General features: G+C 44.7%; 53 protein-coding genes and 1 pseudogene (1 of these 54 cut by a window edge). 11 read left to right on the plus strand and 43 right to left on the minus strand.

Annotated elements, in window-relative coordinates:
- The 7 genes and pseudogenes from gpAD87_RS11645 to gpAD87_RS11675 form a co-directional block, all read right to left on the minus strand.
- Positions 1–1,204: LLM class flavin-dependent oxidoreductase (locus gpAD87_RS11645; protein WP_064640869.1), on the minus strand; the 1,204-nt coding region annotated here is incomplete at its 3' end.
- A 32-nt stretch (positions 1,205–1,236) separates the two neighbouring features.
- Positions 1,237–2,047, minus strand: a pseudogene (locus tag gpAD87_RS11650) (ABC transporter permease).
- Entirely contained in the window at positions 2,044–2,889 is an 846-nt protein-coding gene (locus tag gpAD87_RS11655) for an ABC transporter permease (RefSeq protein ID WP_064640870.1), read from the minus strand. The pseudogene gpAD87_RS11650 and the gene gpAD87_RS11655 overlap by 4 nt, the downstream one beginning before the upstream one ends.
- Positions 2,890–2,931: 42 nt before the next feature.
- Positions 2,932–3,942 (minus strand): aliphatic sulfonate ABC transporter substrate-binding protein, encoded by a 1,011-nt coding sequence (locus tag gpAD87_RS11660; RefSeq protein WP_064638503.1) that lies wholly within the window; start codon positions 3,940–3,942, stop codon positions 2,932–2,934.
- A 54-nt stretch (positions 3,943–3,996) separates the two neighbouring features.
- A complete protein-coding gene (locus gpAD87_RS11665; RefSeq protein WP_064638505.1) occupies positions 3,997–4,773 on the minus strand; it encodes an ABC transporter ATP-binding protein in 777 nt (258 codons plus the stop codon).
- Positions 4,774–4,955: 182 nt separating this feature from the next.
- A complete protein-coding gene (locus tag gpAD87_RS11670) occupies positions 4,956–5,630 on the minus strand; it encodes a TetR/AcrR family transcriptional regulator (RefSeq protein WP_064638507.1) in 675 nt (224 codons plus the stop codon).
- A gap of 50 nt (positions 5,631–5,680) precedes the next feature.
- Positions 5,681–6,910: an aminopeptidase gene (locus gpAD87_RS11675; protein WP_442950719.1), complete on the minus strand. Its 1,230-nt coding sequence runs from the start codon at positions 6,908–6,910 to the stop codon at positions 5,681–5,683.
- A 305-nt stretch (positions 6,911–7,215) separates the two neighbouring features.
- On the opposite strand from gpAD87_RS11675, the gene gpAD87_RS11680 reads away from it, so the two are divergent.
- Entirely contained in the window at positions 7,216–7,356 is a 141-nt protein-coding gene (locus gpAD87_RS11680) for a hypothetical protein (protein ID WP_157258453.1), read from the plus strand.
- A 232-nt stretch (positions 7,357–7,588) separates the two neighbouring features.
- A complete protein-coding gene (locus gpAD87_RS11685) occupies positions 7,589–8,863 on the plus strand; it encodes a stalk domain-containing protein (protein WP_064638510.1) in 1,275 nt (424 codons plus the stop codon).
- Positions 8,864–8,971: 108 nt separating this feature from the next.
- Here gpAD87_RS11685 and gpAD87_RS11690 read toward each other — a convergent pair whose 3' ends face one another.
- The 7 genes from gpAD87_RS11690 to gpAD87_RS11720 form a co-directional block, all read right to left on the minus strand.
- A complete protein-coding gene (locus gpAD87_RS11690; protein WP_064638512.1) occupies positions 8,972–9,472 on the minus strand; it encodes a GNAT family N-acetyltransferase in 501 nt (166 codons plus the stop codon).
- A 212-nt stretch (positions 9,473–9,684) separates the two neighbouring features.
- Positions 9,685–9,993 carry a hypothetical protein gene (locus gpAD87_RS11695; RefSeq protein ID WP_064638513.1) on the minus strand — a complete coding sequence of 103 codons (309 nt, stop codon included), beginning with the start codon at positions 9,991–9,993 and terminating at the stop codon, positions 9,685–9,687.
- Between the two features lie 15 nt (positions 9,994–10,008).
- Positions 10,009–11,193 (minus strand): aminotransferase-like domain-containing protein, encoded by a 1,185-nt coding sequence (locus gpAD87_RS11700; protein ID WP_064638515.1) that lies wholly within the window; start codon positions 11,191–11,193, stop codon positions 10,009–10,011.
- 176 nt (positions 11,194–11,369) lie between these two features.
- Positions 11,370–12,524 (minus strand): NAD(P)/FAD-dependent oxidoreductase, encoded by a 1,155-nt coding sequence (locus tag gpAD87_RS11705; protein WP_064638516.1) that lies wholly within the window; start codon positions 12,522–12,524, stop codon positions 11,370–11,372.
- Positions 12,525–12,582: 58 nt separating this feature from the next.
- On the minus strand, positions 12,583–13,308 hold the full coding sequence (locus gpAD87_RS11710; RefSeq protein ID WP_064638518.1) for an SAM-dependent methyltransferase: 726 nt from the start codon (positions 13,306–13,308) through the stop codon (positions 12,583–12,585).
- A gap of 280 nt (positions 13,309–13,588) precedes the next feature.
- Entirely contained in the window at positions 13,589–14,569 is a 981-nt protein-coding gene (locus gpAD87_RS11715; protein WP_064638520.1) for an aldo/keto reductase, read from the minus strand.
- Between the two features lie 244 nt (positions 14,570–14,813).
- The gene (locus tag gpAD87_RS11720) at positions 14,814–15,986 is read right to left on the minus strand and encodes an MFS transporter (RefSeq protein ID WP_064638522.1); all 1,173 of its coding nucleotides are present in this window, start codon (positions 15,984–15,986) and stop codon (positions 14,814–14,816) included.
- Between the two features lie 210 nt (positions 15,987–16,196).
- Here gpAD87_RS11720 and gpAD87_RS11725 point away from each other — a divergent pair, with 210 nt between their 5' ends.
- Positions 16,197–16,745, plus strand: coding sequence for a TetR/AcrR family transcriptional regulator (locus gpAD87_RS11725; protein WP_063565102.1), 549 nt, complete (start codon positions 16,197–16,199; stop codon positions 16,743–16,745).
- 109 nt (positions 16,746–16,854) lie between these two features.
- Here gpAD87_RS11725 and gpAD87_RS11730 read toward each other — a convergent pair whose 3' ends face one another.
- The 3 genes from gpAD87_RS11730 to gpAD87_RS11740 are packed head-to-tail and all read right to left on the minus strand — an operon-like array spanning position 16,855 to position 20,355.
- Positions 16,855–17,949 (minus strand): Ger(x)C family spore germination protein, encoded by a 1,095-nt coding sequence (locus tag gpAD87_RS11730; RefSeq protein WP_063565103.1) that lies wholly within the window; start codon positions 17,947–17,949, stop codon positions 16,855–16,857.
- Positions 17,946–19,016 (minus strand): GerAB/ArcD/ProY family transporter, encoded by a 1,071-nt coding sequence (locus tag gpAD87_RS11735; RefSeq protein WP_064638523.1) that lies wholly within the window; start codon positions 19,014–19,016, stop codon positions 17,946–17,948. Before gpAD87_RS11735 ends, gpAD87_RS11730 begins: the two co-directional genes overlap by 4 nt.
- Positions 19,009–20,355: a spore germination protein gene (locus gpAD87_RS11740; protein ID WP_064638525.1), complete on the minus strand. Its 1,347-nt coding sequence runs from the start codon at positions 20,353–20,355 to the stop codon at positions 19,009–19,011. Before gpAD87_RS11740 ends, gpAD87_RS11735 begins: the two co-directional genes overlap by 8 nt.
- A gap of 208 nt (positions 20,356–20,563) precedes the next feature.
- On the opposite strand from gpAD87_RS11740, the gene gpAD87_RS11745 reads away from it, so the two are divergent.
- Both gpAD87_RS11745 and gpAD87_RS11750 read left to right on the plus strand, forming a co-directional pair.
- Positions 20,564–21,037 (plus strand): MarR family transcriptional regulator, encoded by a 474-nt coding sequence (locus gpAD87_RS11745; RefSeq protein ID WP_064638526.1) that lies wholly within the window; start codon positions 20,564–20,566, stop codon positions 21,035–21,037.
- Positions 21,038–21,193: 156 nt separating this feature from the next.
- Complete coding sequence (locus tag gpAD87_RS11750) at positions 21,194–22,435, plus strand: MFS transporter (protein WP_064638529.1); 1,242 nt, start codon at positions 21,194–21,196, stop codon at positions 22,433–22,435.
- Positions 22,436–22,542: 107 nt separating this feature from the next.
- Here gpAD87_RS11750 and gpAD87_RS11755 read toward each other — a convergent pair whose 3' ends face one another.
- The 7 genes from gpAD87_RS11755 to gpAD87_RS11785 all read right to left on the minus strand — a co-directional run bounded on the left by gpAD87_RS11755 (position 22,543) and on the right by gpAD87_RS11785 (position 32,671).
- The gene (locus tag gpAD87_RS11755; RefSeq protein WP_064640871.1) at positions 22,543–24,582 is read right to left on the minus strand and encodes an alpha-L-arabinofuranosidase C-terminal domain-containing protein; all 2,040 of its coding nucleotides are present in this window, start codon (positions 24,580–24,582) and stop codon (positions 22,543–22,545) included.
- 33 nt (positions 24,583–24,615) lie between these two features.
- A complete protein-coding gene (locus tag gpAD87_RS11760) occupies positions 24,616–25,509 on the minus strand; it encodes a carbohydrate ABC transporter permease (protein WP_063565108.1) in 894 nt (297 codons plus the stop codon).
- Between the two features lie 16 nt (positions 25,510–25,525).
- Complete coding sequence (locus gpAD87_RS11765) at positions 25,526–26,488, minus strand: ABC transporter permease (protein WP_064638530.1); 963 nt, start codon at positions 26,486–26,488, stop codon at positions 25,526–25,528.
- 33 nt (positions 26,489–26,521) lie between these two features.
- Positions 26,522–28,090: an extracellular solute-binding protein gene (locus gpAD87_RS11770; RefSeq protein ID WP_064638532.1), complete on the minus strand. Its 1,569-nt coding sequence runs from the start codon at positions 28,088–28,090 to the stop codon at positions 26,522–26,524.
- 158 nt (positions 28,091–28,248) lie between these two features.
- Positions 28,249–29,940, minus strand: coding sequence for a response regulator (locus gpAD87_RS11775; RefSeq protein WP_064638533.1), 1,692 nt, complete (start codon positions 29,938–29,940; stop codon positions 28,249–28,251).
- 3 nt (positions 29,941–29,943) lie between these two features.
- Entirely contained in the window at positions 29,944–31,743 is a 1,800-nt protein-coding gene (locus gpAD87_RS11780) for a sensor histidine kinase (protein WP_064638535.1), read from the minus strand.
- A gap of 73 nt (positions 31,744–31,816) precedes the next feature.
- A complete protein-coding gene (locus tag gpAD87_RS11785; RefSeq protein WP_064638537.1) occupies positions 31,817–32,671 on the minus strand; it encodes an AraC family transcriptional regulator in 855 nt (284 codons plus the stop codon).
- 123 nt (positions 32,672–32,794) lie between these two features.
- Here gpAD87_RS11785 and gpAD87_RS11790 point away from each other — a divergent pair, with 123 nt between their 5' ends.
- From gpAD87_RS11790 to gpAD87_RS11800, 3 genes are read left to right on the plus strand one after another with little or no spacing between them, the layout of a single operon-like run.
- Entirely contained in the window at positions 32,795–34,333 is a 1,539-nt protein-coding gene (locus gpAD87_RS11790; RefSeq protein ID WP_064638538.1) for a sulfatase family protein, read from the plus strand.
- A gap of 43 nt (positions 34,334–34,376) precedes the next feature.
- Positions 34,377–34,979 (plus strand): chromate transporter, encoded by a 603-nt coding sequence (locus gpAD87_RS11795; protein WP_331710912.1) that lies wholly within the window; start codon positions 34,377–34,379, stop codon positions 34,977–34,979.
- Positions 34,980–35,003: 24 nt separating this feature from the next.
- A complete protein-coding gene (locus gpAD87_RS11800; protein ID WP_064638541.1) occupies positions 35,004–35,534 on the plus strand; it encodes a chromate transporter in 531 nt (176 codons plus the stop codon).
- Positions 35,535–35,638: 104 nt separating this feature from the next.
- Here the strand turns inward: gpAD87_RS11800 and gpAD87_RS11805 are convergent, their stop codons facing one another.
- The 12 genes from gpAD87_RS11805 to gpAD87_RS11860 all read right to left on the minus strand — a co-directional run bounded on the left by gpAD87_RS11805 (position 35,639) and on the right by gpAD87_RS11860 (position 49,272).
- A complete protein-coding gene (locus gpAD87_RS11805; RefSeq protein ID WP_231952519.1) occupies positions 35,639–36,649 on the minus strand; it encodes an aldose 1-epimerase in 1,011 nt (336 codons plus the stop codon).
- A gap of 12 nt (positions 36,650–36,661) precedes the next feature.
- A complete protein-coding gene (locus tag gpAD87_RS11810; RefSeq protein WP_064638543.1) occupies positions 36,662–38,446 on the minus strand; it encodes a glycoside hydrolase family 2 protein in 1,785 nt (594 codons plus the stop codon).
- A 17-nt stretch (positions 38,447–38,463) separates the two neighbouring features.
- Positions 38,464–40,230: a glycoside hydrolase family 2 protein gene (locus tag gpAD87_RS11815; protein ID WP_064638545.1), complete on the minus strand. Its 1,767-nt coding sequence runs from the start codon at positions 40,228–40,230 to the stop codon at positions 38,464–38,466.
- 50 nt (positions 40,231–40,280) lie between these two features.
- A complete protein-coding gene (locus tag gpAD87_RS11820; protein ID WP_064638547.1) occupies positions 40,281–41,087 on the minus strand; it encodes a carbohydrate ABC transporter permease in 807 nt (268 codons plus the stop codon).
- On the minus strand, positions 41,087–41,977 hold the full coding sequence (locus gpAD87_RS11825) for a carbohydrate ABC transporter permease (protein ID WP_064638548.1): 891 nt from the start codon (positions 41,975–41,977) through the stop codon (positions 41,087–41,089). Before gpAD87_RS11825 ends, gpAD87_RS11820 begins: the two co-directional genes overlap by 1 nt.
- A gap of 87 nt (positions 41,978–42,064) precedes the next feature.
- Positions 42,065–43,357, minus strand: coding sequence for an ABC transporter substrate-binding protein (locus gpAD87_RS11830; RefSeq protein WP_064638550.1), 1,293 nt, complete (start codon positions 43,355–43,357; stop codon positions 42,065–42,067).
- A gap of 198 nt (positions 43,358–43,555) precedes the next feature.
- Positions 43,556–44,485: an ArsR/SmtB family transcription factor gene (locus gpAD87_RS11835; RefSeq protein ID WP_063565121.1), complete on the minus strand. Its 930-nt coding sequence runs from the start codon at positions 44,483–44,485 to the stop codon at positions 43,556–43,558.
- A 113-nt stretch (positions 44,486–44,598) separates the two neighbouring features.
- Positions 44,599–46,062 (minus strand): methyl-accepting chemotaxis protein, encoded by a 1,464-nt coding sequence (locus gpAD87_RS11840; RefSeq protein WP_231952520.1) that lies wholly within the window; start codon positions 46,060–46,062, stop codon positions 44,599–44,601.
- Between the two features lie 96 nt (positions 46,063–46,158).
- Complete coding sequence (locus gpAD87_RS11845; RefSeq protein ID WP_064638551.1) at positions 46,159–46,833, minus strand: hypothetical protein; 675 nt, start codon at positions 46,831–46,833, stop codon at positions 46,159–46,161.
- A gap of 5 nt (positions 46,834–46,838) precedes the next feature.
- Positions 46,839–47,372 carry a hypothetical protein gene (locus tag gpAD87_RS11850; protein WP_064638553.1) on the minus strand — a complete coding sequence of 178 codons (534 nt, stop codon included), beginning with the start codon at positions 47,370–47,372 and terminating at the stop codon, positions 46,839–46,841.
- A gap of 164 nt (positions 47,373–47,536) precedes the next feature.
- Positions 47,537–48,604: a HAMP domain-containing sensor histidine kinase gene (locus gpAD87_RS11855; protein ID WP_064638555.1), complete on the minus strand. Its 1,068-nt coding sequence runs from the start codon at positions 48,602–48,604 to the stop codon at positions 47,537–47,539.
- The gene (locus gpAD87_RS11860; protein WP_064638557.1) at positions 48,601–49,272 is read right to left on the minus strand and encodes a response regulator transcription factor; all 672 of its coding nucleotides are present in this window, start codon (positions 49,270–49,272) and stop codon (positions 48,601–48,603) included. Before gpAD87_RS11860 ends, gpAD87_RS11855 begins: the two co-directional genes overlap by 4 nt.
- A gap of 233 nt (positions 49,273–49,505) precedes the next feature.
- On the opposite strand from gpAD87_RS11860, the gene gpAD87_RS11865 reads away from it, so the two are divergent.
- Positions 49,506–50,525, plus strand: a complete 1,020-nt coding sequence (locus gpAD87_RS11865; RefSeq protein WP_231952521.1) for a zinc-dependent alcohol dehydrogenase — start codon at positions 49,506–49,508, stop codon at positions 50,523–50,525.
- 139 nt (positions 50,526–50,664) lie between these two features.
- Here the strand turns inward: gpAD87_RS11865 and gpAD87_RS11870 are convergent, their stop codons facing one another.
- Both gpAD87_RS11870 and gpAD87_RS11875 read right to left on the minus strand, forming a co-directional pair.
- On the minus strand, positions 50,665–51,927 hold the full coding sequence (locus tag gpAD87_RS11870) for a cytochrome P450 family protein (RefSeq protein WP_064638559.1): 1,263 nt from the start codon (positions 51,925–51,927) through the stop codon (positions 50,665–50,667).
- A 35-nt stretch (positions 51,928–51,962) separates the two neighbouring features.
- Positions 51,963–52,544 (minus strand): cysteine hydrolase family protein, encoded by a 582-nt coding sequence (locus gpAD87_RS11875; RefSeq protein ID WP_064638560.1) that lies wholly within the window; start codon positions 52,542–52,544, stop codon positions 51,963–51,965.
- Positions 52,545–52,673: 129 nt separating this feature from the next.
- On the opposite strand from gpAD87_RS11875, the gene gpAD87_RS11880 reads away from it, so the two are divergent.
- On the plus strand, positions 52,674–53,270 hold the full coding sequence (locus gpAD87_RS11880; protein ID WP_064638562.1) for a TetR/AcrR family transcriptional regulator: 597 nt from the start codon (positions 52,674–52,676) through the stop codon (positions 53,268–53,270).
- 91 nt (positions 53,271–53,361) lie between these two features.
- Here gpAD87_RS11880 and gpAD87_RS11885 read toward each other — a convergent pair whose 3' ends face one another.
- Both gpAD87_RS11885 and gpAD87_RS11890 read right to left on the minus strand, forming a co-directional pair.
- Positions 53,362–53,832, minus strand: a complete 471-nt coding sequence (locus tag gpAD87_RS11885) for a GNAT family N-acetyltransferase (RefSeq protein WP_064638563.1) — start codon at positions 53,830–53,832, stop codon at positions 53,362–53,364.
- 86 nt (positions 53,833–53,918) lie between these two features.
- Positions 53,919–55,094 carry an MFS transporter gene (locus gpAD87_RS11890; protein ID WP_064638565.1) on the minus strand — a complete coding sequence of 392 codons (1,176 nt, stop codon included), beginning with the start codon at positions 55,092–55,094 and terminating at the stop codon, positions 53,919–53,921.
- A 202-nt stretch (positions 55,095–55,296) separates the two neighbouring features.
- On the opposite strand from gpAD87_RS11890, the gene gpAD87_RS11895 reads away from it, so the two are divergent.
- Entirely contained in the window at positions 55,297–55,845 is a 549-nt protein-coding gene (locus gpAD87_RS11895) for a TetR/AcrR family transcriptional regulator (protein ID WP_063565127.1), read from the plus strand.
- 150 nt (positions 55,846–55,995) lie between these two features.
- Here the strand turns inward: gpAD87_RS11895 and gpAD87_RS11900 are convergent, their stop codons facing one another.
- From gpAD87_RS11900 to gpAD87_RS11910, 3 genes are all read right to left on the minus strand, one after another.
- Positions 55,996–56,346 (minus strand): MmcQ/YjbR family DNA-binding protein, encoded by a 351-nt coding sequence (locus gpAD87_RS11900; RefSeq protein WP_063565128.1) that lies wholly within the window; start codon positions 56,344–56,346, stop codon positions 55,996–55,998.
- A gap of 222 nt (positions 56,347–56,568) precedes the next feature.
- Positions 56,569–56,898, minus strand: coding sequence for an antibiotic biosynthesis monooxygenase (locus tag gpAD87_RS11905; protein WP_063565129.1), 330 nt, complete (start codon positions 56,896–56,898; stop codon positions 56,569–56,571).
- Positions 56,899–57,072: 174 nt separating this feature from the next.
- Positions 57,073–57,671 carry the final stretch of a DEAD/DEAH box helicase gene (locus gpAD87_RS11910; protein WP_064638567.1) on the minus strand. It continues 781 nt past the right edge of the window, so only the last 599 of its 1,380 coding nucleotides appear in the window; its start codon lies beyond the right edge, outside the window; the stop codon is at positions 57,073–57,075.

Raw genomic sequence — 57,671 nt, forward strand, 5'->3', positions numbered from 1 at the left:
CATTCAAATCTCCCGGCAGAACGGGTGGCATGATGTTAAATCCGTCGCAACCATATTCTTCAAACCATTGTTGCATCAAATCAGCCAGTTGTTCATAGGTGCCGACAAACTGCATGTGCCCTCTTGCCCCTATCAGCCTCCGACCCAGCTCGAGAATGGACAACTTATCTTTTCGTGCCATGTCCATAATCAGCTGTACCCGGCTTTTCATGCCATTGGAAGCTTCCACCGGATCAGGAATGTTGGGCAGTTGGCCCTCAACAGGATATTCCGAAAGGTCAAACTTAAGCATCCCGGATAACATCCCTACTGCGGCTGCCGGAGGGATCAACTCCTGCAGTTCTTGATATTTTCGCTGAGCTTCCTGCTCCGTCTTAGCCAAAATCGGTGATAAACCAGGCATTATTTTCATGCTGCCTTGTTCGCGCCCATAAAGTGCGAGTTTGGATTTGACGTTATTATAGAACTCTTTCGCAGCATTCAGAGACTGTTGGGCCGTGAAAATCACTTCACCATAGTTGGCAGCAAAATCCTGTCCCGGTCCGGATGATCCAGCTTGGATGAGTACAGGGTATCCTTGCGGCGAACGAGGTACATTGATCGTACCTTGGGTAGAATACCACTGTCCTTTATATGAAACTTCTTTTAATTTAGATGGGTCTGCAAATAGTCCAGCCTGTCGATCCACAATTAAGGATTGATCTTCCCAACTATCCCAGAGCAGAGTGGCTACTTCGACAAATTCCCGGGCCATTTTATATCGAAGCCCATGCTCGGGATGCTCTGTTCGTCCATAGTTATTTGCTTCAACATCCAATTGGGAGGTCACGATATTCCATCCTGCGCGTCCTTCACTGATATGGTCCAATGTGGCAAATTTTCGAGCTACGTTATACGGCTCGTTATAGGTAGTCGACACCGTGGCGGTCAAACCCAGCTTTTCTGTATCCGTAGCCAATGCCGACAGGAGCGTTAGCGGGTCCAGCATCCCTGCAGCCGATTGATCAGCGCCCATTACATAGAGAAGATCAGCCAGAAACATCATATCAAACTTCCCACGTTCAGCCGTCTGTGCGATGGATCGGTAAAACTTATAGTCAAAAATCTTTTCAGCTCCTGAATCCGAGCGGCGCCAGCCATAGTGATGATGACCTGTATAATAAATGAATGCCCCTAGATGAAGCTGCTCTTGTCTAGTCCCCATATATATCTTCCCTTCTTGTTTCCATTTTTGGATTATCCCTTGAACGTATCTCGCCAGCTTAGCCATCTGTCTTCAAGCAGTCGCACAGCCGAATCCGAGAGCTTGCCTACAACCGCAAAGACTAAAATACCGACAAATACAATATCCGTTTGTGAGTAAGCACGAGCATCCTGTATCATGTAACCGACGCCTGCACTGGTTCCCATCATTTCAGCAACAACAAGGACTAGCCACGCCGCGCCCAAAGACAGTCTCACTCCTAGCAGAATATTAGGAAGTGCCGCAGGGATAATGAGCTTGCCAAGTAGCTCCCATCTTGAATACTGGTAAATCCGGGAGACTTCAATCAGCTTCATATCAACATTTCGTATACCGAGAAATGTATTCACATAAACAGGAAAAAACGCGCCTAGCGAAATCATTAGAATTTTTAAACTCTCCTACACCAAACCATAAAATGAATAATGGAATGAGGGAAAGGAGCGGGATCATCCGCAGCATCTGTAATGAAGGGTCAAGTGTGCGCTCCGCCAATTTTCCAAGCCCTGTGGATAGGCCTAGCATGAGCCCCGTAGCTGTTCCAAGCAGAAAACCCAAGCCCGCTCGATAGGAGCTGATCCCGAGATGTTCCAGCAACTCGCCGTTCAAGATTAGACGGATGAACTGCTCTGCAATCTTGGAAGGAGCAGGTAGCATGGTCGCTGAGACCAGCTGAAGGGCAGAAGCCAATTCCCAAATGAGGAGAATAGCCAACGGAATAATCCACCCGTGAAGACGACCCGGAATTCTGCTCAGCCAATCTCCTGCTCGTTCGGTTTGTTTACCAATCTCCAGCTTGCTCATTTTGCTTCTTCTCCTTTAAAACCTTCTTGCCACCGTAGCGCTCTCGCCTCCAGAAGCTTAATGATGGAATCTGACAGTTTGCCCACGACAGCAAAAACAATGATTCCCACAAACACTACGGTGGTGAGTGAGAACGATCTAGCATCATTGATCAGATATCCCAAGCCTGCACTAGAACCCATCAATTCGGCAACGACCAGACCCAGCCAGGCGACACTGACGGATAAACGTATCCCCAGAAAGATATTCGGCAGAGATGCTGGAAGAATTAACTTCGTGATCATCTGCCATTTGCTGAATTGCAGCACCTTTCCTACATCAAATAACTTGCTGTCAACGGATCGGATACCCAGAAAAGTATTAACATACAACGGGAAAAAAGAACCTTTAGCTATCAGCAGCAATTTCGAAGTTTCACCGAAACCGAACCACAAAATGAACAAGGGGGCAATGGCCAAGTGAGGCAGTGTACGCAGCATTTGAAAAGAAGGGTCCAGCAGTCGCTCTGTCTTGTAAGAAAATCCGACCCACAAGCCCATGCTTAGACCAAGACCGCCTCCAATCAGAAAACCAAGCAGAGCTCTCCACGTCGATATGCCCAAATGCCTCACAAGTTCACCCGTCTCCGTCATGCTGACAAGCTCTTTCCATATGCTGCTTGGCGTTGGAAGCAGAACCGGGTTCAAATATCCCATAGCCCCGGCTACTTCCCACACGATTAACAAAGACACCGGAACGATAAGCCCTAGTACCATATTGCTAGCTCTTAAGTAAAGCTTTCGCCTCTTAACCGAGTTTTTCTTTTGAATTAAAGGGGGAATAACTGCCTTTTCCGCACGCATTTGCATGTAGTGAACGCCTCTCTTCTATAGGGGTCATTATGTTTATTTCAGTGGATCCTTGAGAGCTGCGTCGATATATTGATTGTCCGTTATAGTTTTGATCACAACCTGATTCCGAATGTTCTTCACTTTATATTGGAAATCCGCTGTTTGCTGCATTTCATCTACGATATCTTCATTAACTGGCGTGTTAATCATCCGGGAACGTTCGAACGTCCCACTAATAACACTTGCAGGAACGTTACGTTCAGCTGCATATCTGTCGATCGCTTCGGTTTCATGCTCGCTTTCCCACTTCAATGCTTTATTAACTACCTTCAAGTACAGAGTAACAAGCTCTGGATGCTCCTCTGCAAAATCAGATCCCGCGATCGTAAACGAAGGAGACAATACGCCAAGCTGCTCTCCGTCAGACAACACTTTTCCTTTTCCCGTTAAGGTATTAAGTGTAATGTAAGGGTCCCATGTCGCCCAGGCATCCACACTGCCGGTTTCAAACGCAGACTGTGTCTCGTCGGGCTGTAGCTGAATGATTTCAAAATCTTTATCTGTTAAACCGGACTTCTCCAAGCCACGGTATAGAAAGTTATATGCATTGCTTCCTTTTGTAACGGCAATCTTCTTGCCTTTCAAGTCACTAAGTGACTGGGCGGTACTACCGGCAGGTACAATAATTGCAACGTTATTTTTTCCGTCTAGAACTTGCGATACGATTTTGAAAGGAATATTCGCTGCTTGTGCTGCGATAATTGGCATGTTCCCCAGGCTGGCGATATCCAGCTTATTGGAAGCAATAGCCTCTGTCATGGGCGGTCCGCTCTGAAACTCAATCCACTCCACTTTGGCCCCTGTTTTTTCAAATTCTTGTTCAAACCATTTTTCTTCACGTGCTTTACCGAATAAGCCCCCACTTCCCTGAATCCCAATTTTGACGGTTACATTTTGGCTCTTGCCTGAACCACTTGCGTTTTCATTTGAACTTTTGGTTGCACAAGCCATAGTCAATAAAGACAACGCGAGCACCATAACAAGAACTAGATGAGATTTTTTCATATAAACCACTCTCCCTTTAATATGCTGTACATTCTTCTTATCCTTTGGACAATGCTATATACCGCCGCCTACATCATATAAAGGCTCATCCACTTTTTCGAACTCATTTAATACCAGTCTCCGCATCTCCTGAAATGCACTGCTTGATCTTTTTCGAGGAAAAGGTAAATCAATCGAGAGAATACTCCAAATATGACCTGGACGCGGATTCATAATGACGACTCGTTCCCCTAGGAAGACGGCTTCATCGAGATCGTGGGTTACAAACAACATTGTTGTTCCATTGCGTTGCCAAATATCAAGCAGTACTTCCTGCAAATGAGACCGAGTAAATGCGTCGAGCGCTCCAAAAGGCTCATCCAGCAACAATACATCCGGGTTACGCAGCAAAGCTCTGGCAATGGCAACGCGCTGTGCCATACCTCCTGACAATTCACGAGGGTATGATTTTTCAAACCCTTTTAAACGGACCAGTTCAATTAGTTCCTCCACCTTTCGGCGGACAACAGGATCTCTAAGAGAGAGATTGGCTGCAATGTTTTTCTCCACCGTTAACCATGGAAATAGCCGGGGCTCCTGAAAAATGAATCCTTTCTCTATGCTGGGGCCTGCAATCGGTTTGCCGTTGAGCAACACGGTTCCCGTATACTGTGTATCTAAGCCAGCCACAATTTTAAGCAAAGTGCTTTTTCCACATCCGCTCGGACCAATGATAGTTACTAATTCACCTTTTCGAACTTTGAGCTGAATGTTGTTTAACGCAATGATTTCGCCTACAGGGGCGACAAACGTTTTGTTCAGGTCACTGATCATAAGCATATCCCCAGACATTAAAGACACCCTTTCACATTTAATCAATAATACTTACATGTTTACTTGGTTTTGAGGCAAAAAAAAGAGATTTACCCCTTTCCACTTCAAATAAAGCGGGGCAGTGTAAATCTCTACGATTGCAAATCAACAAAGTGAATTTTGGTTCGTTTTGTTATACGATATATTACCAATACCATTTCTTACCTGTCAAACATTTTTTTATTTATGTAACTTAAATCGTTATTCCCTTCAAATAGACCAGCGGTTGATACCACTGTTTCTGGTTCCATAAAAAGTCGAACAATTTTTTGGGGGTCAATATCTACTTGTATTTCATAACCGGGAGCGAGCTGCAAGGTCAGACCTTGAATCAGACTTACAAAATAAAATGCAAGTTGTCGAATATCTCCTTGTATGATGCCGCCCGCCTCCTGTCCTTGGCGAAAAATCTCTGCCAAAGGTTCCAGATTGTCCGTAAATCTCTGGGTTGCAGCTTGTTTTATTTCAGTGCTGACGGCATGATTTGTTCGTATACTTTGGAGCATGATGGTGAAGGCCCAGTTACTCTCGTTTGATAACCACCCTTTGCTAATCTCGAATAGTTTTTCACGAGGATCTATATCCATGTCTGCTATTTGTGCAATAGTCCTCCCATACATCGTTTGTCCTCGACGCAGAACCTCACTGAAAATTTCGTCCTTCGAAGTAAAGTAGGTATAGATATTGCCTACGCTAAGTTTTGCTTCCTTGGCAATATCTTTAATATTGGTTGAATCAATCCCACGTTTCGCCATGGTTTGCAAGGCTGAATTTAAGATATGCTCAATGCGTTCCTTTCTCATTTGTTGGTCCTTCAGAATGTTTCTGGGTGACATTTGAATCCTCCTCCGTTTTATTACCAATGATTGATCTATGATTATTAATTCTACGCCCAGTTACCGTTACGAAACACAGGTTCCAGGCCTCCATTTGCAAGTTCTCCGTCAATGTCCATATTAGCCGATCCAATCATAAAATCGACATGAATGAGGCTTGAGTTCACACCGTTCGCCGCCTTTTCCGCTTCAGTCATTTCGTTCCCTCCCTCAAGACAGAATGGATAAGCATTACCTATCGCGAGATGGTTGGATGCATTTTCGTCAAAGAGAGAATTGTAAAAAATAAGCCCTGATTCTGAAATCGGGGAATGATGCGGCACCAACGCAATCTCGCCCAGATAGGCCGCACCTTCGTCGATGCTAATTAATCTTTTTAGCACCTCAAGCCCTTGCGTTGCTTGAATATTAATAATTTTCCCATTTTCAAACGTCAAGGAGAAATCATCAATTAGATATCCTTCATAACTTAGGGGCTTAGTACTGCGAACCGTGCCGTTCACCCCTTGCTTTAACGGGACAGTCCATACTTCTTCTGACGGAATGTTTGCCAAAAATGAAACACCCTTTTCGTTGATGTTATCCGCATCACTTACCCAGATATGTTTAGGCGACAGTTCTATCCGCAGATCCGTACCAGGTCCATGGTACCGAAGTGCTCGATATTTTTTACGATTAAGCTGCTCTGTCTTGTTTCTAAGCAGCTCAAGATGTGTCTTCCATGCCTCAACGGGGTCTTCCGAATTTATCCGCGTAACGTTAAAGATAGCTTCCCACATCGTATTGATCAAATGCTCTTCGGCAACATCAGGAAACACCTTGGCAGCCCAAGCCGTTGATGGAACCGTAACTATAGACCAACTGACCTTGTTGGACATGCCGTAGCTGCGAAATTTGGCTAATGCCTTACCTTTGGATGCATTCAGATTCATGATCCGCTGTGGATCTATTCCATGTAGAAGATCGGGATTGGGTGCAGTGATCGTCAAGAAAGTAGCATTATTTTCGGCAAAAGTCTCCCAACCGGCTGCACGGAACACCGGATATTCATGGAACACCGAATCAGGAGCAAGTTCATATTTTAAACGCGTAATCTCATCGTCGTTCCACTCGATATAGACATCATGAGCGCCGGCCTCATAAGCATGTTTCACAACAAGTCGAACAAACGGAGCAGCCGATATTGGCGCGGTTATGACAAGCGTTTGTCCCCTCTGAACATGAACACCCACGTTGACCACGAGTGCTGCGTAACGCTCTAATTTTTCACGGAAGTCCAATAGCATTCTCCTCCTCCTGACTAAAATTAATATCGCTGGTTTAATTATTACTCTTCATAATATCATTCGTTAATATTCCAGCCTATGATTTACTACCCTGCCAATATAAATCCTTCGAACCAAATAGAAAATCAGAAGTTTCTGTCCGAAGGGACAACTATTGCTCCGCCTATTTAATCCAACAATTAGGCGTATACATAAGTATACAGAGCATGATTAACATATGTTGAAATAAAATTGATTCTCGGGGTGACGTCGTGGCCAAAGGCAAAAGAAATAACCTGATGAACGAGGAGCTAACTTCCTTGGAATTAGCTAAAATCGGACTAACGTTAAACGTGATCGGGGATATACTTGGTTATTTCTCGATCCTCAAAGCGGAGGAAGAAGCAGCGAATCTGGCTGCCGATACGAATAAAATGGGTAATACCACAGCTGTAAAATGAGCATTCAACTTCCTCTGATTTCATTCCCTTTAAAAATAAAAAAATGGAAATGCGATTATGCGCAAAGAAACCGAAATTGTACGAATTTCCGTTTCTTTGCGTATTTACTTTAACCCATCATATCTTGTAATTGGAACTCTATGAAAATTTTGCTATACTATTTTATGCTAGATTACGATTCAGATGAGATGCAATTCTACTATATTTGATGAGTTGGAGGAATGCAAAAAACATGTTACATACACGAATAGGAAAGACTGCTGCTGCCACTATTCTTGCCATATCCTTACTCGGAACCACTGCAAACCTTAATGATGCCTATGCTGCACCGGCCATTTCGGTCTTGCTAGATGATGTTCCTCTGAAATTCGATGCATCCCCTCTGATTGATAAAGGTGTTACCTATGTCCCTTTCCGGACGGTTGGCGAAGCCCTGGGAATTAGCATTACATGGAACAGTAAGGCGCAAACCGTGAAAGCAATAGGAAAGGTAAAAGGTCAAGCGACAGAAGTCCTGCTTCAAGTGGGAAGCACCACAGCAACCGTCAATGGAGAAAAAGTTAAGCTCGCAGCGCCACCCGTTCAGCGGGAAGGTCGTGTACTTATTCCACTCAGTTCGTTCAGTAGTCAGTTCGGTGTTAATGTAGGCTGGAACCAGTCAACTCGTACCGTCTCTCTTGTTTCACCTCAACGTGAAATGCATTTGAGAGCCTTCTATGCGCTGCAATCCTATAAGGAAATCGATTTGGTACCATCCATGAACTCCGTCGCTTTTGGCTGGAGTCGCATCGATCGTGAAGGTCAATTTACGCTTCAGGGTGATGAGTATCAAATTCCTGCAGCTGCAGGTGACGTTACACCTAAATCCATCGTTGCTGATGCAACGAATCAGAGTATTAAACCGTATCTTATGGTTTATTCTTTGGATGGAAACGGAGAACTGACCAAGGTGCTGAGTGACAGCAGCATGCGCCAGAAGTCCATTGAAGGCATAACTGCTGCCATAGCTGAGAATGGTTTCGGAGGGGTTGTTCTTGATTTTGAAGGACTAGGTTTTAAGCTGGACGCTCTAGAGCAACAGAAGCTGCTGAACAATTACGTCAAGCAATTGAAGGATTCCTTGCCTAAAGACATCGCTCTATCTTTGGCCGTGCCCCCATTAAATAGTGCATATAAAGGCTATGATTACAAAACGCTCGCTTCATTGGCAGATGATATCATCATTATGGCTTATCAATATAATCCGGTCGGCACCAAAGCGCAGGTTCCTGAGCCGAACAGTCTTGTGGATCAGGCCATCCAGCTTGCGTTAGATGCTGGCGTTTCCAAACAAAAACTTTTGCTCGGTATCAGCTTAAATAGTGAAACCTCATCTTCCATAGATGATAAACTGGGTCTTGCCAAGCGATATGATCTAAAAGGAGCAGCCTTTTGGCGCCTTGGCTTATTCCGTACCTACAATAATCAGATGGAAGACGCTGTAAATGCCTCTGTAATAAAAGAGTAAAGGAATTTCGATATTCTTGACTCCATCGGCTTTCCACACACCAAAAAAAACGAACCGAAATCTCTGGATGCTGACAAGAGATTTCGGTTCGTTTGTTATAGACGATATCTATGCGTTCAATGAGGAGTGTTCGTTTCTGTGGGTTGCACTGAGTACCAGATCTTTTTGATAAGCAAGCACTCGATCCCAGTCCCCATGAAAAATCGGTATCCGATAGTACCCAACTCTTTCATAAAGGGCCGCTGCCTCAGGCTGCTTGGGGCCAGTCTGCAGCTTCAAATTGGTGTAGCCGAATTCGAGCGCAAGACGTTCTGCTTCGGCCAGAATGGCCTGGGCCACACCCTTACGACGGAAATCCGAACGTGTATACATACGTTTGACCTCCACAGTTGTATCATCAAGGGGCCTGATGGCTCCGCAGCCTACCGGATATCCATCCAAACGCGCGACAATAAAGGCTGCTCGCGGTGTCTCCACATCGGATGGCTGAAATCCCGCTGTCCCATCGCCGCCATATAACAATCCCAGTTCTTCGCTTAGCTCCTTGATTAAAAGTTCCGAATCCTCGCTTCGAATATCTTCGGCGGCAGCAAGTACGATCGACGACATTGCGTAAAACCCCTTTCCCTCATTGGATTTATTGGATTTTGTGATTTATATAAATTATCACGAACAGGTCCTAAGCGTCAATTCCCCATCGATTGAATATTTCAATAAGCAAACTGACGAATAGATTCAGAGCAAAAAAGTCGCCAGATTGGCGACTTTCCCGACACTTATATGATTACAATTGGACGGATGCACTTCATTCCAAGCCCTACTTACCCTTCAACCACATCGGCTCGCAAATCCGTTGCAACCTCGATCATTTGCGGAACAACAGCTTCATTGACAATGGCAACATACAGATCTCCCATATATAGACGAAATGGAATCTGCAGGTTCTCATACGTCCACATGAAGAAATCCCCATCGATGGACATGACGCTCTCCGGTCCCTGGACGGTAAGAACAGGTGAGTATGTAAAGTCCGGTTTGGATGCAAAATACTGTTTGCATTCTTCCAAGGAGATGGATTGCTCCTCGTTATTTTCTTGCATGGATCGAGTGATCCGAAAACGTTGATTCATGAAATATGCCTCCAATTAGAATTTGTGCAGAACCTGTCCCAGAATTTCGATGCCCTTCACAATTTGCTCATCGGAAGGTGTTGAGAAATTAAGTCTGATCGCATTGCAGGTTTCGTTCTCATCGACGAGAAAAGCTGTTCCTGGAACAACAGCTACGCCTTCCGCAGCGGCTGTTTTGGCATAATCAAGCATCGGGATATGAGCTGGCAGATCACACCAGAGGAACAGTCCTCCATCCGGTTGGGTAAAGGTAATGGACTCACCCATATGCTCCTGCAGCTTGTCAATCATCAAGGCAGACTTCCTGCGATAAATCGCACGGATACTGCTGATATGCTCTGCATAGTTATACTCAGTCATGAACTTGTGTGCTAGAATCTGCGGCAGCATGGCTGTATGTACATCCTCTCCCTGTTTGGCAACAACCATCTTCTGAACAACCTCGGAAGGAGCCAGAACATAACCAACACGCAAGCCAGCGGACAGAATCTTGGAGAAGGAACCTACGTAAATAACCAGACCTTCATCATCCATCGACTTAATTGTCGCTACATCTTCTCCACGAAACCGAAGTTCTCCGTAAGGGTTATCTTCTAGGATCATAACTCCATACTTCTTGGCAAGATCATAAATTGCCTTGCGCTTCTCCAGGCTGGTGGTAAAACCTGTAGGGTTTTGGAAGCTCGGAATCACATAGATCATCTTTACATTCTGCTCGGTTTGCAGGGCATGCTCCAGCTTCCCGATATCCATACCGTCCGTCTCCATCGGAACGCCGACCAGGTTTGCACCTGAAGCCCGGAAAGAGTTCAGTGAACCGATAAAGCTCGGACTCTCACAGATAATCGTATCCCCTTCATTACAGAATACTTTACAAGCAAGTTCAATTCCTTGCTGTGCTCCAGATACAATGAACAGTTCATCCGATGCTTTGCCCGTGTCAAAGCCTGTCTTCAGATGTGTAGTCAATGTATCCCTCAGCGGGGCATAACCTTCGGTAATTCCGTATTGCAGTGCTGTTACCGGGTCCTGTTCCAGAATCGATTGAGTAAATGTGCGAATCGCCTCAATAGGGAACGTCTCCGGAGCGGGATTCCCCGCAGAGAACGGAATTACATTTTGGCCCGAAGAAGCCTTCAGGATCTCACGAATGATGGATGGCTGCAATGCAGCAATCCGGTTGGAAAATGAATAGTTCATCTTAAAATAATGCCTCCCGAATTCAAATCAGACTCTTGTCTCTATAACTACAATTAGATTCTATTATACGAGTATTTGGCAGATTTCTAAACGGTCTCGTCAAAATTGGCAGAGAAACAACAAAAAGAGGCCGGCATAAGCCGCCCCATGTTCTATGAATTTCACTTTGCTGCCATCTATGATCGATGGACAAGATTGATTTCTGATAACCGTGTTGCCTTCACCAAATAAGTCGCCAGACCAGGGACCATCCGGGCCAAACCAGGATAGAACTTGTTCGTTTTGGCAAAAGCCAGCTTCTGAATTCTTCGTGCACGTCGGAGCAGTCGGGAGAATTCAAGATTGGCTTCTTTCGAATACTCTTGCTGCCATTGCGTAAAGCTGATCTTCCTTTGAAGATACCTGTCAGTCCATTCAGCACACAGCAGTGAGGAACGAAGTGCAATGGACATCCCGTCACCACACAGGGGAGGGATCATCAGCATCGCATCCCCAATATGAGGATATTGGGACCACGGTTCAGGAACATTGGATAGATGAAGTGGTGCAATCGAGACCTGTGTTCCTGGAACTGGGCTTCCCTCAGCAAGTCTCGCGGCCAATCTTTCGTTGGTTAGGGACGCTGCCTGCAAAATATCCTCTACAGACTTGCCGCTTCCCCGCACCATATCAAGGGTCAGCAATGCAGCTACATTTGCGATACCATCCTCAATCGGCGAAATGCCGACATACCCCCCCTCGCAAAAATACAACTCTACCCGTGGCGGGATGGTGATCCCCCGATAGTGCGATTTGATACCAACATATGCTGTTTTATCCCGCAGCTCTGCTGGCGAGGTCATCCCCCTCAGCTTCTTCGAGCCATGGGCTCCAATAACGGTTTTTGAGCTATAATGAATCCGCTCATTTCCTTTTTGGGCTTCGACTTCATAACTATAATCATCTAACTGCTGAATGTTGGTTATCGTTGCCTTTGTAACGATCTCAACGCCTGCGGCTGTGGCCTGCTCGTGTAAAATCCGATCCAGCTCATATCTGCTAATACCATAGGCCATTCCCGGCAAAGGTGCCACGATCTCCCCGCCCTGAGGCATAATGATCTTGGCATGATCCAGGATACTCGGCTTTATCTCTTGTTCACTAAGGTTGATCCCCAAATAATCCAGCATCTCCGTTGTCTCAGGTGACATAAATTCACCGCATGTTTTGTGACGTGGAAATTCCTGCCGATCCAGCAGCAGTGTCCGATGCCCTTGCCTGGCAAGCTGCAACGCGCAGGTACTGCCGGCAATTCCCGCTCCGATGACTATGACATCCAATGGTTTAGACACGTAAGAACACCCGCCTTTCATTGTCCATTTAAGATAACTGCCTGTTGATGTAATGATGCTATGATAACGTCCCTTGTTGGGGTATCACGACGGAATAGCGGAACAAAGGCTTCCATTCATAGGTCAAAGTGTCATGGTTCAACTGCTGTTTCAAGTCCCGCCAATCCCTTCCCGTGAAGCCTTTTGCAACAGACAACGGTCCATCATGACGAATATACCGATTGCGTGAGATCATTCGAGTGGTTACCCAGACAGCCGCATAAGATATGGGATGCCGATGGATATCGTTTATGACAACGCCATATTTGGAAGCACGCAGCATATGCGAGACCATCTCCACGAGTTGCTTTCCTTCAAAATGATGGACAAATTGCGAGCCGGTTACGATGTCTGCTGAGGCATCCGGCAATTCCTTGACATCGGCACGCCGAACCTTGATTCTCGGTTCATTCCGGAAAAGGTTCCTCGCTTGCTCACATGCCTCCTCTGTCAGATCGACCAGAGTAATCTCAAGCTTAACTCCCTTCTGGTCCGCCCAGCGCAATAACTTCTGGTTCACATCACCTGAACCTGCTCCCACATCAAGAAGGGTCAGCGTAGTTGGACTGCCAATCGCTTTCCATAACTTTTCCACCCCTGCGCGGGTTGGAGCGGGAGCAGCAAATATTTTGTTCAGCCTTCTCAGATGTTTGAGCGCTTCGCTCAATTCTTCTCCCCCCGTGGAGAAATCGTCCATCAACTCGTCTTCCTTTGCCCGTACGGAAAGTGTTCTAAAGAAGGACATGATCCCGCTCCTTTACAGCTGTATATTGTGAATGATTTTCTCCAATTAACAATTATCCCCTTAACCAAGCCTTATAATCGTAAGCACTGCGATATGTTATTTTACGAAGACTTCCCCCTTCTCAGAATGCTTAATTCCATTACACTCTAAAATGAATAAATTCGATGCTGCATTGCCAGATAAAAACATAAAGAAGTCGCCAATGAGGCGACTTCTGTTTGTATATGTGATGAACCTGTTAATTTACGTTGGTTCCATCTTCCTTATCCAATCATCTTGATTATTGATGACCAACAATTCGGTGAGGCACATAGGGTTCTTCTAACGATGCTATTTCTTCAGGTGTTAGCTTAATCGAAAGAGCGGCTACACCATCCTCCAGATGCGATATTTTGGTAGCACCAATGATGGGAGCTGTGACCGGTTCCTTTTGCAGTAACCAGGCAAGTGCGATTTGTACACGAGGAACCCCATGCTTCTCAGCAATCGCGGCAACCTGATCAATGATCAATCGGTCGGTATCTGCAGTTGCATCATATTTTTGCTTTGCAATCTGATCGGTTTCGGAACGATGTGTTTTTTCCTGAGGGTCTCTTGTCAATCGGCCTCCCGCAAGCGGACTATACGGAATCACACCGATTTTCTCAGCTTTACAGAGCGGAAGCATCTCTCTTTCTTCCTCACGGTAGATAAGATTGTAGTGATCCTGCATGGATACAAAGCGGGTCCACCCATTTTGCTCAGCTACATGTAACGCTTTCAAAAACTGCCATGCATACATCGCAGAAGCGCCTATGTATCTTACCTTTCCTGCTTTGACCACATCATGTAAGGCTTCCATCGTCTCTTCAATGGGTGTAGTGTAATCCCAGCGATGAATCTGATACAAATCTACGTAATCTGTTTCCAGTCGCTTCAGGCTTTTATCTATCTCACTCATAATGGCCTTACGGGAAAGTCCGGCACCATTTGGGCCTTGGTGCATACGACCATTAATTTTCGTTGCAAGTACAATTTCATCTCGATTGGCATAGTCACGTAAGGTGCGCCCAATCACTTCCTCGCTGGTTCCAGCTGAATATACATTTGCTGTATCAAAAAAATTGATGCCTAAATCCAACGCCTTTTTAATAACGGGACGACTGTTCTCTTCATTAATGACCCATTGATGACCTCCAGGAACTGCTGTACCAAATCCCATACAGCCCAAGCACAGACGGGACACATCCAGACCTGTATTGCCAAGCTTCACATAATCCATTTGCGTATTCCTCGCTTTCGGATGGTTTTTGCTACCTTTGCAGATAGCTCTGATGCCTGCATAAGATACACACGGAAGAATAACTATTCTTGAGTATAGTATTAAGCATGAGAAAAAATCTCGCAATTCCCAAATGGCTATAAAACGTGCATTAGTAAACAACACGATGGGAAATGTTCATTATTTGGTAAGCAAGATGATGAATAATGAACATTTCCCTTTTGTGTATGTCACTTAAGGTTGCTTAGCTTACATGTTGTTTTTTTACGGGGTCAAATAATCGAATTCTCAGCAAAATGGATAACAGACTTAGTACTAGGAACAATACACCTCCAAGCACGATGTACTGTGTGCCGATCCCCGAGATGAACAGCCCGCCTACAGCAGTTCCCAAGGTTATTCCCAAATTACCGCATGAAAGGAACAAACCATTCGAGAAATCGGGCGCTTCTGGCGCGGCAGAGGTGATCCAATACTGACCAATTAGATTGCTTATTGCATAACATACTCCCCATAAAATCACGGTTAAAATCATAGGTCCAGTGGACGTGCCCGTCCAAAAGGATAAAAGATATACGATGCCCAATACTACGGGAAAAAGTATAACGGTTTTACGTGTGTTTTTAGAAAGCAGCCTGCCTCCCACTACGTTTCCCACTAGACTGGCTAAACCATATATAAATAACACGATACTCAATGTTTTTCCCGAAATATGAGTGATAGAGCCCAAGTACTCTGCGATGTAACTATTCACACTTGCTGTTGCCGAAGCCATAAGTATCACTGCAGCGATGGCTAGCCAAGTGATACCTCTTTTTAAGATTCCCAATTGTGTTCCATACGCAAGTTTTTCCTTAACAGGCATAGAGGGGATAAATATCCATGTACCCAGAAATGCCAACGCGTTTACGATCGCAAAGAATACCATTGCCATTTCTACCGATGTTCCATTCGCGATATAGTTTGTGATTGGTACGCCAAGTACCATTCCTGCGGTGACTCCAAGCATTACTTTAGATACCGCTTTGGGAGCTTCTTCACTGCTTACAGAGGTCGCTGCTACGGTCAAAGCCAATGAACAATAAATGGGATGGAAAAAGCCCGGAATGATACGAGCCACGAGGGCAACGGTGAACGTTGGTGCAAAGATGGAAATAATATTACATGCAACAAAAATACCGAGCACGAGTAACATCACCGTTTTACGGTTTATACCGGAAAATAATAAAGGCATCGTAGGACCCGCAATCGCAACAGCGAGTGCAAAGAGACTCACGAGTAAGCCAGCCTTGGAAACACTGACATGAAAATAATCAGCTATTTGAGGTAATATCCCAATGACTCCCATCTCTGTAGTTAGGATGCCGAAAACACCGATAATTAATATATACATGAGTACATGATTTGATTTGACCACAAGCAAAACTCCTTCACTATTTCTGATTCATTCTCTAAACTTACGAATGGCGCAGATAAAAAATAAATGCACAAGAATGTATTTTTGCGCTTATGTGTATTATTATAGAAAGTACGTCTTATCTACAATGACTAAAAGATGATGATTTGTGCATTAGTGCACAGATCGTGGAAATTTGGATACAAACAGAGGAAAGTCAGGTGACTCGAAATGCCCAAAGTGGATCGAAGAATACTCAAATCTCAAGATGCCATTAAAAAAGCGCTGATTGAACTTATGTCTCAAAAGCATTTTGACCAGATTACGATTCAGGATATTTCCGACACAGCGAATGTTAGCCGCAGAACCATCTATCTTCACTATCTGGATAAATATGATTTACTGGATAAGCTCATCGAGGAACATGTGAACGAACTACAGGTATTGTGTGAATCCGAATCTGAAACGAATGCTACAGATGGGGGAATGAGCTGGTTTGAATACTTTGAGAGCAACTATTTATTCTTTTCAGCTATGTTAACAAGTAAAGGAGCACCCTTCTTTCGCAGCCGTTTTCTCCAATTTGTCATCAAGGATATAAAGAACGGATGGGACATGAAAGAGGGAAAAAATCGCGGGATAAGTGAAGATATTTTGCTTCAATTCTTTGCGCCAGCGTATGTGGGAATTGTGGAATGGTGGTTTATAAACCAAATGCCCTATCCACCTCATGTCATGGAAGAACAAGTGAATACGTTATTGGAGCTGAATCTTTCATAAATAAAAACTCACGCTGAACCTTTCTGATATTATAAAAAAAGTCGCCACCAGGGCGACTTCATAACGGTATAGCATTTTCCTCGCTTATAGCGGAGTTAACAATGCTAAGCTATTTTTTTAACATTTGCCCCTGACTATCATTATCATTGGCATTTTCTTTAAAATAAATTTCGTTCAGAACGTTGACACGAACGTTGATCTTTTGCTCCAGCTTCGGAAACCACTTGGTTTTCCATTCCTTTAATTTCCCCTCCGACAGTTGGGGTCGAAATATCATGCCTACACCCAATACATCCGATTTAAAAGATTGAACCTTCCTTACCGTTTCATTAAACTGTTGGCTGATCTGTTCTTTCATTTCTTTCTCAATCACCGCGTTACCCTTACTTTCAGGGCTTTCCGTAATCACTACATTGAGAAGAATATCCGTCAGGATGGATGGCCCGTTCTCCGACCAGGAGGTCTTGTGTTTGATTTTGGTGTCTTGAATAAGAACACTCGTGTTCTGTGCCACTTCAATGGTTCCCCCTGAATATTTCCCTTTAAATAAATTAAACAAAAGTGTCTCTTCCTGATTGAGCGTTCCTACCATGCGGTCATCCCGCATCACGGCCGTGCCTTTAAAGGTGAACAAAGTTCGATCGCCGTTTTTGAGCATGGGGATGGCCATGTCTTCCGTATATGAATTTTGGTTTTGATAAGCTTCCCATATTCGGACGATGGATTGATTGGGCGTCCACCCGGCATCCTGGCTAAAAAAGTCGTAGGAAGAAATTTCAGGTGTTGGCGAAATTTGATGATACATCGTCTTCTCAAAATCACCGTCAATAACCCCTACCAAGCCTTTAATCGAGATATCATTCGCTCTCACAGCAAAATTGATGATGTTATCAATCCCCTGCTCTGCGACTTTCCTGTCGATTAGCAATAATCTCAAATGTACCAATTCGATGCTTTTTTCGGAATCCGTGCGAATCAAATCAATGGCTTTACTGATGGATTTCGCTTCTTTGTCAAGAATTTGGGTTTTGCCTGATGCATCGGGTATTTGGAGAATGATCCTGTATTTTTCCGTGTTTCCCTTTCCCACTCCCATGACAACAGGCAGATATTGTTTGTTAATATCCTTGGTATCCCAACATCCCGGAAGTAACATCATCATAGATAAGCCTACAATCAGAGTCTTGATGATGCGCATGTTCATGTACTCACCCTCTTTCGCTGCCATTGCGCCGCGAGGAATACAATGATTGGAAAACCGATAACGCTATAAACGCAAAAGAAAGAATTCAGGTACAGGTATGAATTCAAAGCGTTGACATCCGGTATCATGAGACTGAACACGTACAAGGTGAAGCACACCACGGAAAGAACCCATAATCGATTGATTTTCGGCATAAATAACTGATTCAGCAGGGACACCAGAATCCAGAGTAAAACGGAAACCTTTAGAACACCCAGCGCACTGGAGGCTACCACGTAGAAGCTTGGAAGCCAGTCAAATACAACCCACTCCAAATCAATGGTATCCGATGCCATAAGCATGGGATATTGCAAATGAATTACCGTTTCCTGACCGAATACGAGAAGCGGAACATATACAGATCCCAAAGCAAACACAAATATGATACCAACCGCAGCAGCTGCTTTACCAAAACTAAGCCGTTGCTTGGAGGGAATCATGCCAAGGAATAGGAACCCGGCTGAAATGACCGTACATACATAGAAATCCGAATTGGAGAAAAACGACATTCCACTATCCCAAATCGGAAAAATGTAGCTGATTCTGAAATTCTGGATGCTGATCATCATGGAGAAAAAAATGAATGGCATCAAGAGAATACACAATCCGATGCTCGCCCGAATCATGACCTCGAGTCCCTTCCAAACAGCATAGAAACACAGAACGATAAAGAGAGCTGATGTTGCTACTGACGGTGTTCTCTGTAGTAATACAGCTTTGATTTCGACAGACTGGAAGTACATAAGCAATAACAGCTCGATATATAGGAAGATCAACATCGGCAGAACGATCAGTCTCGTTACCCATTTGCCCAGTGATTCATTACAGATGTCCACCACTGTTTTCCCCGGAAACTGAGACAACGCTTTTAAGTACATCCATAGAACCAGAAGCTCTGCCAAAAAGAGGATCGTTATGGGTTCCCAGTGTCCTTTTGAAGTGGCAGAGATGATCCGTTCAGGAAAGATGGCAAAGATCGAAGCGAGATGAAGCAGAACAAAAATGGTAAGAATCTGGGCTTTATTCATCCGGAGCCTTTCCTTTCACACTTAAACTTAAGTAGGGAACGGAGAAAGTACTCAACGATGCAAAATACAGTATAATCCAAATCATCGCAGCCTCAAGACCCCATATTCCGAAAAAGGAACTGATGAGCATGACAACGTATTTATACATTCGTATGCCCGTCGTGTTCATATAGCCTGCCAATACAAAGTTGGCAATTGCCGAGGCAACCAGAATAATAATTAATAGATTACTGACGAGTTTGGCCTGAACGATGGCTTGTCCCAACAGAATACCGCCAATCATGGTTATGGTGGGTCCGATGTTCTTGGGAAGTCGAATGGTGGCTTCGATAATCATCTCCAAAAGCAGCATAACCAGCAGCATTTCGATCAACGAAGGATAAGGCACCCCTTCCCTGCTCTTGGCTACCGTGATGGCTAACTGGATACGCAACAGTTCCGGATTTACCGAATTGAGCACGATATACAGACCTGGAAGCGTAACGGCCAAAAGTGCGCCAATGGCCCGTACGGTTCGTAAAAACACTTGAAACAAATACGGGTAGTTAACGTCCAGCGTTGTTGACCATAGATCCATGATGATGGCTGGAAAAGCAAAGGCAAACGAAAATTGATCAATTAGAATAACCACTTTTCCGTTCATCAGATTCTGTACCATCTCCCCAGGTAGCTCCGAAGAGATATACGTTGGTGTTATTGAGAATTTTGGATGCCCCAGTATACGAATCAGGTCCCTTACTGTAGTCAATTCCTTGTCCTTATTTTGTTCCAGCTTATCCCGAATAGACGCGATGACCTTGGCTTGGGCAACTCCCTCCAAATACACCATGGCAATTTTTTTTGTAGACTGGGTCCCCGTTTCTCGCCGTTCAATAACCAAGTCATCGGAAATCATCTTTTTTCGCAGCAAACCAATGTTTTTATTAATATCTTCTGTAAAAGCATCGTACGCAGATTGAAGAGGATTCTCACTCTCCGGTGCGCTGACAGAACGCGAAATGTCAGTATGCTCCGGTTCCATGACAGCTGCCATCCCTTCTGTGCTGAACAGAACAAGCTTTCCATGCAAGAGATGGCCGCATATCTCATCCATTGACATGGAGGCCTCTTCTTCAAATGGGCTGAACATATTTTGAAATGATCCGTTCTCACTACCACCCGCCGCCTGGTTAATTGTAGACAATGTTGTTGGAAAATCGACAAGGGTCTCCATGTAATACGCTCTGAATTCCTGATCGGCGATAACCACATTTTTGCTCAAGAAGTCCGAGCTCTTTTTAAAATGTTCAGAGAGTTGTTTTTCTATATCGTGAAGATCTTGATCATGGATTCGCTGCAAATTTTACCACCTCTTCTGAGGTAGTATGTCATTAAGAAAAAAGTTTATTCAGATAAAAACCTAGAGCTATACATTAAGCAAAAGGGCTTTTGACCCTCTTTTTTACCACGCACGTATCCCTTCCTAAATAATTGTTTTCAATATTTTTGAACTGGAAACCAAAATTGAATATAATATTGTAATGCACCAATGGGTGGGAGGATAGGCCATGAATAAAGAGGAACAGGTCTTAGTGGGTTTCAGGGACTTATATAACAAGCTGGTTTGGCTTAATAAAGATAAGATGGAAGAAAGTCTTAAGGGTTATAAACCTTCTGAAGTACATTGCATCGAATACATTGAAAAAAATGCAGATTCCAATGTAACAAAGCTTGCAGAGTCCTTTTATATGACTCGAGGTGCGATAAGTAAATTAACGAAGAAGCTCATAGAAAAAGGCCTGATCGAAAGCTATCAGAAGTCGGATAACAAGAAAGAAATCTATTTTAGGCTTACAGAACAAGGGAAAGTCATTTATCAAATCCATGAGGACCTGCACAATGAGTTTCAAGAGCGAGATAAAATTGTATTCGAACAGGTAACCGACGATCAGTTTGACAGTATGCTTAACTTCGTGGACAAGTATAATCGGCATTTGGATGCAGAAATCAAGAAGCTGGGTACAGATCTGAAGTCGGAATAAATCTTAATAATGAAAGTTAAACTAAAGGCAGCCGGACTCTATTTGAGAACAGGCTGTTTTTTTATTGTTATTATTTTGTTGACAAGGAAACAAAGTGGTTGTACGATATTAATGTTTCCAAGGAAATAAAATCACGACGTTTGAGGGGAGAATTTAATGTTTAAATTTCGATCACGATCACATCATACACAGAACACAGAACAAACCATAGACAAACACGCTTTATTATTCGGTCTGATCTCTGTGTTTCTTTGCGGAATAGGCTTCAGTATTATCGCGCCTGTTGTCCCATTCCTAGTACAGCCTTATACAAGCAGTCCAGGAGAACAAGCTATCGTTGTTACGCTGCTGACCTCTGTTTATGCCTTTTGCGTATTTTTTGCGTCTCCCGTGCTTGGAGCACTGAGCGACAAATATGGCCGTCGTCCATTGCTCCTGGTATGCCTTTTGGGTTCCGTAATTGGATACTTGGTTTTCGGCATAGGTGGAGCCCTATGGGTACTCTTTGCGGGGCGTATAATCGAGGGTATAACAGGAGGAAGCATAGGTACTATCTTCGCATATTTTGCGGACATCATCCCACCCGAACAGAGAACCAAATACTTTGGATGGGTGAGTGCGGTTGTAGGTGTAGGCACCGTCATTGGCCCGACTGTAGGCGGATTGCTCGCCAAGATTGATTATTCTGCACCCATGTATTTTGGAGCCATCATAACTTTGGTGAATGTTATATATGGATTCTTTTTTATGCCTGAGAGTCTTGCCAAGAAACATAGTTTGAAAGAAATTACTTTGGTGAGACTTAATCCATTCATACAGCTTGCAAACCTGCTTTCCATGAAAAACTTAAACAGACTACTGATCTCAGCCTTCTTACTTTGGATACCCAACGGATCTTTACAGGCCGTTTTCTCACAATTTTCAATGGATACTTTCAATTGGAAGCCTGCAATCATCGGACTTATGTTCTCGATTATGGGTGTCCAGGATATCATCTCACAAGGTCTCATCATGCCCAAGCTTTTGAAAAGACTTAGTGATAAACAGATCGCCATTCTTGGAATGATTTCAGAGATTATAGGCTACAGTCTCATTGCACTGTCTACTTTGTTCTCATTCTATCCTCTCTTTATCGTTGGCATGTTTATATTTGGTTTTGGTGATTCGATCTTCGGACCTTCCTTCAATGGAATGCTCTCCAAGTCTGTCGATTCTAGTGAACAAGGCAGGATTCAAGGCGGTAGCCAATCTATTCAGGCTTTAGCTAGAATGATTGGTCCTATCATTGGAGGTCAAATCTATGTATCGCTTGGTCATGCTGCACCCGCCATTATGGGTGTGATCCTTATAGCAGCGGCAATACCCGTTTTGTATAAGCGAAAACAAGTAATTATTTAAAATGCCTGCTTTCATCAGGCAAATATCGGATTGATTGGTAGTCAAGACACCATAGAACAGAGAATAGGGTTTCAGAACTTAGGTATAAGTTCTGAAACCCTATTTGTCTACAGTCCGGGATGTCGAGACAATCGGTCTACCTTTCCAAACTCCAGTACATAGATGGATGAAGGACGTAATGCGTAACCACGCTGCCAATCCTCGGTCAAAACACTCCGTTCTGTGCACTTGATATGATTGGGTTGAAACACGGAGTTGATGTTATTGTACGAATCGCTGGTAATCTCATATAAGGTCCCCTCTTCACTCGCATCGAAAACTTGTAAATCCAGCTCAACCGATACTTCCTCCAAGCTTCGGTTCACAATAAACAAGGTGACCCTGCTGCCATCAACATTCGTTCCGGCTACAACATCCAGATCGGGGAGTGCATCCAGCTCTACAGGCGTTTTTTGGTTTGAAGTTACAGAGAATGTTCCACATTCAGCTTCTACAGGTAGGATATGATGAATATCCCGATTCGCGTAAAGCTTTAATACTTCATAGGTTGGAGTTCCATAGATCGTGAGTGGGTGTCCACTCCATCCAGCATGCTTGCCCCGATATTGATCCGCATAGAAATCCCCGACACGGATACATCCCCCAAGCCAACCATTGACCAGATCGGAGAAACTGCCAATTTGCACGCTATCGCTGCAACGAATCATTTCATTCAGATTGGCGGCATTCGCCACGGCTGCTCCAAGGGTATGCTCGTCTGGCAGTCCTTTTCGCACAGTGTTTGGATAGTACATCGTGTTATATTCGGTGATGGCCAGCTTCACATGCTGATGTTTGATGTCGGAATGAATGACCTCCATTGTTTGGTGTATACAGTGCCGGGTCCACTCGGGATAACTAGCCATTGCTTTATACCGATCCTCAGCCGGTGTATCCCGATTCATGCCAAAGGGACCGTAGCCGTGGTATAAATGTAATGTTAAATAATCGATATACTCCCCTGCCAGAGCAAGCACAGTTTTATTCCAATCCTGCTCGTAATGTCCACAGGCCAGCAATACAATGGAAGGATCTGCTTCCTTCATCGTTTTGGCAAACTGTACGGTCCGCTCCGCAAATTGCTCCGCAGAGCAAGCTCCAACTTGCCATTGCCCCCACACCTCGTTGCCGATCTCCCAATACTTCACATGATATGGTTCCGGAGATCCGTTCTTCGCCCGAAGAGCCCCCATTGGGGTATCTACACTTCCATTACAATATTCAATCCATTGGGCGGCCTCTTGAGGTGTACCCGATCCATCGTTCACACAAATCAGAGGTTCCACCTCCAGCTCGTGGCAAAAGCGGATAAATTCATCCGTTCCGAAATATTTGCTGGTCCATCCTCCCCATGCCTCGTTGTACATGACTGGCCTCTCCAGAATCGGCCCAACGCCATGCTCCCAGTGATAGGCGCTAATGTAGTTCCCTGCAAGTCTCATCATGCCTGCGTTTAGTTCTCTGGTCATCTCTATTATTTCGCTTTTTACCAGAGCAATATGATCCACAGGCAATAAAGACACATGGTCCAGCCAGAGCATTCCCGTGGAGACATGATCGATCCATCTTGGATGCTCTGTCGGAACATACACCCGAATCTCTGCATCTGAACAAGCACGTAGGATCGTCAGCCGTCCTTCATAATCCTGCCAGTTATGGCTGTGCAATTCGATTTTCAACTGACCGAGCACTTCTTCCGTACGTCTATCGACCGCCTCCACCATCAAATACTGGAGTTCAATGGAGGCTCGCGCAACTATACGAACGGTGTAGTCCATAGGCCCTTTCAATGCGCAGCTTTGTGCAATCCCGGCGTACGCTTCATCATCACTAAAGATACGAATACGCTGAGCGCGACCCGAATGTCTGGGAGCCGGGGCTTCCATTGCATATTGCGTATTTCTTCCGTTGGTGTAGGTACTCCAGCTTCCCGATACAGAAGCGCTTGATTCAGCCTCGCTTTCAAAGTCCATATCCTTCAATGGAAATGCAAGCATCGCTTCCATATGGTCTCGGATGTCTTCCACAAAATGCCCAAACAAAAAAGGGTTGACCGTGTGTTCGCTTACACGACTACAATCTATACTAATTCTGGCGTTTGATTTCAACATAAGTCCTCCATCATTGTGGTTGATATGGATTTAACCTTTAATCGATCCAATCATGACCCCTTTAACAAAATGGCGCTGCACAAAAGGATACATCAACAGTACAGGCAAACTGGAGACGATAATCACCGCATACTTGATGCTCTCCGCGAGCAGGATTTTGTCTTCCAAACCAAGGCTGCCGTCCACTGCATCGGATTGGCTGATCAGCAGAATTTCGCGCAGTACCAACTGAAGCGGATGCAGATTTTCGTTACGAATATAGATGAGCGCGTTAAAAAAAGAATTCCAATGGCCTACGGCATAGAACAGCACCATCACGGCCAGGATCGGCTTGGACAGGGGCAGGATAATGCTCACAAGCAGCCGCCAATTGGAGCACCCATCCATGTGGGCAGCTTCTTGAAGCTCCCAGGGAATACTCGACTGAAAATACGTTCTCATCACGATCAGATTGTACGTGGCGATTGCGCCGGGAATGATCAGAGCCCACATCGTATCCACCATGCCCAGATTTTTGACCAATAGATACGTTGGAATTAATCCGCCACTGAAGAACATTGTTAGCGTGATGAACACCATGATTACATTACGTCCAGGAAGGTCAGGTCTAGAAAGAGGATATGCAGCCAATACGGTCATGATAATGTTAATCACAGTGCCCACGACCGTATAAAATATCGTATTACGGTATCCCACCCATATCTTCTCGTTGTGCAAAATATTCGTGTAGGCGTCCAACGTCAGTCCTTTGGGCAGTAACCAGACTTCTCCGTTTAATACTTTTGTGGGATCACTGAACGAAGCGCTCACGATAAAAATCAGCGGGTACAGCACAGCGATAATAATGATTGAGGCTATGATGTATATGATTACATCGAAAATCCGTTCATTGGAACTGGCTTGTAATGTCGCCTGCTTGGACATAGGATCTTACCCTCCTTTACCATAAGCTCGTCTCAGACGTCTTCCGTGCAATCCGATTGACCAGTAAAAGTAACAGCAGATTAATGATTGAATTAAAAAGCCCGATAGCAGCTGTATAGCTGTATTCTCCCTTGAGGATACCTGTCGTATAGACAAACGTTGAAATGACGTCGCTCGATTCCAGATTGAGATTGTTTTGCATCAGCAAAATTTTCTCAAACCCTACGTTCATGAAATGACCGATGTCCAGAATGAGCAAAATGATGACGACCGGAGCGATGCCGGGTAGCGAAATATGCCAAATCCGCCGTAGCCTTGATGCTCCATCCATCTTGGCAGCTTCATACAAATGCGGGTTCACTCCGCTCAAGGCTGCAATATAGATGATGGATTGCCAGCCCATGTTCTGCCATATATTCGAACTGATAAAAATGGTTTTGAACCAACCTGCTTCCTCAAGAAAACGGATCGGTGTACCTCCGAATGCCTCAATTAGCAGATTGACTGGACCCGTATGGGGCGAGAGAAACACATTCAGTATGCCAACGATAACGACCACTGAAATAAAGTGGGGAATATACGTAATATTTTGCAGCCATTTGCTGAAGGTTTTATTGCGAATTTCATTAATGATTAGTGCCAGCAGAATCGGAATCGGAAAGGCAATCAATAAGGAGAACAAGTTAATGGATAATGTATTCCATAGAAGTCTCCAAAAATAATAGGAATCAAAGAATCGTTCGAAGTGTCCAAAGCCTTCCCAGCTGCTGCCCAGAATCCCTTTAGCCGGATTGAAATTTTTGAACGCAATTTGCAGTCCATACAGAGGGGCATAGTGGAATATCACATACCAAGTGACTGGCAGAAGCAGCATAAGGTACAGGTCCAATCTTTTACCCATTTGCCTTAACAGGCCTGAACTCTTTTTCGGATGGCTTCGTGGCATCGTCATCATTGTATCGGTTTTGACGCTTTTCATAGGCAACTGCTCCTCATCCATGATGTTTCAGCATTATTTCTGCATCTTGTCAAAGGCATCCTGATACAACTTCTCCAGTTCCTCAACTCTCATCTTTTTGAGCGTGGCCTGGAATTGCTCCCACTTGTCAAAACCGATTGCTCCCACAATAAATTTTGTACTCTGTTCTTCGTAATATTTATCAATATCATTTCGCAGAATGTTGACTTCCTGGGCGGTTTGCTCATCAAACATTGGAGCCGCATAGCGAACTTTTGGCATGAACGGATCGAGCTTTTGCTGCGCCTCCTGCACCTGAGGTGGATTGATAAAGGAAGCAACCTGTTCACTGATGAGATGTGGCGCGCCTCCGCCGGCATAAGGCGTAATTTTGGCCTGGTTACTGATTTCTTTTAGGAAGTCCTCTTTATAGTAAGGAATACCATCCTTCATCTCGTAATGCTCGCCTTCTCTTCCGAATCGGAGCAGGGTAGAACCCTCGTCACTGTAGAAATAATCAATCCAACGCATCGTGACTTCAGGATATTTATTGACGGATGTGATTGCAAAGGCTCCAAAATCCCTGGCGACTGGCAAAGCCTGAGACTGTAATCTGTCACCTTGCGGACCTTCCAGTGGGGCGATACCAGTATATTGGTCTTTAATCGACAAGAAGTTATTGTTCGTCTGGTCAAAGAAAAAACCTGTATTTCCCGATCCCTGCTTGGCCAGATATTGCGCTTCCGTATGTGAAAATATTTCCTGATCCAGCAGCTTTTCCTTATACAGCTTATTTAAGTACATCAGCATTTCTTTATTCTGGTCGCTGCCCATCCAGATACTAACTTTGTCATTTTCAATATTAATGTTATAGCCGAGCTGTGAATCCAATCCGAATGACCCACTCATCGCGTTTACAACAGCCAATCCTACGCGGGCTGTCATCGGAAGTTCATCCTGTTTGCCGTTTCCATTCGGATCACCATCACGGAAGGCAAGCAATACATTGTAAAGTTCTTCGGTGGTCTCCGGCACTTTCAGATTCAGCTTGTCCAGCCACATCTGATTGATCCATTTCTTATCCGTACGCGCCGCACTTAGCGTAACAATACCCGGAATTGTATAAATGTGGCCCTCTGGTGTAGTAATGCCTGAGCGAATTTCGGGATATTGTTCCATTAATTTCTTCAAATTCGGAGCATATTCATCGATAAGACCTTCCAGTGGGATCAATTGGCCGGCAGAGCCATAGCGGATGGCTTCAAGCGGGGAAATACCTGAACGGAACAGGGCATCCGGCAGTTCATTCGAAGCAAACAACAGATTTTTTTTCTCCTGAAAACCATCCGTCTGCGCTTCAATGAATTCCACCTTTACATGGCTTAATTTCTCGTAATCCTGGAAAACCGGCATCTCCTTGAAAGGGCCATTTACGGGTGCAATGCGGGTAAACATCTTGAGATTCACCGGTTCGTCCACAATCGGAAACCCGGTCGTATGAATGTCGTTCTTCGAAACCTCTGGTAAAGCTTCGTTATTGGTTCCACCGGAATTGCATCCAGCCAGCATCAAACTGGAAGCGATCATCATCATGATCATATTTCTTCCCCAGCGTTTGCGCATAAAGTTGTGCCCCCCACAATTCTTTATCACCAACGTAATTTGTAAGCGTTCACGGTTGGTGTGTGCTCATTATAATTCACCGGGCATGGAAGGTAATTACAATAATATGACCCTTTACTCCACATATTTTACGAGTTTAGAGTTCTGCTCTTATCTGCCTAGTTTCCCAAGTGCAAAGTCGGGAGTTTCGTTTCGTTCTTCCTTTTTCCTGGATTGCTCAAATACGCTTGCGGTGTTAAACCCGTTATTTCTTTGAATACTTTGAAAAAGTAGTTGTGTGTCGTAAATCCCACTTGCAAGCTTATTTCTTTAATCGAGTATCGGCCGCTGTCCAGCAGCTTGCACCCTGCGTCAATCCGAACCTGATTCAGATATTCTGAAAAAGTCCGCTGCGTCTCCTCCTTGAATATTCTGCTTAAATAGGAGGCATTCAGGCCGATTACGCTTGCCGCAAGCTCCAATGTGACATAACCGGAGTACCTCTCCAGAATGAATTGGATCGTCTGCGTGACATGGCGAGAATAGGAACCGATTACACGATGTTGATTCAACAAATGAAACAGGCTGGAGAAGAAGGATTGCAGGCCTTGCTCCAGTTCTCTTATCGTTTTCATGCGCCCAAGCTCGCTTCTTGAAGGCAGATTAGCTATCGCTGGATCTGTGGAAGGCAAGCAGGTCCTCCATGCTTTATCACCCGTTTGCATGAGCTCGCTGACAATCATCTGAACCGTATGTGAATGGATAGGCAAGTGGTCAATCGAAGCAATAATAGTGGAAATCAATTGATGCACGCCTTGCTTGTCAAACCTTTCTATGGATAACAGAAGCTGCTTCTGCTCCTCAATGGTCAGTGAAACTCGCTGACTCTGATCTTTTTCATGTGAATGCTTGTCCGAACATGGAGTTTCAATTTGGAGGGTATGACTTCTGAACGTTTTCACAGACGAAGATCCATCGAGTTCGTATTCGGCTGAACAGTAACTGGATGCGAGCTGTGATAGACTGGTGCATATAGGTCCTACTGCGGTTACACTTTGCAGATTCAGGAACAGTTCCAATGCATGCTGAATCTTCCGCAGTTGTCCATCTACCTCACGCTGCATGATGTGCTCGCTTCGTTCCCTGAAAGAAAACACGATAACAAATCGCCCTTCCTCAACGTACACCGCTGTCCGCTCATGGATATCACCCAGGCTCTGCTGCATCATATCGACCACCTGCTGAACCAGACCATTGGTCTGCACGTCACTGTACGACTCTGTCAGCAGCAGGAACGGAACAATCTGTAAAGCTGCGGTTGCATATCTGGACGCATGCGGATACAGATTGTCTTTCTGGGAAAAGTCTTCAAACCCGTACGTTGTCTTCGTCTGTCTTTTGAGTAAATACAGCAAATACTCGCGCATAACCTCGGGACTCACTTTCTCGGCCATGGCACTCTCGGCGACCTGTTTCTCACGCAACCGATCTTCCTGCTGCAATTCCGATACGGCTTTATTCAGGATGTTGAGCAGCGTTGACTCATCCAATCGATGCTTGAGCAAATAATCAATGGAGCCATTGTTCAGGCAATCCCGCACATAGTCATAATCGTCATAACTGCTGAGCATAACGGTCTTAATCCACGGAAAACGTTCCTTGATAGCCCGATTAAGCTCTACACCGTTCATTTCAGGCATATCTACATCAATAATGACAATATGCGGTGGCGACTGCTCAATCATCGTTAAAGCAATTAACCCATTATGCGCCTGACCGCATAATTCAAATCCATAGTCAGCCCAGTCCAATAATGTCCATAGATTATGGTGTACTAAGGGTTCATCATCGACGAGTAGCACCTGAAACATGGCTTATATCACCTCTCGTTTGGTATTTTCCATACTTTTCTCCAGTTTGGGGAGCCAAATTTCAGCTTTGGTGTACACCCCCGGTTCACTGCACAAATGGACACCATATGAGTCGCCGTATGTGCGAACGATTCGTTCGTGTACATTACGTACACCCATTCCACTAAAACGTGATGTTTCTCCGTTTGTACCCGTACCTTTCAGTAAATACTCCCGTTGCTCCTCCGTGATCCCCTTTCCGTTGTCCACCACATCAATATTGAGATTGTTTCCTTCTTCATACACCCGGATCAACACGAATCCATCCTGTTCAAGTGGTCCGATTCCATGAATAATTGCATTTTCAACCAGGGGCTGCAGCATCAGCTTCAACACCCGACATTCCAGCAATGCGTCATCCTCAATTTCGGTAATCATCCGAATCGGCTTCATATATCTGTACTTCATGATGGAAATGTAGTGCTCAACATAAGCCAATTCTTCACGTACCGTAAGAAATTCGCTTGAATTACCAAGGACACTTCGCATGAGCTCAATCAACGATCCCGAGACCGCTTCAATGTTTGGAACTCCGTTTAGCCTGGCCAGATACTTGATCGTATTGAGCGAATTGTATAAAAAATGAGGATGGATTTGTGCTTGGAGCGCAGTAAGCTCAGCTTCCCGCTTCTCTTTCTCGCTGACGCGGATTCCTTCGAGCAGATCTTTCAATTCTTCCACCATACCGATAAAGACATGGTACAGTTGTCCTGTCTCATCTTCACTTTTAATCTCATTTTGGGGAAGTGTCAGATTTCCGTCCTTCACCAACATCATCAGTGATTTTAGTTTTCGGATATTCAGGGTAATTCGGGAAGAGACTTGAAGTGAAACGATCAGTACAACGACAAACACAATAATGGACACCTCTGCCAGCAGGTTGCGCAGCTTCACCGATTCGGTCAGCAGAGAATCCATCGGAACCAAAGAAATAGTACTCCACCCAGTATAGTCGGATTGACGGCGAACAACGATATATTCTTTTCCATCAATGTAGCGCCTGACCGCTTCACCATTCGTTGTAAATTGCTGATTGATCTTCTTAATTTCCTGATCTGAAGGAGTAAGAGAAGAGGTGGCTCGGGTTTCATAGACGAATTGATTTCCCTTGTCCAGTACATAGATCATGCTATCTGTAGTTGGTCTCACGTCATATGTTTTCTGGATAAACTCATAATTAAGATCCACCATGACAAACCCAATAGTCGCACGGTTATAACGGATTTCCCGACCGATGGTGACGGCATTTGACACCCCTGTCTGCTTGAAATATGCGTGCTTTGATCCATTTTGCAGCATGTAATTCATCATTGGCGTACCCAAGATGGTCCTGTCCAGCCAAGGTCCACCTGAGAAAAATACCTTCCCGCTCAGGCCCACCACAGCTATCCGTGAAACATAGGCCTTATAATCGATCAGGGACGATAGAAATTCATCCATCCGCTTCTGTTCCTGAAACCACTCGTAACTGATTTCCTCATTCGGACTGAGCAAAGTGTCAATAACCGTGTTTTTGTTAGTCACCACGACCGTATTCAGACGGTCGATCTCTTCCAGCATTATGTTCAATGATTCATCTGCCTGCCTTATGCTGTCCGAAACCGAAGTAATCGCATTTTGCGTAATCGTTTCACGCATGCTCATATAAACAATGACCGTAATTAAAATAATGGATACTAGGGTAACGGCAATAAAAGCGATAAAAATTTTCCCTTGAATGCTGCGTTTCGGTGAAATCCATCTCTGCAATGTAGAGAGCTTCATTGTGGGAGTCTCCTTTTTCATGATCCAATAAAAAAGTAAGCGTTCTCCGTACTGGACATGCGTTTGTTCAGGATCAGCTTGAGGTTCTCCGCATCATGATTGGAGGTACTTTATAATAGATTTTGAATGCTCTGGTAAATGAATATAAATTCGGATAACCGAGAGACAAAGCAATCTCCGTAACGGTAGCATCCGTATCCTTTAGAAGCTGTTTGGCCTTATCCATTCGTATTCTCTGCATAAATTTTAACGGAGGCAGTCCAACCTGAGTGGTAAACATATTGGAGAAGTATGAACGATGCACCCCTGCGAAGTCAGCAACCTGCTGCACCGAAATGCCCTCTGTTGCATGCAATTCCATGTAATCCATGCACTCATGTATCCAGCCCGCCAGTTCTGTAGGCTGTGCATTGTTGGTGTCTGGAACAAGACTGGCCAACAAGCCATATACCAGCCCGTGCAACTCCAGCGATACTGCTGGCTTCCATCGTTCCACACATGCCAATGCATGAATCAGACGTTCCGACGTTTCCTGAACCTGTGGAGAACACATCTGTTTGCCAAACGGACTTTCCGGAGTCAAGCCAGCCAGCTCCAATAAAGGTTTGACTTTAGGCCCATCCAATGCCAGCCAGTTCATTTGCAGTGGAGATTCCGAGGGAAGCATGTGATAGTAATAGGTTCTGCCGGGAAACAGACAAAACAGATCATTCTTCTGCAGGTCCACTCGCTTGCCATCAAACTCAAGCCTGACCCTACCTTCACGCACAAAATGAAGACTGTAACACTCGATACGTTTGGGGCCAACCCTGTAATTGGATTTGGCTATACTTCTCCCTGCCCGGACTGGCCAGATGTGTTCCTCTTTATCCAAATATCCTGGCTTATAGTAGATGAATTCTGCATACTCGTACTCATATTCCTGCATCGTAGGGAGTTCCCTCCTTCACCTATTTTGTTTGATCATAACAAAATGACAATAAAAATATAACACCGGGCTATTTTGATAACTCGTTTTTTTCAATATCATCTTACTAGGAGGCGATTACACTTGTCGAGAACACCTAACATTTTGCTAATCACTAGCGACCAGCAGCACTGGAACACGATCGGAGCTTTTCAGTCTGAAATTTCCACGCCCAATCTGGACCGGCTCGCCCATCAAGGAACAACGTTTGATCGGGCCTATTGCCCGAACCCTACCTGTACCCCGAGCCGTGCTTCTATTATTACAGGTATGTACCCAAGTCAGCATGGAGCCTGGACATTAGGCACAAAACTGCTTGAAGATCGTCATACCGTCGGGGAAAGTTTCAAAGAGGCAGGCTACCGCACTGCCCTAGCAGGCAAAGCACATTTTCAGCCTCTAAAATCTACAGAGGAATACCCGTCGTCTGAAGCGTATCCCATCCTGCAGGATTTGGAGTACTGGAGACATTTCCACGGTCCATTTTACGGCTTTGACCACGTAGAGTTAACACGTAATCATACGAATGAAGCGCATGTCGGTCAGCATTACGCGTTATGGTTGGAAGAACAGGGATGTACGAATTGGAAAGATTACTTCCTTCCCCCAACCGGAACGATGGATCCATCTTCAACCTATACATGGCCCATCCCTGAGAAATATCACTACAACACCTGGATCGCAGAACGAACCAATTCCCTTTTGGAGCAGTACACCCATGCTGATGATCCATTTTTTCTGTGGGCCAGCTTTTTCGATCCGCATCCTGAATATCTGGTACCAGAACCTTGGGATTCCATGTATGACCCCAATGATCTGACAATTCCCTCTATAACACCTGGAGAGCATGATCGTAACCCACCCCATTTTCAACTGACCCAGGAGGAGAATCCGAATTTTGAGCATCTGGTTGAAACCGGCTTCGGCATCCACGGTTACCGTTCGCATCATTATTATGAATATGGCGACAAATCCCGGTTAACGGCGTATGACAAGAAAAAACTGGTCGGCGTGTATTATGGAATGATCAGCATGATGGATAAATATATTGGAAAAATCCTCGATAAGTTGGATGAGTTGGGTATTGCAGACGATACGATCGTCGTTTTCACTACCGATCACGGTCATTTCTTCGGACAGCATGGTCTTCAGGCCAAGGGTGGATTCCATTACGAAGATCTTATCAAAATCCCATTTATCGTAAGATATCCTGGTGAGGTGCCTGCTGCGAAAAAGTCAAATGCCATACAATCGCTGGTCGATCTGGCTCCTACCTTCTTGTCCTTTTGCAACATTGCAATTCCGCACGCCATGACGGGAATCGATCAGAAAAAAGTGTGGCTGGGCGCCAAGGAAGCCGTTCGTAATCATGCTCTCTGCGAATTTCGACACGAACCCACGACGATTCATCAAAAAACCTATGTCGAACAGCGGTATAAAATCACCGTCTATTACAATCAAATCTATGGTGAACTTTTCGATCTTGAACAGGATCCCGATGAACGTTTTAACTTGTGGAATGAACCTGAGTACACCCAGCTCAAGTCTGAGCTTCTGCTCAAATACATCTGGGCTGAGCTTGGCAAGGAGTCCATGCCGATGCCTCGAATTCATCATGCGTGATGGAAAGGATAAGGGTAGCATCCAAAACCTGAAAGAACAATTTATGTTACTGACACAGCTTTTTTGGACTTTCTTTTGCATCGGTCCTTCCACATTTGGAGGCGGATATGCGATGCTGCTAATTATTGAACGCGAAGTGGTGAACAAGAAAAAATGGATGCAAGAGGACGAGATCGGTGAGCTTATATCGCTTGCCGGCTCTGCTCCCGGAGGAGTTGGCGTCAATGCCGCTGCGATGATCGGACATCGCCAGGCAGGAATTGCGGGGGCTGTGTCTGCCGTCATCGGCGTGACATGTCCCACGTTTTTGATTGTGATTCTGATCAGCTTGTTCGCCATCCTATTTCGTAACCAACCCAAATTTGAAGCTGCTTTAAAAGGAATGAACGGTGGCATTATTGCACTAATTAGCATGGCAGCTTATCGGACGGCCAGGTATTCTATCTTAGATACAACAACAGCGATAGCTGCCATTGTGACCGTAGCTGTTCTTCTGTTTGCAGGAATCCATCCCCTCTATCTTATTATTTCGGGATTGATATGCGGCATGGCCGTGATTCGGATCAAAAAACGGCTGGGCCTTCAAGTGAAAATGGAGAAGAAGTCTGTAACAGGCAGCTACCCGGAACTGGAATATTACATTTAAGTAAGTCGAATCGGAGCGATTGAGATGTACTGGGACCTGTTCATGATGTTTATACGTGTAGGCCTCGTTTCATTTGGTGGCGGTTACGCCGTTATCCCGATCATTCAACACGAGGTAAAGGAAAAAGGATGGCTGACAAGCGCTGAATTCCAACAAACCGTAGCGCTGGCCGGTATGGCGCCAGGCTCGATTGCAACCAATGCCGCAACGTTGATTGGTTATCGGACGGCAGGTTATATCGGAGCCGCTGTCTCTACTGCAGGTATGATTTTGCCTTCACTCGTCGTAATTGTGCTACTCTCCGCCTTATTTTATCGGATGCACGACAATTTATGGGTAAAGTCCTCTTTATATGGCTTACGCCCCGTAACAACGGGACTCATTATCTATGCTGCCATTCATTTTGGTTATCCAAGTGAAGTCGCAAGCATAAGCAGGGTATGGCTCGGGACACTGCTTATTAGCGGAGTTTGTTTGTTTCTCCTGCTCAAGTACAAGCTTCATCCCCTTCTGATTCTCAGTGTGGCTGGAGCAGCAGGCATTATCTTATTTTAAATTCACTTTGGCGACGACAGGCTGAATTCACTTCCTTCAATGGTTTTTAAAAGGAGCAGCGATCACAGCATTAGCTGTCCTGGCTGCTCCCCTTCATCTTTATTTTACGAATGACGCAGATATAATCTGCTCGTTTCCTCCCAGATTTCTCCCGGCTGCAGACTAAATAATCCAGCTTCCTCGGCCTGCATATCCAGATTTGGTGCATTCACAAGATTGATCTGCGGTTCGGGACAGAAAAAACCTTCTTCCGCATTATTGTTCCAGATCATCCAATGTTTATATGAAGTTCCCACATCGTAAACCAATGTCATTCCATCCTTCGTATCTTGAAGCTCCATCCGGTTTCTCCCGTTTTGCGGTACAGCAGTATAATGATTATCCATTTCTGCAAAGAACGGATATACCCCGGAGTCACGCATCTGCTCTTCCTCCTGAATCAAGGGCTGAAAACAGGTCGTTGGCAGCATACGTTGATCCAATTCCCATCTGTCTCCAATGGTCAGCTTGAGCTTGTAATCACGAGCCGCTCCCCCCGAATTAAATGGAGCGTTAATTGAAGTATGAAAAGCGATCAGGCACGGCATGCTGGAGCTTCCATGATTGCGAATGCGGACATGCTGCATTAGTCCATCACTGCTCAGCGAGTAGCGTAATGTAATACTGAATTGAAAAGGAAAGCATACGTATATCGGATGAGTTTCATCAACAGTTATGGACACCGAGACATGGCTTTCATTCTCGGTATGCCCATACTCATCCACAACCCAAGGCGTATTATACAAAAATCCATGCAAATGATTGCCTGTTGCATCCTCATTGACCGGAAACTGAAGCGTCTGCCCGTTCCAGGCAAACCGCCCGTCCTCATAGCGATTTGGCGGAAACAGAACCGGGATCCCGTGAATCATGGGTCTTGCCTTGAATGAATCCATCTCTTCCGGTGAAGGTTCATGAAGGAAGCGAAGCCCCCGTTCAAGATCACGATAAGCGACCAGATTACCACCTATCTCCGGTAGCATAACAGCCTCACTGGAACCAAAGCGAAGGTAAACGGCCTTTTCCCCTTGAAAATCGCCTTCCCAGGATCTACTTGTCTCCTTTGTGTTCAACACATATTCCCCTCCTTATTCGCCGGTCGACGATGGATAATGTCCTTCAATAATGGCCCGAATCTGCTCCATCGGCATCTTGGGCTGTCTGTCATACGTCAGCAGACCGTTAATCTCCTGTTCCACGTCCGTCAGCTGGGTGTAACAAAATCCTTCTACAACTGGAGAATCCAATAGCGGCTGTACTACCGCATGCAATCGCTGCGCAAAATCCTCGTCATTTTCCGCTCCGGAGTAACCCCAGCCCTCCCAGTCACTTTTCTTATACCCGATTCCACCGAATTCGGTAATTAATATGGGCTGTCCTTCATAACGATAGTTACCCACGCTAAGCTTTCGACTGCCCGGAAGGGCGTTTACCGCATTTTCACGAGTGCGATAGCGTTCCACCAGCACCTCTCTTCTCCATTCATAATCATGAATGTTATACAAGTCGGTCTGAACCATCTCCCAGCCATCATTGGAAATGACCGGACGGGTAGAATCCAGTGATTTGGTCAAATAATACATCGACAAGGCGTGATACTGCTGCTCCTTGCTGGTCAGGATGTTGGGAACACCCCAGCTTTCATTAAGAGGTACCCAGACCACAACACATGGATGGTTGTAGTCCCTTTCCAGCGCCTCCTGCCATTCCCGCGTTACCTGTGCGACGTATTGTTCTGAGAAATCGTACGCATTCGCCATCTCTCCCCACACCAGCAGTCCCAGTTGATCACACCAGTACAGATATCTCGGATCTTCAATCTTCTGGTGTTTTCTGGCGCCGTTAAATCCCAGTTCCTTCGTTAATTCCACATCACGCCGGATGGCCTCGTCACTCGGCGGAGTCAGATTTCCATCCGGGAAATATCCTTGATCCAGAACAAGCTTCATATAATAAGGACGGTTATTCAGAAACAGCTTGCCCTGTTCAATAGAGATTTTGCGCATACCGAAATAGCTATCGACCTCATCGACAGGCACACCATCCACCAATACAGTGAAATGAATGTCATACAGATTGGGTTGCTCTGGTGACCACAGCCTGCCAAGGCCATGCTCGTTAAAGGTGTGAAGTCCGATGGTACGGGTCTCTGTCCTGCCGCTAATCCGATATTCATCCTCAGACAGCTGCTCTCCTTGATAGGCAATTTGTACACGGAGCCTGACATCCTGTGCGTGCCAATCCCTTGGTTCTGTTTGCTCCCTTTGAAGATGAGCCGTAACTTCGATCTCGTTGCGATCGACATCGGGAGTGAGACGCACCTTCTGTAGATGAACGGGTGCGACAGCTTCAAGCCACACCGATTGCCATATTCCAGTAGTTCGGGTATAGAAAATTTGGGCAGATTGCTCCTGCCAGAACTGCTTCCCGCGTGGTAACGTTACATCCCTGCTATAATCTATCGCTTGTACGGTCAGCGTATTGTTTCCTTCCAGCAGAGCATCCGTAATGTCGGCATGAAAAGGGGTGTGTCCCCCTTCATGCCGAACCACAAGCTGTCCATTGACCCAGACAGAGGCTTCATAGTCCACGGCTCCGAAGTGCAGCAGCAGACGTTTGCCAGTGAAGCTCTCCGGAATGTCAAAGGTCCGTTTGTACCATACATTATCGTGGAATTCCGGATCTGCAATGCCACTAAGTTGACTTTGAAAAGCAAATGGTACTTGGATTCGGCGGCTGAATGCTTGCTTGCCCTCACTCCATTTTTCCGAACGTCCCTTGTTATCATCATCGAATTCAAATTCCCATTCCCCATTCAAACTCAGCCAATCTTTACGTACAAATTGAGGCCTTGGGTAATCCTGTCGCAGCATGATGTTCAGCTCTCCTGTCACCCCAGATTAATTTTACGGATCACTTCCAGTGGCACTTTCGGTTTACGGTCTTCCGTCAACAGACCATTAATCTCCTGCTGCACATCGGTGACCTGTGTATAACAATAGCCCGAGATATAGGGAATGGCTTTGATCGCTTCGGTGATGGAACGGAAACGTTCAATAAAGGCTTCAACCGAGTCCACCTGATTGCCATAACCCCAGCCTTTATCCGATTGGAAAGCAATACCGCCGAATTCACTGATGATAATGGGTTGTCCTTTATAGTGGTAACCTTCAGCAAATGCAAACTTCCATCGATTGGAAGCAACCTTGTTACTTACGATCAAGTCCTTATCCTGATACCGTTCCAGAAAGGCTTCTCCCGTCTCCACATAATCATGGATTGTCAAAATATCCGATACCGTATGCTCCCATCCGTCGTTGGTAATGACCGGACGATACGGATCAATGGCTTTGGTGAGATGGTAAATGGATTGCGTGAATTGCTGCTGCCTTACCTCGTGACCAATCGTCGGTATTCCCCACGATTCATTAAATGGCACCCAGGTAATGATGCTGGGATGATTGTATTGCTGAGGTACAATTTCAAGCCATTCTTTGGTGAATCGGCTCACTGCCTCATCATTAAACTCGAAGGTTGCTGCCATCTCTGACCAGACCAACATGCCTTTTACATCACACCAATACAAAAAGCGTGGATCTTCCAGTTTCATATGTTTACGGATTCCGTTATATCCCATCTCGGCAATTTTATCGATATCCTCAATCAGCGCTTCCACTGAAGGTGGGGTCAAATGGCTCTCTGTCCAATAGCCCTGATCCAGAATCATTCTTTGGTACAACGGAGCATTGTTCAGTAGAATCTGCCCATTTTCAATCGATATTTTTCGCATACCAAAATAGGAATGAACCCGATCAATTTCTTTCTCATCTTCATACATCACAAACTCGATATCGTACAGGTTCGGTGAGCCCGGTGACCATAACGACTGTTTCCACGGACCGCCTGCTTCATGTTTGACACTAGCTTCCACGGTCATCCAGGGTCTGTCTGGAGATAGGCTAATAGTTTGCACATGCTGACCCTTTAACTCAATCCGTGTCTCCAAACGCAAGTTGTTCTTGCCTTCAATCCCATTCAATTGAAAGTCCACACGAATCATATGACGATCGATATCCGGTGTCATCTTAACCGCTTCAACCCTTGCTTCACTCACATGCTCCAGCCAGACACTTTTCCATATCCCGGTACTTTGCACATAAAAACATTCAAAATTGTCATCCACCCAGCGTTGTTTCCCCCGAGGCTGCATCGCGCTCTGACTGTCTTCTACTTCAAGCACAATGTTATTCTCCGAGCCATAAGTGATATAAGGGGTAATGTCGAATGAAAACGCTGCGTACCCTCCTTCATGTTCACCAACAACCGTTCCGTTCACCCAACATTTTGCGTGATAATCCACTCCCTGAAAATGCAGAATGCTCCGTTTTCCTTTTGCTTCCTGGGGAATCTGAACACTTCTGCGGTACCAGACCAGAGGATGAAATGTCTCTATTCCGATACCGCTCGCTTGGGTCTCATACGTGAAGGGAACCTTAATTTTCGTCCCTTCCGGAAACTGATTCTGGTCGTACCACTGCTCACTTTCACCCGCCTGATTATCATCAAAACTAAAATCCCATTCTCCATTCAAATCCAACCACTCATTGCGTACAAATTGCGGTCTTGGATAATCCTTGTTATAAAATTTAGTTGTCATCTTGTTCTCTCCGATCTCCTCTGTATTTGGCTCATAGGCCTGAAAAAATGTTAACCCTTAATACCGGACATGCTGATGCCTTTAACAATCTGTTTCTCAAAAATGATAAACAATATAATGATGGGAACAGAAGCCACTGCATTGATAACCATCGGTTTGACGTAATCTTCGGAATACTGACCCATTAGCGTTGGGATACCCATTGGCAGCGTAAACAGATTATCATCGGTTATGGAAAGGAATGGCCATAAGAAATTGTTCCACGAACCGATAAATGTCAGAATCGCCATCGATGCCATGGCCGGACGTGTCAAAGGCAGCATGATGCTGGTAAAGATTCGCCAAAAGCCTCCCCCGTCAATTTGCACACTCTCCAGCAGATCATTGGGAACCCCATCGAAGAAGCTTTTGAGCACTATGACAGCTACTGGTGAAGCCAAAGCAGGAATAATCAATCCACTGTATGAGTTCAGCAAATGTAAATCCTTGGCTACCTGATAGAGTGGAATAATGGTTGCTTCACCCGGAATCAGCAGCCCGCCAAGAATGAAGAAGAAAACAAATGTACGTAAACGAAACGGTACTTTGGACAGGGCAAATCCAGCCATCGCCGCGAAAATCACAGTCAGTACTGTTACAACTACAGCGACGAACAAACTGTTAACCACCCACTGTGACAGCTTTGTCGTTGTCAGAATTTCGTTATAGACGGCAAGTGAATATGGCGGTTTAAACCAGTCCAGGACCGTAATAATCTTCATGCCTTCTTCTTTGATGGAGACCATCAGCATCCACACAAGTGGGGCCGCAAACATAACCGCCATCAACGCAGAACCTGTGCGATATAACCATTTCATCAGTATTCCGCCCCTTTCCGGTTAGTCATCCAGTATTGCAGCGCCGACAGCACCAGCAGGATTACGAATAAAATATAGGACATCGTTGCGGCATAGCCCAGGTTATTGTTCTTGAATCCGGTCTGATAGATTAACTGAATAATCGGTCGTGTCTGATCCAGCGGTCCCCCGCCTGTAATGACATAAATCTGCATAAAGACCTTGTATGAAGCGATAATCTGCAACATGGTAATGGTTTTGGTCAGTGGCTTCAGATAAGGAAGAGTAATCCTCCAAAATATTTGTGTATCACTCGCACCATCCAGCCTTGCTGCTTCATTAATTTCATCCGGTATTTCCTGCATGGCGGAAAGATACAAAATAAAGTTAAATCCGACTGTCCACCACAAGGTAATTACGGTAATAACAACCCAGGCGAGCCCCGTTTCCGTCAGCCAGAATATTTCAGAATTTTGAGGCAATAACCTGACAAGATGCAGGACGGAATTGACGAATCCCGTATAAGGCTGAAATACGAATAAACCCAGATAAGCTGCGACGGCAACGGAGAGTACGCTTGGTATAAAGAAAATGATGCGGTAGAACTTTTGTAAAGACGATTTTCGGTTGGCAATCAAAGCCAGCAGAATCGCGAGTATAATCATGGTCGGTGTACTCAAGAAAACAAAGAAGGTTGAATGCCAGATCGCTTCCCAAACCTCTCTGTCCTGAAAAACTTTTCGGAAGTTATCCAGGCCAACAAAATCCATTTTCTTGATCAACGTCCATTTGTAGAAGGTCATCTCCACACCTTTAATCATGGGCCAGATCGTAAATAAACCATAAATAATTAAGAATGGAAGCAGAAATACCAGCGCTTGCATATCCGCTCTCATTTTTTTGATCTTCATATGCGTCTCCCCTTTGATTGGCACGCAAGCCGGCGATTTCTTGTCTAGAGATGGCGATAACACAGGCTTGCGTGACCCGTCTTCCTTCTATTCGCTCAGTATTTTCTGAATGGCTGTCTCCATGTTGTTCATGGCATCCGCAGGAGTCATTTTGTTCATCCATACTTCATTCAAAAATTTAAAGGCAGCTTCATCGCGGATTTGTGCATTTTTGGTAGAATGTTTGCTGAATTTAACTACGCTTGCAACTTCGGAATAATCACTGCGGTATGGCAGATCCTTGAATTCCTGTTTTTCCAGCACGGATGGCTTGGAAGGGATATGTCCGGCCTTCGCCCAGACCTGACCATTGTCAGCAACCCAGTCGGCAAAAACCATCGCGGCTTTGCGCTTAGCCGGGTCTTCATCCTTAGTCAGTGGCAAAACAATAGTATGGGAATCTCCCCAGGTTGCTTCCTGGTCGTAGAATTTCGGAATTGGCATAGCACCAAACTCAAGTCCCTTGGTGGATTCCCACGTTCCTGTCGTCCAGACCCCTGTCATGATAATTGCGGCTGTTCCACTTTGAAAATTTTTATAGAAATCTGGATCATTCTTCTTGATATAGCCTTCGGTATAAAGCTTCTGGATATAGTCAGCGGCTTTGATGCCTTTCTCTTTATCAATGGCTGCGGACTTCAGATCATCCGACACCACGTCGTTACCACCCAACTGGGAGTACAGCGACCACCACAAGCGGTAAGGGTCATCATTATTATTGGACAATGCAAACGGGGTCGTTTTGGCAGGCAACTTCTCTTTTAAAGTTTGAAGGAAACTCAAAAACCCGTCAGCCGATTGCTCCAGAATCGGTTTTCCGTCTTCACCAAGCAAGCCTGCATCTTTTAGCAGTTTTTTGTTGTAGAACATGATAAAGGGATGTGTGTCAATGGGGACTGCATAATGTTGACCTTCTACAGTAACCGCATCCAAGAGATTCTGGTTATAGGTGCTCCAATCCACACCTGCATCCGTAGCCGGAGTATCAAGCTCTGTGACAACCCCCTGATTGATCAGATCGGGCAGTCTGGAGGAATGGGAAATCCCAATGTCCGGTCCATTACCGTTACCAACAGCAGTAACGAGCTTCGTATAATACTCGCCCCAGGCCAATTTGGTATTCTTCACTTCAATGTCCGGATGGGTTTTGTTGAATTCATCGACTAATGTCTGCATGTTTGCGCCATCACCACCATCGAACAATGTCCAGAATGACAATGTCACTTTTCCATCACCAGTGCCACTCTCACCCGCCTCATTACTGCCTCCGCTACATGCACTTAACACGGTTGAGAATGAGAGCAATAATGTCAGTGCTAACCTGCCGATCTTTTTTTTCATGCGAGTATCCCCTTTACTCTAATTTGTAGATACAAACGATATAATTGTTTTATTACATTATTACTGTATCTATAGGGGATTATATAAGGGTAATTATCACTTGTCAACGCTTTCAAACATATTTAGTGTAATTATCAAATAAAAAAAGACCTTAGTTACATAATATCTGCAACCAAGGCCTTTCTTCTTCATCTCATTCTAATGAACAGCATAATGTACAGTCATCTTGATATTTTGGTCATAATCTCCAAATTGTCTCCCAAAGAGATTTACGCCTCCTTGATGAACCGCATCCGGCTTCATACCGATCCGCACCCTTAACTTATGGCTGTTTTGAAGGTTAAGCTGAGCCAGATCCACTGCTGAAATTTTCTCCATATCCAGCGTCGTCTTATTTTTGTCCACCCGCCATGTCTTTAATAAACCATACTGTGTTGACCATTCAAACCACCACGCCGGGTTGAGCTTTCCGCGCCGATCTCCAAAGTCACCAGGACATGTCCACATACCAATTTCCACACCGTTAATCCATACGGAGATATCGGAAGGCCAATTATGATCATAGTTTGGCGCTTCAGAACATATTTCCATGGACAGTTCCAGCGATTCGATTACCGCTTCTGCCGGAATCTCCAGTGGCATCAAATATTCGACATATCCCTTACGAAACCACATAATCTGCGCTCCGACATGCTTCGGATGATAAAAGCTGGCGGGTTCATCCTCACGAATAATCATGCCCTCGCCATTCGCCATGCCGCAAGTGGGTGACACTTCACAATCACTATAATGACCGATAGGCATATCCACTTCGTATACCTGAATGTCGCCTTTGGGAATTGCTTTCTCCAGATTAAGAGCAATATGAATATCATCGTAATTGCGGCTGCATACCTTCATCGCCCCGCGAGAGGCAGGCAGCAGTTCGGTATTAATCAGCCTTGCTGCTTCCAAAACCTTGATGTTGCTGGCTACTGTGGATACGGGAAGTTTGAGAGCTTCCGCGATTTCAACGATATTCAGGTTTTGGGAGATCAATAGTCGGAGAATATCCACTCTGGATCGAGTCGATAACGCATGCGTGACCGTGACCAGTTCATCCGGATTATCAAAACTCAGCTCAAGCATTCGTTCACCACCTCTTATGTATTTATGAAACAGGAAATTTAAACGTAAAGTTTAATTCAGTCGATAATATTGTAACAAAACATTTATTTTGTATCAAATTGCTTTTTACTTCATCATTCTTCTTCTTTTTTCCCGATCAGATCCTGCAAACGAATACTGGAATGGTTGATTTTTCCCATTAATGCATACATGATATCCATATTGCTTTCCTGCTCCTGCGTTGTTGCCAGAACATCCTCCGTCGCTGCTGCATGCTTCTGCGAGATAGCTGATATATGATCCACTTGTTGGCGGACTCGATTAAAAATCAGACTCATCTGATCGGTCATATCCATTTCCTTCGCTATGTATTGATCAATATGCTCAAACGTAGACTTGATATGGTCAAAGCTCTCAAGTACCTGACTGGAGATGGCTTTACCTTCTTGTACTGCTTCACTTCCGTTAGTCGCTTTTTCAACTACAAGCTGTGTCTTACGCTTGATATTATGAATAATTTCGTCGATCTGTTTAACCGTGTTGGAGCACTCCTGCGCGAGCTTTTTGACCTCATTGGCTACGACGACAAACCCCGCTCCTGTTTCCCCTGCTCTGGAGGCTTCAATATTTGCGTTTAAGGCTAGCAGGTTGGTCTGATCAGAGATTTGGTTGATGGCTGTCAGGAAGGTATTCACTTCATCCATGCTTTTGTTCAATTCCTCAACGGTGGTCATTGACTCTGTAACTGTCGCATTAATAATAGTCATCTGATTGCCCATTTGAACAATTCGATCCGAGCTTTGGCGAACAACCAGACCATTTTGTTCTGAGATGTCGGCGAGCCGATGTGACATTTGGTTGATTTCGGACATTTTCCCATCAGCTTTGTTTACCTCCTCACTAATTTGTGCAATGCTCCCGGATTGATCGCGTATGTCTTCCGTCACTTCCTGAATATTCGTGGTTATCGTATTACTCATGTTTTTCAGCATACGAATATCGTTATTGCAGCTCGCAATATCCGTGTTCAGCATAGATGTATTTTCGCGAACGGCTCTTACCATAGTATCCAGTGCTATCACAAGCTCTCTCGCTTCCGCTTCCTTGTTAAGAGCCACCTGAATCAGATCTCTGCCACGTTTGCAGACAAAATATAGAGCAACGATCGTCAGTTCGATAAACCCAATCGTCATGAAAAAAGTCGAATCATATTGCTGATGGCCTGAATAATAAATCACAATATAAGCAATGTTGTACATCGCCCCAAACCCGTATAGCAGAACTCTATTCAAATAAAGAGAGATCACACAGAGAACAACCATAATGAGCATGCCTGCAGCAGGTGATTCAATATATGGCGTCGTACAGGTCAGTATGGCAATCATCAGAACGACCATCGTCAAGACTGTTTTTTTGCGAATAATCAATACAGTAGCAATAGACAGCTCAATTAACAGTGAGAGCACGACTTCGAGTTGAACCTTATTGCTGGTAATGAAGAAACAGAATGATAACAGGGTTAACCATAAAATCGTGACGATAATGTTGTTTATTTTAGTTGTATTGTTTCTAAAAAAGCTGTTGTCCATGATGGTCATGGTTTGTTCCCCCTCAGCGACTTGTGAACTTCTCTTTGATGATTTTTATCAGGATTAGACAGATGTTAAGCAGGATTACATACCATAGTTCCATGTTCATCCCTCCGTTACAGGCTCTTTTTTCTTATGAAGCATCATCCGTACCCCGATAAGACAAAACATCACACTGCACCCCATGCCAAAGCAGGCACTCGTGTTTATTGCATGAGGTGAGCCTTCCATCGTCAGCAACGTGGCTTGAGTGACAACAATGGATACCATGGCATCGGTAAAGTTAATCATTTTCAATGTGGAGATCAAGGGATTTTTCAGATGCCGATTAGCGATTGTTCCGGAAATACCAAAAGCCAGTTTGGTAAAAGCAACGGCGGCTACAAGGTACACGATATAACCTTTAAATACAAAAGCTTCACCAAGCAAATACATTCTTAGACAAACCAACAGATAGGAAACGCCCAGTATACACAGCAGAATTCCTCCGCGTTTATACACTTGAATCTCCAATACAACCCTTTCCTGCTTGGATTCGATTCTTTTGGCTACGTTATATTGATGCAGCACTTGTGCTTTGGCAACACAAAGGATCAGATAATATACCGCATTCGTAATAAACCATCCGGAAAGGAGATATAAACCAAGGATTAACTTGCCTATGCCGATCAAAGCGTTGATGACAAGAGAGGCAGCGTTATACATGGCAGCTCGATCTTGCTTGTTTCCGAGGTACTGAACAAAGATTGCCTTAATATCTATCTTCCTTTCCGAATGCATTTTTCTTACTTGGCCAGCAAACCATTGGCCTTCTCGCATACTTCATAGATTTCGTCGTACTTCTTGTCAATAAAAGGGGTTACTTTATCTGTCTTTTTCCGCCGAATCCCATTGAAACTGAAATACGGAATAATCCAGCCCGCAAAACCGGGAATGGCAAGAATGACAGACAGTGGCAGCGTATTGTCCAGATAGGCAAACACGGAGCCAGCCATACATGCCGTTCCTACGAGACCGATTCCATAGGCAACGATAGAAGCACTCGTCAACTTCGAACGTTCCAACGTTTCAATGTCGGTCACACAGGCTTCAAACTGCCGCTGAAGACGAGTCAGCTCCGCTTTATTGCGGATTTTGCGATCACGCTTGAATTTCATTGTTACGGAACCCACATTCTGGAAGGGCGTCGAGGTTCCTTCCAACGTCCAGCCAAAATGGGTATATCCATCGGCATAAACGGACTCGGAATCCTGTTTTACCGTAATGTCCTTGTATTCATAGCCTACGAAATTATGTTCATTTTTGGTTAGTTCATTCATGGTTTTTCAACACTCCTTCAAGTATTTTGCTTCATCCTGTATTGGATGCTCCTATCGTAGCGGTAAGTTGTTTATAAGTTGCTTATAAAATGTTAACGAAATATTAATAAGGGCAGCCTGAATTCGGATTGTATCGAATTCAGGCTGCCCTTCTGCATTGCATATCAACGTTTAGCTTGTAATTGGACTGTAAATGTCGTGCCCTTATGAAGCTCACTCTTTACCGAAATGACGCCACCTACCAACTCAATAACGCGGAGCGAAAGAGCAAGCCCCAAGCCGTTCCCCTCCGCATGATGGGAAGCATCGCCCTGATAGAATTTATCGAAGATATGCCTCATCGTTTCCTCATCCATCCCACAGCCTGTATCGGATACCATAACCGTGATCGTATCTTCATCCGAACTCTGCTTCAAGGTAATTGTTCCACCGGAGGGTGTGAATTTAAGCGCATTGGAAATCAGGTTATGCCATACGATCTCCAGCATACTCTCTTCAGCATGAATCATCGCGCGATCCTCAATATGGACCACAAATTCAATATTTTTTTCTTCCCATGCATTTTCAAAATATATCGCGCAATCCACTAGCTGCCTGCATACATCATACGGCTCGGCAGCAGGCAGAATCTCCTGGTTCTCCAGCTTGTTCAGCTTGAGGATGTTGACGACGAGCGTCGCCAGCTTATTGGTAGAGGAAATAATAGTATCCGTATATTCCTTTCGAAGATCGGGTTCCAAATCATCCTGTTGCAGGGCCGTGGCGTAGCCATGAATGACCGACAGCGGTGTCTTGATTTCATGGGATACATTCGATATAAAGTCGTTTTTCAACGTCTCAATGCTGTTCAATTCCTCCACCATCTTGTTAAAGTCCTCAAACATGACATCCACATAGTTCAGCTTGTCCGCTCTATGAATCGGTTCGAGATATACCGAGAAGTCACCTTCTGCTACCTGCTTTGCAGCCTCACTGAGTTTTCGCATAGGCTTATCAAACGTTTTGTACCTTTGTCGTGCGGTAACCAGGCAAAAAATGAGACTCACAATGCTCCAATATCCCGAGATTCCGAAAATGTACTGCCACGGTACAACTTCCACCGGTAAATACGCATCATAGATTAGCGCTTGACCCGCCGTCAGGATCGACAGCAAAAGGTAGGTAAGCAAGAACTCTTTCCATGAAAAAAGGTGGGACTTGATTCGTGCATCAGGTTTCTGCTTCTTGTTCATTGCAGTACGGCCTTATAACCCAGACCATGTACCGTCATGATCTTGAAATCTTCACAACAGGAGAACTTGTCGCGAAGTTTGACAATATATACGTCCACGGCACGCAGGCTGGTCTGACTTTCGATACCCCAGAACTCATCCATAAGCTGACCTCGTGAGAAGGTATGTTTCGGATAAGATAACAATTTATAAAGAATGTTGAATTCCCGGACTGTCACAGGAATTTCTTTGCCATCCACCGTGGTCGTCATATCATTGGCGTCCATGAGCAGACTGCCTACAATCAATTTCTTCTCATGTGCGATATTGGCCCGCCGCAGGAGAGCACCCACACGCAGGACTAATTCATCCAGATCCACCGGTTTGACCATGTAATCGTCGATTCCTGCAAGGAAACCTCTTTGTTTGGAGGAAATATCATCACGGGCGGTAATAAAAAGAATGGGAATGGTCTTATTGATGCCTCTTACGGTCTCCGCAAATTCAAAGCCATCGATCTCTGGCATCATCACATCGGAAATGAGAAGATCGTACATCTGGTTATACATCAAATCATAAGCCTCACGCGGATTAAAGCACCCTTTGGCCTCATACCCATTATTCGATAGATAGGTGCAAATAATTCGATTGAGCTTGGTATCGTCTTCCACAACAAGTATATGGATCATATAAAAAACATCCTTTCCGGCTGACTGAATGGGGTCATTATAATAAAAAGTTGTTAACAAATTGTTTATGGCGGCGCACACCGATCTATTATTCTCAATTCATGATTTAAATTCATATCTCTCAAACATCTTGCTAACAACTTGGAAACATCAGTACTTCATGATTGCCCTATCGAATCGTTCATAGGCAGCACCTGCAAATGGGCGATAATCAGTCATAAGGAGTGAAAGTCATGATGAAAGCAGCCATCTATTATGGTAAAAATGATATTCGTGTTGAAGAAAGATCAACCCCGGTCGTAGGTCCCCGAGATGTTCTGGTCAGAAATGTACGGGCTGGCATCTGTGGCACTGATATTAATATTGTGAAGGCTGGCAAAGGTAACATGGGCATCAGCCTTGGTTCGGAATTTGGACATGAAATGGTCGGCGATATTGTCGAAATTGGATCAGAAGTTTCTGCGATGATCAAAATTGGAATGCGCGTTGGGATTAATCCCATCACTGCCAAAAAAGCAGGAAGACGCAAGTCCCTGGAATGCTCCGGATTTTCCCAATATGTATTAATAGAAGACGCCGAGCTTGATTATAATCTGTACCAAATGGATAAAACGGTATCCGCAGAAGTCGCTTCACTGATTGAACCAATGAGTGTTGGGCGACACGGCGCTTTCAGTACCAGCCCTGAGCCCGAAGACCACATTGTCGTGATGGGTGCAGGTCCGATCGGCTTGCTGGCCGCTGCCAGTTTGATTGCTGAAGGTATGAAACATGTCTGCGTAGTTGATATGGACGAATGGCGCTTGGCTAAAGCTGCCGGACTTGGGGCTCTAACCGTGAATACAGGTGAAACTGCACTTGAAGAAGGATTGATTGGACATTACGGTTCTGTGAACGTATACGGTGTTGACGTCCCGGATGTCGATGTGTTTATTGATGCGGCAGGCGCTCCGACTTTGTTTGAGAACATGATGAAGATCGTCAAACCTAAAGCCAAAATATCGATTATTGCCGTGTATAAATCCGAAGTACCGATCAGTTTACATCAGGTCATGTCCAAAGAAGTTCAGATCAAAGGCTCCAGTGGCTACACCCACGAGGATTTTAGCAAGGTGGTGGAGTATCTGACCAGCTTTCAAGAAGAACTGTCCACACTGGTCACTCATGTATATAAGCTGGATGATATTCAGGAAGCCTTTACTACAGCCATTGAAGCCAAAGAAACCGTTAAAGTGGTAATCGATCTAGCATAATATCAAACAGCTTTATTCCTGGAGTGTTGCCTATCGTCATAAAACTTATAGCCCTAACCCAAAAAATCCGCCAAACATGGCGGATTTTTTGGGTATATATTTTTTTCTTGCCGATTGAAGCTTAGCCTAACTCTTGCTGCTAAAATGCGACAGGTAAGGCAGCCAGGCTCTGCGAACTTAGCGCCAAATGCCACTCAATGTTTTCCCGAGGAATATTAAGTCGCAGATTAGGCATGCGTCTTAACAATGTTGTAAAGGCGATATCTCCCTCCACACGAGCAAGTGGAGCTCCCAAGCAGGAATGAATGCCATGACCAAAAGCCAGATGACGATTAATATGACGTGTAACATCCAGATCCTCTGGCTGTTCAAATTGAAGTTCATCCCGATTGGCTGATTTCAGCACGGGGATGACCATATCTCCCTTTTTGATCTGTTGCCCTGCCAGCTCTATATCCTGAATCGCAAAACGAGGTCCAGCAATGGTTGCAGGCCCGTTAAAACGTAGCAATTCTTCAACAGCGGAAGGTGCCAGACTAAGATCAGCCTTAAGCTTCTCCAATTGTTCAGGATGATCCAATAACATCATTGCACCCGTAGCAATCAGATTGGATGTCGTCTCATGGCCAGCAAAGATCAATAACGTAATCATGGATAGCAATTCTGGTTCACTGAGTCGATCGCCCTCTTCTTCTATAGCAATCAATTGACTGATCAGATCATCCGCAGGATGCTTGCGTTTCTCAGCTACCAGTTGTGCGGTATAGTCACCGAAGGCTTTGAGGTGTTCCTCCACTCCCGGTTCACGCACTCCGAGGCCCAGACCGTGTGCAATCGCGGAGGACCAGGTCTGGATCTGCGGGCGATCTGCTTTAGGTACTCCCAGCATATCGGATATCACATGAATCGGTAAGGGAAAGGCGTAGTCCTTGACCAAGTCCATCTCACCCTGGGATTGAACCTGATCCAGTAATTCATCAGCGATCTGCTGCACACGTGGACGAAGACTTTCCATATATTTGGGGGTAAAGGCTTTGGAGACCAGTCGACGTAATCTCCGATGATCAGGATCATCTACAGAGAGCATTGATTTTCCGGTAAAGAACGTTGGAGGAGCATCTGGATCTACGTTTTCCATATAGGCTTTCAGAATATTCTCATTGCCGTCGATGGAGAGTGGGTCTACCGTGAAGTGGGCATGATCTTTGAGTACCTGTGACGCTTCTTCCATTCGTGTGACCAACCATTGCCCGCGATCTGTACCACCCATTGGCAAGGATACTGGAATAACAGGACCTGTTTCACGCAATTGCTTGATCAGTGAAAACGGATTTTCACCACTTTCCCCACTAAACAGGCTCAGTGCTGCTTTTTGTGAAACATTAAGATCTAACTCACTCATAATTACCATCCCTTCGCTTCGACCATTTTATTGGTTTACATTAATGAATTTATCCAATCATCTACAGTCAGCACATCAGCTTGTTTGGGGAATACGCTCTCTACGAGAACTCGATGAACTTCAGGGTCCCTATCCAGACAAGCATCAGAAAGTACAGTCAGCGCGTAATCCTTATCCGCCGCCTCACACAAGGTAGACAGCACTACTCCACTTGTTGCGATACCGCTAAGAATAAGTGTATTAATGCCATGGGATTGAAGAAGGTTTTCCAGGTTGCTTCCTGAGAATCCACTGACGCGGAACTTGTCCACAATGTGCTCTCCTGGAAGCGGCTGTACCGATTCGTGAATGTCCATTGCCATTTTCATCGCCGGATTGGCTGCGTTCTCTCCACCACGGCTCGACTTTTTTCCAAACAATTTGTTACGCTCACTGATTGGAGGGGAATCCTGGCGATGACCAACCTTCACAAAAATCACAGGTACGTTATGTCTGCGAGCTGCTTCTATCGCTTTCTGAAAAGGGAACAGTGCATCCTCGTGCTTCGCATATTGCGATACAATGATGTTCTGCATATCCATGACCAGAAGTGCAGCTTGGTTATGATGACTCTCCATGGGTTGCACATTCCTCTCGTTTTGATTAAGATTAAAAGGAGAACTCTCCGCTTAACCTCTTCTTGATATTAAACGGAGGGTTCTCCCCTTGTCAAATTTTGGACGTTGAAGGATAGGAAGTGACAGACAGTGGATAAAACCAATACAACCTCTCGTTCGGAGCGACGGGATGCTGCCGAGAATCGCCAACGTATCTTGGATGTGGCTAGCACATTATTCGAGCTGCACGGCGTGGAGCGGGTCAGCATGAATCAGATCGCTTCCGAAGCGCAGATTGGAGCGGGTACCTTATACCGCCGATACCGCAATAAAAGTGAGTTATGTATGGACTTGATCAAAGATAACGCAGCGCTGTTCTTCGATGATGTGGAGATATATTTGCAGGAAAACGCACAGTATCCACCAACTGAGCGATTGCGGGGTCTGCTGACGTTGTTTATCCAGTTTAGAGAGAAAAATGCGGAGCTGCTCTCGGGCATCGAGAATGCAGTATATCAAGGATCAGAGTCCAGAACCTCAAGTCCTCTTTATGACCAATTGCATCAACAGCTATTTGGATTATTCGAAGAGATGGCAACAGAGAGCGACGAATCGCAGGCCATCAGCTTGTTCAAAACGGACATGCTTCTGACTGCCATGAGTAATGATTCGTATCTGTTTCAAAAAAACGTACGCGGCAACTCTCCTGACCGCATTGTAGAGCAGCTCTGTTTGACGTTTCTTTAACGTAAATGGGTATATAAAATGCTCAAAAAGCCTAATTCATCGTCGGCAATCTGCCGCTTGAACTAGGCTCTTTGAGCATGAGTTGTGGAATTTATAATGTTTTGATATACCATGCATCACAAGCAAAATGCTCCGTTGCATTTAACGGTTCTTCTAAGGGAATAAAACCGTTCTTGATATAGAACTTGTTGGCCGCAACCATATTGTTAAGCGTCTCAAGATAACATTGTTCATAGTGTTCTTTGGCAAAATCAAGGGAAATCTGAAGCAATTCATATGAGATTCCGGTTCCTCGTGCTTCTTTTAAGGAATACATCTTCTGCAATTCACAAATATGTGAAAATCCCTCCACGGGTCCGATACCGCAGCCAGCTACAACGGTTGAGTTATGCTCAACCACCCAATACCTGGAGCCCTCGCGTTGATAAAGATGATAAAAATCGCCCAGATTCGGATCAGCCCACGCCGTTCCTGACTTATTGGCCCCGAATTCGATCAAACAACTACGAATCAGAGACTCTACTTCTTGATTATCTTTTTCTTCAATCTCTCTAATGAACATGCAGTAAGCCTCCGCATCATGAAATAATTGCTGCTCTTAACTGCACAAATTATACTACAAATTTGATTTAACACACTACCATCCAACTACATTGAAACAGAGTCGCTCGTTTTGGCAGGCAGTGTCTGTTTGATTTTCAACAACCGTCTTACGTAGATCATGAAAAGCAGAAAAGAAACCAGGACCGACAAGGCACTAACCATAAACAATATGTGATAGCTCATGTATTCAGAGACCAGACCCAGGGCCATGGCACCCAGTCCGATACCGAGATCAGTCGCCGTTGAAAAGAAAGCATTGGCTGCCCCTTTCCGATCCTCGGGGGCAAGGCGGAGCGTAATGGCCTGAAGAGCTGGCTGAGCGGAACCTAAGCCGATCCCGTACAGAACTGCTGAAGCGAGCACGCCAAGCAAACTGGTTGCGAAGCTAAGCACAATCAAAGCAATGATCGTAATGATAAGCGCCGGGAGAATGACTGCTGTCTCTCCTTTCTTATCGGACAGCTTTCCGGCAATGGGCCGGGATAGCGCAAGTGTCGCGGCATAGACCAGAAAGAATGTGCCGGAATTGACTTTGATCTGCTCCGCAAACAAGGGTACAAATGTAGTAATTCCCCCATATGCAATGAAAAGAAAAAAGATTGGCGCCATCACAGGCAAGACTGATTTTTCGAAGATTTGGATTTTCTTTCTGTCCGTATGTGGTTGAAATGGCATTTTGGCTCCTAGCGTCAAAAGCAGGGCCACAACGGACAAACCAACAGCAAAGAGAAACATCGTCTGATATGATGTGCCTTGCATAATGCCCAGACCAATCATGGGGCCAACCGCCATTGCCAGCGTCATGGAGGTGCTAAACCACCCCATACCTTCCCCGCGCCGAGCCGATGGAATCATGTCAGTCACAGCTGTCATCATGGAAGTTGTGGATACAGCCCAGCTCATTCCATGCACGATACGAAGTCCAATCAGCATGATAATTCCACCAACCCAGTTGTACATGTACATCGCCAATATAAATAAAATCAACCCTCCGATCATAAACGGACGTCTGCCGAATCGATCCAGTAGTCCACCGACAAAAGGACGAAGGATGACGGAAGATAACATTAAAGCTCCCATAGCCAAGCCCACCTGTTTTTCATTGCCACCCATCTCTTTAATGAAAAGTGGCAGTGTGGGATACAGCATATAAAATGCAGTAAATAAAAAAAGCAAACCCAGCGTCATTAGAATAAATGACTTTGTCCATAAACGTTGCATCATTCATCCCCCACTCTAGTTATGAAATCTATGTTTTGACCTGTTTTTGTATAAAAACAAATATTGATATATTAATGAACATCTGTTAATAATTATAGACAGAATAAGAAAGCTTACCATTGTTAATTGAACGCGTTTCGTTAATTAGTGAACATTAAACATAAATTTGTTTATTATCTTTAGAAAGTTTGGTGAGAATCACATGACCAAAGTGGATCGAAGAATTCGAAAATCACAAGAAGCCATCAAAGCAGCAGTGATTGAATTGATGTCAGAAAAAAATTTCGATGATATTACTCTACAGGATATTTCCGATAGAGCGGACGTTAGCAGAGGCACCATTTATCTGCACTACGTCGATAAGTATGATCTGTTGGACAAGCTCATTGACGGGCATATCCAAGAATTAAGTGAAATTTGTCATTCGGTTTCCGACTTGGAATGGAAAGAATCCATCGTTCCCTGGTTTACCTATTTGGAACAGAATTACTTGTTCTTCTCGACGATGATGGCCAGTAAGGGAGCGGTACAATTCCGCAACCGCTTGGTTGAATTTCTTAATGAGGATTTTAAGGAGGAAGTACACTTATCTCAGGCCAGAAAATCCGGATTAAGTGAGGATATCATTCTCCAATATGTGGTCATGTCTTATGTGGGGGTCGTTGAGTGGTGGATCAAGAACGAAATGCCCCATCCACCCGAAGTCATGTCTGAGCAATTAGGAGAATTAATCAAAATGAATTTGGGATAACGTGCAATGTGCACGTAACCAAAACAGCGGTAGTCTCAGGATACGAAGTTAACATCCTGGGACTACCGCTATTACTTTTCGAAAAAATCTGATTTTTCTGCAATTGGCGCCGACCACCTGCTGTCTTAATTGTTATTGCATGTGGTCTAATTAAGATATGGATTCCAAAAGACTCTTGGACAGCGTTTTGACAACCAAATCGTACGAATGATCAATCATGACAAAGATATCCTGCTCCGACAAGGAGCCATCTAGAATAATGGTATTCCAATGCTTTTTGTTCATATGATACCCCGGTTGAACGGCTTCATGCTGCTCTCTCAGGTTTTCCGCAATGATCGGATCACATTTTAAGTTCAAGCGAACGTTTTCCGCCTTGTCCTCAAAAATAAGCGCAAACATTTTACCTGCAATTTTCATAGCAACAGGATCGGCTCCGAAGGGATAATCCTTCGTTGCACCTTTTTTCTTCAAACAGTACTCTATAATCTTATTCTTCAATTCAGTATCTCTCCTTTGCGCAGAAGACAACAACTTTCCCTACCCAATCTAATGATACCGAATGTACGTTTGCATGTAAATATCAAGCATTTCATTTCAACTATTCTTCCTGTATCACAGGCATCATCTTCTCAGACAGCTTCCTTGATCGCTACGCAACTTATATGGACATACAACAAAAAAACCGACTCCATAAAAGAAATCGGTTTTTCATCATTCGAATTATGCATTCGATACTCTAGCTGTCTTCACTTTCTGTACTTCGTACATATTTACCGTAGTGCTAATCAGATACTCGGGTTTCTCCTGTCCTCTTTTCTCCTTATGACCTTTAATATGCACATCGCTTTTCTCCCAATTCTTCCAGTCTTCTTCCGACTCCCAACGAATCAGCACCATCACTTCTTCGTGTTCTTTACTCTTTTTATTAACCATTACACTGAAATCAATCAGTCCCGGCATTTCTTCTACAGGGCTAGGGGCACTGAAACGTTCCACCAGTTTATGACTGTGGCCCTTTTCGACTACCATAACGCGAGTTTGAATGAACATGAATTACGCCTCCTGATTGCCTCAAGTCACTGCTTGGATACAATGGTCTTGGGATATTTTTTAAGTTCCTCTCTATTATTCTATTCTTATTGAAAATGATTATCAATATCGCATCGATTTTGTGCTCATAAAAAAACCTCCTCCACGAAATGGAGAAGGCATTTGCTCGTTATTTTAGAGAGCTTTATTCACTTTGCTGCTCTTTGGTTTACTGTGACTTGTACTATTGTGGTTTGGTTTACCGCTATTTGGCTTACTACCGTTTGGCTTACTGTTATTAGCTTTACCGCTCTTCTTAAACCACTCGGATTTAGGTTTGCGAGCCGGATTCGCTTTTGACTTCGCAGGTTTATCGGCTGCAGATTTATGAGGTGCAGACTTCGATGCTTGATTCGATTTTACAAAAGCAGGCACACTTGTCATCGGATAAGGATGATTTTTCACTTCAGGAATGGTCTTCTTGATTACTTTCTCGATATCCTTCAGGAACGGAAGCTCTTCCTTTTCACAAAAGGAAATCGCCATTCCGCTATGCCCTGCTCTACCTGTACGGCCAATTCGGTGGACATACGTTTCCGGAATATTAGGAAGGTTGAAGTTGATTACATGTGACAGCTCTTCAACATCAATGCCCCTTGCTGCTATATCCGTCGCCACCAGCACTCGTGTAACTCCGCTTTTGAAATTATTCAGAGCTCTTTGACGCTCATTTTGAGATTTGTTGCCATGAATAGCCTGAGCCGTAATATTCACTTTGGACAAATCGCGAGTTA

Origin of the sequence: Paenibacillus sp. AD87, from assembly GCF_001659845.1 — a bacterium.
GTDB lineage: Bacteria > Bacillota > Bacilli > Paenibacillales > Paenibacillaceae > Paenibacillus > Paenibacillus marchantiae.

What these genes read in the sequence shown, in the direction of transcription:
- gpAD87_RS11655 (WP_064640870.1), bottom strand. Translation starts at nt 2,889, where the DNA reads ATGCGTGCGGAAAAGGCAGTTATTCCCCCTTTAATTCAAAAGAAAAAC.
- gpAD87_RS11660 (WP_064638503.1), bottom strand. Translation starts at nt 3,942, where the DNA reads ATGAAAAAATCTCATCTAGTTCTTGTTATGGTGCTCGCGTTGTCTTTA.
- gpAD87_RS11665 (WP_064638505.1), bottom strand. Translation starts at nt 4,773, where the DNA reads ATGTCTGGGGATATGCTTATGATCAGTGACCTGAACAAAACGTTTGTC.
- gpAD87_RS11670 (WP_064638507.1), bottom strand. Translation starts at nt 5,630, where the DNA reads ATGTCACCCAGAAACATTCTGAAGGACCAACAAATGAGAAAGGAACGC.
- gpAD87_RS11685 (WP_064638510.1), top strand. Translation starts at nt 7,589, where the DNA reads ATGTTACATACACGAATAGGAAAGACTGCTGCTGCCACTATTCTTGCC.
- gpAD87_RS11690 (WP_064638512.1), bottom strand. Translation starts at nt 9,472, where the DNA reads ATGTCGTCGATCGTACTTGCTGCCGCCGAAGATATTCGAAGCGAGGAT.
- gpAD87_RS11695 (WP_064638513.1), bottom strand. Translation starts at nt 9,993, where the DNA reads ATGAATCAACGTTTTCGGATCACTCGATCCATGCAAGAAAATAACGAG.
- gpAD87_RS11700 (WP_064638515.1), bottom strand. Translation starts at nt 11,193, where the DNA reads ATGAACTATTCATTTTCCAACCGGATTGCTGCATTGCAGCCATCCATC.
- gpAD87_RS11710 (WP_064638518.1), bottom strand. Translation starts at nt 13,308, where the DNA reads ATGTCCTTCTTTAGAACACTTTCCGTACGGGCAAAGGAAGACGAGTTG.
- gpAD87_RS11715 (WP_064638520.1), bottom strand. Translation starts at nt 14,569, where the DNA reads ATGGATTATGTGAAGCTTGGCAATACAGGTCTGGATGTGTCCCGTCTG.
- gpAD87_RS11725 (WP_063565102.1), top strand. Translation starts at nt 16,197, where the DNA reads ATGCCCAAAGTGGATCGAAGAATACTCAAATCTCAAGATGCCATTAAA.
- gpAD87_RS11730 (WP_063565103.1), bottom strand. Translation starts at nt 17,949, where the DNA reads ATGAACATGCGCATCATCAAGACTCTGATTGTAGGCTTATCTATGATG.
- gpAD87_RS11735 (WP_064638523.1), bottom strand. Translation starts at nt 19,016, where the DNA reads ATGAATAAAGCCCAGATTCTTACCATTTTTGTTCTGCTTCATCTCGCT.
- gpAD87_RS11745 (WP_064638526.1), top strand. Translation starts at nt 20,564, where the DNA reads ATGAATAAAGAGGAACAGGTCTTAGTGGGTTTCAGGGACTTATATAAC.
- gpAD87_RS11750 (WP_064638529.1), top strand. Translation starts at nt 21,194, where the DNA reads ATGTTTAAATTTCGATCACGATCACATCATACACAGAACACAGAACAA.
- gpAD87_RS11760 (WP_063565108.1), bottom strand. Translation starts at nt 25,509, where the DNA reads ATGTCCAAGCAGGCGACATTACAAGCCAGTTCCAATGAACGGATTTTC.
- gpAD87_RS11765 (WP_064638530.1), bottom strand. Translation starts at nt 26,488, where the DNA reads ATGAAAAGCGTCAAAACCGATACAATGATGACGATGCCACGAAGCCAT.
- gpAD87_RS11770 (WP_064638532.1), bottom strand. Translation starts at nt 28,090, where the DNA reads ATGCGCAAACGCTGGGGAAGAAATATGATCATGATGATGATCGCTTCC.
- gpAD87_RS11775 (WP_064638533.1), bottom strand. Translation starts at nt 29,940, where the DNA reads ATGTTTCAGGTGCTACTCGTCGATGATGAACCCTTAGTACACCATAAT.
- gpAD87_RS11780 (WP_064638535.1), bottom strand. Translation starts at nt 31,743, where the DNA reads ATGAAGCTCTCTACATTGCAGAGATGGATTTCACCGAAACGCAGCATT.
- gpAD87_RS11785 (WP_064638537.1), bottom strand. Translation starts at nt 32,671, where the DNA reads ATGCAGGAATATGAGTACGAGTATGCAGAATTCATCTACTATAAGCCA.
- gpAD87_RS11795 (WP_331710912.1), top strand. Translation starts at nt 34,377, where the DNA reads ATGTTACTGACACAGCTTTTTTGGACTTTCTTTTGCATCGGTCCTTCC.
- gpAD87_RS11800 (WP_064638541.1), top strand. Translation starts at nt 35,004, where the DNA reads ATGTACTGGGACCTGTTCATGATGTTTATACGTGTAGGCCTCGTTTCA.
- gpAD87_RS11810 (WP_064638543.1), bottom strand. Translation starts at nt 38,446, where the DNA reads ATGCTGCGACAGGATTACCCAAGGCCTCAATTTGTACGTAAAGATTGG.
- gpAD87_RS11815 (WP_064638545.1), bottom strand. Translation starts at nt 40,230, where the DNA reads ATGACAACTAAATTTTATAACAAGGATTATCCAAGACCGCAATTTGTA.
- gpAD87_RS11820 (WP_064638547.1), bottom strand. Translation starts at nt 41,087, where the DNA reads ATGAAATGGTTATATCGCACAGGTTCTGCGTTGATGGCGGTTATGTTT.
- gpAD87_RS11825 (WP_064638548.1), bottom strand. Translation starts at nt 41,977, where the DNA reads ATGAAGATCAAAAAAATGAGAGCGGATATGCAAGCGCTGGTATTTCTG.
- gpAD87_RS11830 (WP_064638550.1), bottom strand. Translation starts at nt 43,357, where the DNA reads ATGAAAAAAAAGATCGGCAGGTTAGCACTGACATTATTGCTCTCATTC.
- gpAD87_RS11835 (WP_063565121.1), bottom strand. Translation starts at nt 44,485, where the DNA reads ATGCTTGAGCTGAGTTTTGATAATCCGGATGAACTGGTCACGGTCACG.
- gpAD87_RS11840 (WP_231952520.1), bottom strand. Translation starts at nt 46,062, where the DNA reads ATGACCATCATGGACAACAGCTTTTTTAGAAACAATACAACTAAAATA.
- gpAD87_RS11845 (WP_064638551.1), bottom strand. Translation starts at nt 46,833, where the DNA reads ATGCATTCGGAAAGGAAGATAGATATTAAGGCAATCTTTGTTCAGTAC.
- gpAD87_RS11850 (WP_064638553.1), bottom strand. Translation starts at nt 47,372, where the DNA reads ATGAATGAACTAACCAAAAATGAACATAATTTCGTAGGCTATGAATAC.
- gpAD87_RS11855 (WP_064638555.1), bottom strand. Translation starts at nt 48,604, where the DNA reads ATGAACAAGAAGCAGAAACCTGATGCACGAATCAAGTCCCACCTTTTT.
- gpAD87_RS11860 (WP_064638557.1), bottom strand. Translation starts at nt 49,272, where the DNA reads ATGATCCATATACTTGTTGTGGAAGACGATACCAAGCTCAATCGAATT.
- gpAD87_RS11865 (WP_231952521.1), top strand. Translation starts at nt 49,506, where the DNA reads ATGATGAAAGCAGCCATCTATTATGGTAAAAATGATATTCGTGTTGAA.
- gpAD87_RS11870 (WP_064638559.1), bottom strand. Translation starts at nt 51,927, where the DNA reads ATGAGTGAGTTAGATCTTAATGTTTCACAAAAAGCAGCACTGAGCCTG.
- gpAD87_RS11875 (WP_064638560.1), bottom strand. Translation starts at nt 52,544, where the DNA reads ATGGAGAGTCATCATAACCAAGCTGCACTTCTGGTCATGGATATGCAG.
- gpAD87_RS11885 (WP_064638563.1), bottom strand. Translation starts at nt 53,832, where the DNA reads ATGTTCATTAGAGAGATTGAAGAAAAAGATAATCAAGAAGTAGAGTCT.
- gpAD87_RS11890 (WP_064638565.1), bottom strand. Translation starts at nt 55,094, where the DNA reads ATGCAACGTTTATGGACAAAGTCATTTATTCTAATGACGCTGGGTTTG.
- gpAD87_RS11895 (WP_063565127.1), top strand. Translation starts at nt 55,297, where the DNA reads ATGACCAAAGTGGATCGAAGAATTCGAAAATCACAAGAAGCCATCAAA.
- gpAD87_RS11905 (WP_063565129.1), bottom strand. Translation starts at nt 56,898, where the DNA reads ATGTTCATTCAAACTCGCGTTATGGTAGTCGAAAAGGGCCACAGTCAT.